Source organism: Pseudoxanthobacter sp. (genome assembly GCF_036822375.1).
GTDB lineage: Bacteria > Pseudomonadota > Alphaproteobacteria > Rhizobiales > Segnochrobactraceae > Pseudoxanthobacter.
The window spans coordinates 1-41143 of sequence record NZ_DAISHT010000011.1 but is presented as its reverse complement, the minus strand read 5'-3'; the positions used below and the strand labels follow the sequence as shown (position 1 = coordinate 41143).

At 68.2% G+C, this 41143-nt stretch carries 32 protein-coding genes; 11 read left to right on the top strand and 21 right to left on the bottom strand.

The features are described 5' to 3' along the window. From V7067_RS02650 to V7067_RS02640, 3 genes are all read right to left on the bottom strand, one after another. The coding region (locus V7067_RS02650) for a substrate-binding domain-containing protein (protein ID WP_334174321.1) at positions 1-499 on the bottom strand (499 nt) is incomplete at its 3' end. Positions 500-791: 292 nt separating this feature from the next. After that, entirely contained in the window at positions 792-2567 is a 1776-nt protein-coding gene (locus V7067_RS02645; RefSeq protein WP_334174320.1) for a hydantoinase B/oxoprolinase family protein, read from the bottom strand. A 22-nt stretch (positions 2568-2589) separates the two neighbouring features. Continuing rightward, positions 2590-4659, bottom strand: coding sequence for a hydantoinase/oxoprolinase family protein (locus V7067_RS02640; RefSeq protein ID WP_334174319.1), 2070 nt, complete (start codon positions 4657-4659; stop codon positions 2590-2592). 229 nt (positions 4660-4888) lie between these two features. Here V7067_RS02640 and V7067_RS02635 point away from each other — a divergent pair, with 229 nt between their 5' ends. Then, on the top strand, positions 4889-5680 hold the full coding sequence (locus tag V7067_RS02635; protein WP_334174318.1) for a GntR family transcriptional regulator: 792 nt from the start codon (positions 4889-4891) through the stop codon (positions 5678-5680). A 46-nt stretch (positions 5681-5726) separates the two neighbouring features. Further along, positions 5727-6491: an SDR family oxidoreductase gene (locus V7067_RS02630; protein ID WP_334174317.1), complete on the top strand. Its 765-nt coding sequence runs from the start codon at positions 5727-5729 to the stop codon at positions 6489-6491. Between the two features lie 48 nt (positions 6492-6539). Here the strand turns inward: V7067_RS02630 and V7067_RS02625 are convergent, their stop codons facing one another. From V7067_RS02625 to V7067_RS02615, 3 genes are read right to left on the bottom strand one after another with little or no spacing between them, the layout of a single operon-like run. Continuing rightward, positions 6540-7175: an isochorismatase family protein gene (locus V7067_RS02625; protein WP_334174316.1), complete on the bottom strand. Its 636-nt coding sequence runs from the start codon at positions 7173-7175 to the stop codon at positions 6540-6542. An 11-nt stretch (positions 7176-7186) separates the two neighbouring features. After that, positions 7187-8236: a 2,5-dihydroxypyridine 5,6-dioxygenase gene (locus tag V7067_RS02620; RefSeq protein ID WP_334174315.1), complete on the bottom strand. Its 1050-nt coding sequence runs from the start codon at positions 8234-8236 to the stop codon at positions 7187-7189. Positions 8237-8244: 8 nt separating this feature from the next. Further along, positions 8245-9093 (bottom strand): alpha/beta hydrolase, encoded by an 849-nt coding sequence (locus V7067_RS02615; RefSeq protein ID WP_334174314.1) that lies wholly within the window; start codon positions 9091-9093, stop codon positions 8245-8247. A 301-nt stretch (positions 9094-9394) separates the two neighbouring features. On the opposite strand from V7067_RS02615, the gene V7067_RS02610 reads away from it, so the two are divergent. Then, entirely contained in the window at positions 9395-10078 is a 684-nt protein-coding gene (locus V7067_RS02610; RefSeq protein ID WP_334174313.1) for a TetR/AcrR family transcriptional regulator, read from the top strand. Here the strand turns inward: V7067_RS02610 and V7067_RS02605 are convergent. From V7067_RS02605 to V7067_RS02595, 3 genes are read right to left on the bottom strand one after another with little or no spacing between them, the layout of a single operon-like run. Continuing rightward, entirely contained in the window at positions 10063-10974 is a 912-nt protein-coding gene (locus V7067_RS02605) for an aminotransferase class IV (RefSeq protein ID WP_334174312.1), read from the bottom strand. The two genes, V7067_RS02610 and V7067_RS02605, sit on opposite strands and share 16 nt — an antisense overlap. Positions 10975-10994: 20 nt before the next feature. Beyond that, positions 10995-12320: an aspartate aminotransferase family protein gene (locus V7067_RS02600; protein WP_334174324.1), complete on the bottom strand. Its 1326-nt coding sequence runs from the start codon at positions 12318-12320 to the stop codon at positions 10995-10997. A gap of 34 nt (positions 12321-12354) precedes the next feature. Then, positions 12355-13410 (bottom strand): phosphotransferase, encoded by a 1056-nt coding sequence (locus V7067_RS02595; RefSeq protein ID WP_334174311.1) that lies wholly within the window; start codon positions 13408-13410, stop codon positions 12355-12357. 815 nt (positions 13411-14225) lie between these two features. On the opposite strand from V7067_RS02595, the gene gcvP reads away from it, so the two are divergent. Further along, positions 14226-17072 (top strand): aminomethyl-transferring glycine dehydrogenase, encoded by a 2847-nt coding sequence (gcvP, locus tag V7067_RS02590; protein ID WP_334174323.1) that lies wholly within the window; start codon positions 14226-14228, stop codon positions 17070-17072. 483 nt (positions 17073-17555) lie between these two features. Here the strand turns inward: gcvP and V7067_RS02585 are convergent, their stop codons facing one another. The 3 genes from V7067_RS02585 to V7067_RS02575 form a co-directional block, all read right to left on the bottom strand. Beyond that, entirely contained in the window at positions 17556-18137 is a 582-nt protein-coding gene (locus V7067_RS02585) for a hypothetical protein (RefSeq protein ID WP_334174310.1), read from the bottom strand. Positions 18138-18273: 136 nt separating this feature from the next. Next, positions 18274-19521 carry a phosphoglycerate dehydrogenase gene (serA, locus tag V7067_RS02580; RefSeq protein WP_334174309.1) on the bottom strand — a complete coding sequence of 416 codons (1248 nt, stop codon included), beginning with the start codon at positions 19519-19521 and terminating at the stop codon, positions 18274-18276. 283 nt (positions 19522-19804) lie between these two features. After that, a complete protein-coding gene (locus V7067_RS02575) occupies positions 19805-20818 on the bottom strand; it encodes an AraC family transcriptional regulator ligand-binding domain-containing protein (protein ID WP_334174308.1) in 1014 nt (337 codons plus the stop codon). 156 nt (positions 20819-20974) lie between these two features. Between V7067_RS02575 and V7067_RS02570 the strand changes: the two genes are divergently transcribed. Beyond that, entirely contained in the window at positions 20975-22423 is a 1449-nt protein-coding gene (locus tag V7067_RS02570; RefSeq protein ID WP_334174307.1) for a DUF1214 domain-containing protein, read from the top strand. A gap of 67 nt (positions 22424-22490) precedes the next feature. On the opposite strand, the gene cysN is transcribed toward V7067_RS02570, so the two are convergent. From cysN to V7067_RS02550, 4 genes are all read right to left on the bottom strand, one after another. Continuing rightward, on the bottom strand, positions 22491-24386 hold the full coding sequence (gene cysN / locus V7067_RS02565) for a sulfate adenylyltransferase subunit CysN (RefSeq protein WP_334174306.1): 1896 nt from the start codon (positions 24384-24386) through the stop codon (positions 22491-22493). Beyond that, complete coding sequence (gene cysD / locus V7067_RS02560) at positions 24386-25294, bottom strand: sulfate adenylyltransferase subunit CysD (RefSeq protein WP_334174305.1); 909 nt, start codon at positions 25292-25294, stop codon at positions 24386-24388. The genes cysN and cysD overlap by 1 nt, the downstream gene beginning before the upstream one ends. A 102-nt stretch (positions 25295-25396) precedes the next feature. Next, positions 25397-26233 carry a 3'(2'),5'-bisphosphate nucleotidase CysQ gene (cysQ, locus tag V7067_RS02555; RefSeq protein WP_334174304.1) on the bottom strand — a complete coding sequence of 279 codons (837 nt, stop codon included), beginning with the start codon at positions 26231-26233 and terminating at the stop codon, positions 25397-25399. 303 nt (positions 26234-26536) lie between these two features. Continuing rightward, positions 26537-28705 (bottom strand): malate synthase G, encoded by a 2169-nt coding sequence (locus tag V7067_RS02550; RefSeq protein ID WP_334174303.1) that lies wholly within the window; start codon positions 28703-28705, stop codon positions 26537-26539. A gap of 467 nt (positions 28706-29172) precedes the next feature. Here V7067_RS02550 and rutA point away from each other — a divergent pair, with 467 nt between their 5' ends. From rutA to rutF, 5 genes are all read left to right on the top strand, one after another. Then, positions 29173-30264, top strand: coding sequence for a pyrimidine utilization protein A (rutA, locus tag V7067_RS02545; RefSeq protein WP_334174322.1), 1092 nt, complete (start codon positions 29173-29175; stop codon positions 30262-30264). Beyond that, a complete protein-coding gene (rutB, locus tag V7067_RS02540; protein ID WP_334174302.1) occupies positions 30261-31010 on the top strand; it encodes a pyrimidine utilization protein B in 750 nt (249 codons plus the stop codon). The genes rutA and rutB overlap by 4 nt, the downstream gene beginning before the upstream one ends. Positions 31011-31032: 22 nt before the next feature. Then, the gene (rutC, locus tag V7067_RS02535; protein ID WP_334174301.1) at positions 31033-31422 is read left to right on the top strand and encodes a pyrimidine utilization protein C; all 390 of its coding nucleotides are present in this window, start codon (positions 31033-31035) and stop codon (positions 31420-31422) included. Between the two features lie 73 nt (positions 31423-31495). Continuing rightward, entirely contained in the window at positions 31496-32287 is a 792-nt protein-coding gene (rutD, locus tag V7067_RS02530) for a pyrimidine utilization protein D (RefSeq protein WP_334174300.1), read from the top strand. A 33-nt stretch (positions 32288-32320) separates the two neighbouring features. Beyond that, a complete protein-coding gene (gene rutF / locus V7067_RS02525) occupies positions 32321-32869 on the top strand; it encodes an NADH-dependent FMN reductase RutF (RefSeq protein ID WP_334174299.1) in 549 nt (182 codons plus the stop codon). A 67-nt stretch (positions 32870-32936) separates the two neighbouring features. On the opposite strand, the gene V7067_RS02520 is transcribed toward rutF, so the two are convergent. The 5 genes from V7067_RS02520 to rutR form a co-directional block, all read right to left on the bottom strand. Next, positions 32937-33881 carry an ABC transporter permease gene (locus tag V7067_RS02520; protein ID WP_334174298.1) on the bottom strand — a complete coding sequence of 315 codons (945 nt, stop codon included), beginning with the start codon at positions 33879-33881 and terminating at the stop codon, positions 32937-32939. After that, the gene (locus V7067_RS02515; RefSeq protein WP_334174297.1) at positions 33881-34930 is read right to left on the bottom strand and encodes an ABC transporter permease; all 1050 of its coding nucleotides are present in this window, start codon (positions 34928-34930) and stop codon (positions 33881-33883) included. Before V7067_RS02515 ends, V7067_RS02520 begins: the two co-directional genes overlap by 1 nt. Then, on the bottom strand, positions 34930-36459 hold the full coding sequence (locus tag V7067_RS02510) for an ABC transporter ATP-binding protein (RefSeq protein WP_334174296.1): 1530 nt from the start codon (positions 36457-36459) through the stop codon (positions 34930-34932). Before V7067_RS02510 ends, V7067_RS02515 begins: the two co-directional genes overlap by 1 nt. 108 nt (positions 36460-36567) lie before the next feature. After that, positions 36568-37551 (bottom strand): BMP family protein, encoded by a 984-nt coding sequence (locus tag V7067_RS02505; RefSeq protein WP_334174295.1) that lies wholly within the window; start codon positions 37549-37551, stop codon positions 36568-36570. A 309-nt stretch (positions 37552-37860) separates the two neighbouring features. Then, positions 37861-38622 (bottom strand): HTH-type transcriptional regulator RutR, encoded by a 762-nt coding sequence (gene rutR / locus V7067_RS02500; RefSeq protein ID WP_334174294.1) that lies wholly within the window; start codon positions 38620-38622, stop codon positions 37861-37863. 234 nt (positions 38623-38856) lie between these two features. On the opposite strand from rutR, the gene V7067_RS02495 reads away from it, so the two are divergent. Next, entirely contained in the window at positions 38857-41133 is a 2277-nt protein-coding gene (locus tag V7067_RS02495) for a mechanosensitive ion channel family protein (RefSeq protein ID WP_334174293.1), read from the top strand. Positions 41134-41143 lie beyond the last annotated feature (10 nt).

The window sequence follows — 41143 nt, the reverse complement described above, 5'->3', positions numbered from 1 at the left end:
TCATGCCGCCCATGGTCTTGAAATCGGCATAGATCATGGCCGGCAGCTTGCCGGCGGAGACCGGGTTGCCGACGGCGATCACCGGAATGCCCTTCTTGGCGGCTTCCTCGAACTTCTGCGCCACGCCGGCTTCCGAGATGGAACCGATGATGATGGCGTCGACGCCGGCCGCAAGGCAGTCGTCGAACTGCGAAAGCTGGCGCGGCAGGTTCTCGTAGCCGCCGGCCTCGTAGAGGTTCATGCCGACGCCCAGATCCTGCGCCTCGGAGACGAGGCCGTAGGCCACCGCCACCCAGTAGCTGTCCTTCATGTGCGGGAACAGCACGCAGATGTTGTAAGGCTTCGCCGCCTTTTCCAGCGGAGTGTACTCGGCTTCGACATCCTTGCCCGACGAAGCGTCATAGACCTTGGCCGGATACCACTTGTCCGCAGCCATGGACGGCTGCGCCGCAACCATGACGGAAAGCAGGCTGACGGCACCCATAGCAAGAGAACGCATCTTCATTTCAGTTCCCCGAGATCTCGTTCTGGAAGGGCTTTATTATTTGTCTTCACGTCCGGTTTTCCGGGAGGTTACCGGCCGGGAAAAACTTTCAGTCTGTCGTCGTTCCGGGCAGGACCGAGCATCCCACGCGGATTTACTTTACACCCGACAGTCATGCTAGCCGCGGCCCCTTCAGCCCGCTTAGGCGCAGACGCCCTAAGGGTTGGACAGGAGCGGCCTCGGCAGGCAGGGCCGGCGGACGCAAATGGCAGGGCGGACGGGCGCCTTCGCGCCCGCCCGTGTCGTGTCAGGCGGCGCTGGCGCGCAGGGCAGCGGTGGCCGCCGCATCCGGGCGGCCATCCTCTGCAAGCACCACGCCATAAACGCTGCGGGCCCGCGCCGCGGTAATCCAGCCGTTGGCCACATCGGCCGCCACGCGCGCCGGGTCGCGGTCCAGCGGCCGGCCGTAACCGCCGCCGCCGTTGGAATAGGACAGCACCATCTCGCCGGCGCGGATGTGCTCCTGCGCACAGCCCGGCAGGTCCACCACCGAGCCGTCGGCAAGACGCTTCATCTGCCGCACCGGCGCGCCGTCCAGCCCGCCGCGCACACCGCGGGCGGGGTAGACATTGCCGTCGGCCACATAGGCGAGGTCGAAATCGCAGCCGACCGGGCCGAACGCCACGAAAATGCTGCTGGCGCCCAGATATTCGCCCGCGCCCTCGGTATCGGGCAGGAAGCGGCGTTCCTCGACGACCAGCGGCTGGCGCAGTTCATCGAGTTCGATGCTGTCCTGATAGCACAGGCCGGAGTTGCCGACGTGGCACAGCGTCTGCCAGGCATCGGTGGTGGGGGCGCCGGGACCGGCGCTCATGCCCAGGAAGATCTGGTTGACGAAGCGCTGGCCGGACCGCGGATCGACGCCGGAGACCACGCCCATCGCCGGCGGAATGACGGCGCCCGCCTCCGCAAGGCCGGCACCGGCGACGATCTCCGCCATCGCGCTCTGCACGCTGTTGGCGATGCGGTCGGCGAGATTGGTGGTCGCCACCGAGCAGGAGGTGGGGTGGATCGGAATGCCGACCACGCAGCCCTCGCGCAGGTGCACGCGGATGCGGCGGAAGGCGCCGGCATTCTTCGGCACGGTCGGGTCGATGCTGTTGAAGAGGCCGACCATGGCCGCCGTGCGGGCGGTCGATTCGGTGGTGTTGAGACCGCACGGCAGGTTGTCGAGATTGTCCCGCAGGTCGATTTCCACCATCGCCGCATCCGGGTCCACGGCGACATCCACCTTCACCGGAATGCCGTCGGGCGGCGTGCCCGGGAACGGATCGTGGATGCTGATGTGGGTGGCCTTGCCGGCGGTGAGCTTGCGGATGGCGGCGACCATGCGCTGTTCGGTGTAGTCGAAGAACTCGTCCTCGAACTGATGCACCGCGTCCCAGCCCAGTTCCGCGCCGATTGCCAGCAGCTCACGCTCGCCGATGCGCGCCGCGCCGAGCATCGCCAGGAAATCGCCCCACCACTGGTCCGGCACGCGGATGCGCGCCCGGCACATGCGCACGATATCCTGATTGGTCTCGTAGTTGTCCTGCACCTTCACGGCCGGGAAGATCAGCGCGCCTTCCTCGTAAACATCGCGGGCCGCGCCGAAATAGGTGGTGGGCTGGGAGTTGCCGCAGTCGGCCTGATGGGCCTTCGCCACCACGGTGAAATGGTGCACGCCGTTATCGTCGATGACCGGCACGAGAATGGTGTGGTCGGCGGCATGGGAGCAGCCGTGATAGGGCGAATTGTGCAGGAAGGCATCGCCCTTCTTCAGCACCGGATGGAACTTCCGCATCGCGGCGACCATCATGTCCGGGCCGGAAAGCACATGGATCGGCAGGCTTTCGGCGGTGGCCAGCAGCTCGTTGTTGCGGGTCACGATGCAGCACGAGAAATCGCGGGCAATGTTGAGCACGCCGGAACGGCCGGTGCGCAGCAGGGTGTTGGCCATCTTGCGGGCCACACCCTCCAGACGGTTGTTGATGAGGGCAAGGCGGACGCCCTTGCCGGCAGCGGAAGACGCAGTCTCTGCCATGGGTCAGGTTCCTTCTTTGCGCTCAGAGGCCGGGATCGATGACGAGGCTGCCCGAGGGGCAGCGCCGCGCCACGGCACCCGGATTGACGACCACCGTGGTGAACGACGACTCGATGATCGCGGGGCCCGCGACCTCGTCCTCGGTCGTCAGCAGCTCGAAGCGCCGCACGTCCGTTTCCACCCGGCCATGGCCGGAGAAATAGGCCGGCCGGGTACCGCGCGCCGCGCCCGCCGCCGCCCTGGAGGCCAGCGTGGCGCCCTCCTCTGCCCGGATACGGCAGGCGACCGCCACGCTCCAGCTGACCACCTCGATGCCCGAGCCGGCATCGCGGATGGCGAAGATCTCTTCATGCGCCTGATGGAATGCCTCGATCAGGGCTTCCACATCCTGCGGCCCGCCGAACCGGGTGACCGGCAGCTTCACCTCGATTTCCCACACCTGCTCCGGGTAGCGCGCCTCGGCGGAGAGGATGATGGTCTGCGCCTTCGAATCCGCGCCGCGCTCGGCGATGAAGGCATCGGCGCGCGCCAGCAGCCCGTCGAGCACCGCGTTGACGCCGTCGTAGTCGAAGGTCGCCGACTTGGTGAAGAAGGTAGCGCGGTGATGGGCCGTCAGATCCGACATGATGGCGCCGGCCGCCGAGAGGGCGGCCCCGACTTCCGGGATCACCAGCTTCGGCGAGGCGAGGCGCCGGGCGATCAGCACGGAATTGAGCCCGGCCGCGCCGCCGCCGCCGATCAGCACCGCCTGACCCGGGTCGATGCCCTGATTGACGGTGATGTCGACAATGGCCTGCACCATGTTCTCGGTCGCCACCGCAATGATGGACGAGGCCGCCTCGTCGACGCTGAGGCCGAGCGGGATCGCCACCTCGCGCTCGATGGCGGTGCGCGCGCCTTCCAGATCGAGCGTCATGCGGCCGCCGAGGAAGAAGGCGGGGTCGATATAGCCCAGCACCAGCGAGGCATCCGTCACCGTCGGGTGCGTGCCGCCGCGGCCGTAGCACACCGGCCCCGGCACCGCGCCGGCCGACTGCGGGCCGACGTGCAGCATGCCGCCTTCGTCGATCCACGCGATGGAACCGCCGCCGGCGCCCACGCTCTTCACATCGACGGAGGGAAAGCCGGTCATGTGGCCGCGATAGGGGTGCCCGATCCACGTTTCGCTGGTGAACGGAATATGGCCGCGCCGCACCAGACTGACGTCGTAAGTCGTGCCGCCGGTATCGGCGATGATGGCGTTATCGGAACCGGCATCGACGCGGGCGAAATAGCGCCCGGAGACCGGGGCCATCGACGGACCGGAGTTGATGAGATTGATCGGCGCCCTGGCAACCTCCGCAGCATCGATGACACCGCCCATGGAGGTGACGACGAGCACCCGCCCGCCGAAGCCCGCTTCCGCCAGACGGCGGGCGAGGCTGTCCATATAGGCCTCCATCATCGGCTTCAGCGAAGCGTCGATGGCAACCGAGGTGGCGCGGCGATATTCGCGCAGGGCCGGGTTCAGGCGGTTCGAGAGCGTGACCGGAACGCCGGGCAGGTGCGTGGCGAGCAGTTCGCCGACGCGCTCCTCGTGGGCCGGATTGAGGATCGACCACAGCAGGCAGACGGCGACCGCCTCCACGCCCTGCGCCTTCATGGCCTCGATGACGGCAATCACCGCCGCCTCGTCCAGCGGCGCGCGCTCGCTGCCGTCGGCAAGGATGCGGCCGGGAATTTCGAAGGTCAGCGACCGCGGCACATAGGGCGCGGGATAGGGCACGGTAAAGTTGAACGGCTCGCTGCGACCGCCTTCCCGGATAACGAGAATGTCCGGATGGCCCTCGGTGGTCAGGAACGCGGTCTTTGCGGTGTTGCCGGTGATGATCGCATTGATCGCATGCGTGGTACCGTAGATCAGGGTTTCACCCCGCGCCAGCAGCTCCGCCAGCGGCATGTCAAGGCCCTCGGCCGCAACGGCAAGGGCATCGAGCACACCGCGGATGGGGTCCGCCGGCGTCGTCGAGGCCTTGAACATGTGCAGGGCGCCGCTGTCGTCCTCAACAATGAGGTCCGTAAACGTGCCGCCCGTATCAACCGCAAAGCGCATTCGTCTCTCCTCGGCAAAACCCGGACCGGCCGGCTTTCACCCGCGCAGATGGCATCACTTGTCCCCCATGACCGAATGCTGCTGCATTTGATCTTTGATCACAAGACAGAATTGAGGCATGCCAAAAATATCGCCACCATGGTGGGAAATTGGGCGCCGATGCCGCAAATTTCGCCTTTGATCACAGATCAAATCTGCGCATAGATGCCTTTCAGGGGAGAAAATGACGATGGCAGACGAACCCGCGCAGGCCGCGTTGCGCGATGGCGCGCGCGCAACCACAGCCACGACGACGGCAGAAGAACCGGCCGGCCCCGTGCCGCGTCTCAGCCATGAAACCATGCAGGGCCGCGTCTATCGCGAGATGCGCGCCGCGCTGCTGCAGGGCCGCTTCCGGCCCGGCGAGGTGCTGACCGTGCGCGGGCTGGCTGAAATGCTCGGCACCAGCCCGATGCCGGTGCGCGAGGCGATCCGCAGGCTGGTGGGCGACGGCTCGCTGGAACTGCTGAAAAGCGGCTCGGCGCGGGTTCCCGTGCTGACGCTGCAGCGGTTCGACGAACTGACCGACGTGCGCGCGGTGCTGGAAGGCCATGCCGCGGCACGCGCGGCCGAGCAAATGGAGAGCGCCGCGTTCGCCGCGATTCGCGCCTCCAACGAACATCTGGACCGGCTGTTTACCGCCGGCGACATACCGGCACTCGTCAACGCCAACAAGGATTTCCATTTCGCGGTCTACCGCGCCGCCCATTCCGAGGTGCTGTTCGCCTCCATCGAAAGCCTGTGGCAGCAGGGCGGCCCCTATCTGGCCGAACTGCATCAGGGCACTAACAAGCTGCCGCCGATCCGTTATGCGCAGGCGGTCGGCCATCACTTCGACCTCATCGCCGCCTTCGCCAAGGGCGATGCCGCCGGCGCGCGGGCCGCGATGGAAGCCGATATCCGCGATTCCGCCCGCATCTACCGGGCGGTGATGTTCTTCGGCCGCACGGCCGACGAGGCTTATTCCGACCCGGGCGCCTGAAGCCGGTTTCCGGCCAGACCAGCCCGTCACCATGAGAGGATCGAACATGGGTTCCGAACGGGTTGTGCTCGTGACCGGCGGTTCGCAGGGCATCGGCGAATGCATCGCCCATGCCTTTGCCCGCGATGGCGCCACGGTGGCTGTGGTGGCCTCCAGTAAGGTGGAAAAGGCAGAGGCCGTTGCCGCGGCCATCCGTGCGGCCGGCGGCAAGGCCGGCGCCTACGCCGCCGACGTGCGCGACGAGGCCGCCCTCGCCGCGGTCGCCGCCGCGGTGGAACGCGATCTCGGCCCCATCGCCGTTCTGGTCAATTCGGCCGGCGTGTTCTTCCCCACCCCGGTCGGCGCGACGGGGGCGGAGGCCCGCGACCGCACCATCGACATCAACCTCAAGGGCACCTGGAACGCCATCAACGTCGTCGGACCGCTGATGAAGGCGCGCGGCCACGGCAAGATCATCAACATCTCGTCGGTGTGCGCCACCATGGGCTTTGGCGGTTATGCCATCTATTGCGCCACCAAGGCGGGCGTGTCGATGATGACCAAGGCCCTCGCCATTGAGCTCGCGCCCCACGGCATCAACGTCAACGCCATCGCGCCGGGCAACACCCGCACCGAGATGAACGCCGACATCCGCACCAGCCCGGAACTGAAGCCGATGCTGGAGGCGATCGTCGCCCGCACGCCGACCGACCGCGTTTATTCCGAGCCCGAGGACATGGCGGCCATCGCCGTGTTCCTCGCCTCGCCGGGGGCAATCGCCATCCACGGCACCACGATCCTCGCCGACGAAGGTTTCTCCGCCGGCTTCTGAGGAGGCGGGCGGCCCCTCTCACCCCCCGGAGGGGCCGCCCGAACCCTCTCATCCTTCCGCGGACCGCGCTTCCGCCAGCTGCCGGATCGCCTCGAACGGCATCACGTCCGCATATTTCTGCTGCATGTCGAACAGGCTGGCCTCGTGCGGGCCGGTGGCGCGGTCGCCCACGCAATCCGCCGCCACGATCACGCGCAGCCCCGCCGACATGGCATCCACCACACTGGCGCGCACACAGCCGCTGGTGGTGCAGCCGGCCACGACCAGCGTATCCACCCCGCACTGCATCAGCCAGGGCGCCAGAGCGGTGCCGAAGAAGGCCGACGGCACCGTCTTGCGCACCACGAGTTCCCCGGCCGCCGGCTGAAGCGCCGGCACGAAGTGGCTGGCGGGGTTATCCTCCGTCAGGATCAGCATGCCGGGTATCTTGCGGGAAAACGGATTGGCATCCGCTCCGTCGCCCTGAAACACGATGCGGCTGTGGGCCACCGGCCAGCGCCGGGCGCGGGCAAAGGCCAGCAGCGTCTGCGTGCGGGCAATGGCGGCGGCGATGTTGCCGCCGCCGAAGCCGGCCGGGTCGGCAAAGCCATTGGTGAAATCGATCACCAGCAGCCCCGGCCGCGCGCCCATGCCGACAGAAGCTCCAAAGCCCTGCCGGCGGTAGACGTCTTCGTCTGCGCTCATCGTGGCGTCCTTCAGTCCGCGCGCTGGTCGGGCGGGATCACCTTGCCGTCGATCACCATCGGCTCGCCATCAAGGTAGACTGAGCAGTTGCGCAGCGGAATATCCATGTGGCACGGCGTGTCGCGGGTGCCGCCGGCCTCGGTGTTCGGCCCGGTGGAGAACAGGAAATTGCCGTAGAAGGCCCGCGCATCCATGCCGATGGTTGCTTCGCGGTCATAGAGCCCCATGGCCGTCCATTTCGCGCGCGGCTGCAGGCCCCAGCCGATGTGCGACAGGGCGTAGACCTCCGGATCGTCGAAGGATTCCATGTACTCGCGCAGGAACTCCGCATCGAAGCCGCCATTGATCTCGCGCAGGTAGCCGTCGCGGAACACCAGTTCCACCGCGTCCTGCACATAGGACTTGAACGGCAGAATGATGTCGCCGCGGTCGATGACGATGCGGCCGCTGGCGCTGCCCTCGTTGGACCAGGTTGCCAGAAAGCCGCTCGGCCAGTGGTCCCAGCGGCCGGGCAGATCGGCCAGGCCATATTCAGTGAGGATGGGATAATCGCCGAGCGCGCAGGTGAAATCCGTGCCGGCGCGCGAGGTGGCCGTCATGGTTCTGGCGCGCTTCAGCCGGTCGGTGGCAGCCAGCACGCGGCGGCGGTCGTCCTCGGTCGGGATCATGCGCAGCAGCACTTCCGGCGGCTCCACCGCCAGCAGCATGCGCGAACCGCTTTCCAGAATCTCGCCCTGCTCGGGCGAGAACAGCAACAGCATCAGATCGATGATGAGGTCGCTCGATTTCAGCGCCGCCATCGCCGCCTTGTTGCCCCTGAGCGCGGTGGCACCCACATAGGCCAGCTTGTCGCGGCTGAGCGAAACCTCGCCGTTCATCGGCGGCAGTTCCACCGTAGTGATGATGCCGCCAAGCTCGCTCGCCGCCACGGTGGCGCAGCGCAGGCTCTGCGGGTTGGTATCCGTGCTGGTCAGCAGCGTCACCTGCTCACCCGCCTTCAGATTGCAGCCGGCCAGCACGGTGCGCCAGGCGGCGATGAACTGAGTATCGCTGACAGTCATGATCGGTCTCACGGTTTCGGCGGAATGACGACCGGCGCGGTTCCGGTCTGCAGGAAGGGATCGATGGCGGCAAAGAAACCGTCGAAATCGTCCCACGGGATCATGTGGGCCGCCCCGGACACGCAGGTGACGACGATGGCGGGGTTGAGGGCGCGGATCTCGGCGATATCGTCCGGCAGGATCACCCCGCCCTTGCCGGCCACGACAAGCTGGGTCGGGCAGCCCAGAAAAGGCAGATCGGCGTGGATGTCGGTGTCGTGAAAATCGGCAAACGCGCGCAGGATCGCCGGCTCGTAGCAGGTCGCCAGCCACTCCGCCCTGAGGCGCAGGTCGGCTTCTCCCCATGTGGGCGAGAACGGCTGCAACGCGCGCCAGTCCATGCCGTGCACGGCAAGGCGGAGGGAATCGACATACCACGTCAGCGGCGCCGGATAGGCCCGCCGGCCCGGGCCGCTCACCGGCGGATCGGCCAGCACCAGCCGGCCGAACGCGCCCGGGGCACGGCGCGCGGCACGGATGGCGATGCGCGCGCCCATCGAATGCCCCACGACGACGGGAGCCCCGCGCCGGCCCTTCTCAAGCCCCAGCTCGCAGGCCAGCGCGATCAGGTCGTCGGCCAGTGCATCCAGCCCATAATCCAGCTCCGGCCCGCCGGACGACAGGCCGCGGCCGCGCACGTCCACCACGTAGGTGTCGTGGGTCTGGCCGAAGCGCTCGCCCACGAACGCCCACGTCGGCGCCGGGCTGGTGATGCCGGGAATGAGGATAAGCGGCTGGCCATGGCCGCCGAAGCGCTGGAAGTGCTGGCGGATGCCGTTGGCGTGCACATGCGCGCCGTAGAGAAAAGTGCTTGCCATGTCGTGATCCCTTGCCGCCCCGGCGGCCGCACGGCGCCCCTGCGGCAGCGCAGGGCGTGTGCGGCGGCACGGGCGACATTAATTAAACTGGCATTTAATTAATTTGGCGACAAGGCCAGATTTGCGTCACGCCCTGCCCGCCTCGCGGGCAATCGCACCGGCCTTCGCCGGCCGGCCTCACGAGCGCTGCGCAGCGTTGGCCAATGGCCGCGCCGGCGTGCTAGACCCGGTGGCACTCCCCTGCCCCGCCGCCGCGCGCAGCCCCCGCCCGGGCGCCGCGCCGAAACCCGGTGAAAGCCTCATGAGCGACGACAGCGCCTCCCCGCCACCCGTGCGGCGCAGCCGGCCCGGCCGGCCGGAAGGGCGCGGCAACCACCGCGAGGCGGTGCTCGACGCCGCCGAGCGGACCTTTGCGGAACGCGGCTTCGCAGGGGCCTCCTATCGCGAAATCGCGGCCGAGGCAGCCGTGACGCAGGCGATGATCACCTATTATTTCGGCTCCAAGCCGGATCTGTTCCGCGAGGTCTACCTGCGCCGCGGCCGTCAGCTTGCCGGCGAACGCATGGCGCTGCTGGAGGCCCTGCAGGCCCGCGAAGCGCCGTTCAGCGTGGAGGACGTGGTGCGCGCCTATCTCGTGCCGCCGTTCGGTCTCGTGACCAGCACCGGCGGACGGGCGTTCCTGCGCCTGCAGGCCCGGCTGCACGCAGAGCCGGACGAAATGGCCTTCGGCCTGCGCCGCGAGGTCTACGATGCGCCGGTCCGGGCCTTTGTGACGGTGCTCGCCGGCCTGCTGCCGCACCTGCCTGCCGATGTGCTCTATCGCCGCTTCGCGCAGATCATCGGCATTTATCTCTACATCCTGTCGGATGCCCACCGCATCAGCGAAATCAGCGCCGGGGCGGCGGCGATGCCGGCGACGGAAACGATGATCGCGGAGATCGTCGCCTTCACCGCCGCCGGCCTCAGGGCTCAGAGCGCCGCATAATCGATCGGCGTGGCGTGCCAGCCTTCGGCCCGCTTCTGCCAGAAGCACTCGCGCAGCCGCGCGGAAACCGGCCCCGGCCGGTCATTGTTCATGATGCGCCCGTCGATGCGCGAGGCGGGCATGATGCCGCCGGCGGTGGTGGTGAGGAAAATCTCGTCCGCCTCGCGCACCTCGTCCATGGAAACCGGCCGCACCGCGCACGGCAGCCCGAGTTCGGCGCACAGTTCCAGAACCGAAGCCCGCGTCACCCCTTCCAGCGCGCCGCGGTCCGGCGTCGCCACCGCCCCGTCGCGCACGATGAAGACGTTGAATCCGGGGCCTTCCGTCAGATTGCCGTCGGCATCCGGCAGCACGGCAAAATCCGCGCCCTGATCGTAGGCCTCGAACAGGCCGCGCGTGAGATCGCCCCAGTGGAAGTTCTTCACCGTCGGATCGACGGATTCCGTCGCGATGCGCGGCGTTTTCGCCACGACCAGATGGGCGCCGCGCTGCTGCATCTCCGGGCTTGCCACCCACACCCACGGGATGGCGTAGGCGGCGATATAGTTGCGGGCGAACACCGGATGATAGGGCTTGCCCGGCAGCGGGCGTCCGCGCAGGCAATCCATCGCCACATAGGCCTCGCGCAGCCCGGAAAGCTGCACGCAGCGCGTGAGAATGGCGCGGATGTCGTCGTCGCTCTCCGCCGGCTCCATGCGCAGCGACTGCATCGAGGCGCGGAAACGGCGGATGTGATCGTCGAGGCGGAAGAACGCGCCGCCCCACACGCCGACCACATCGTAGGTCACATCGGAGCGGCGATAGCCCCAGTCGGTGATGGGAATGCGCGCCTCGCCCACGGGCATGAACTGCCCGTCGATGCAGGCGGCCCCGCGGGAATAATCCGGTTCAGCCATTTCAGTCCCCTTGTTGGCCGTTACCGGCCGGTGGCGTCATCGACTTCGCGCAGCGCCGCGGCCATTGCCTCCAGGAAGCAGGCGGCGTTATCGGCCGAGAACACCAGCGGCGGACGGATCTTCAGCACGTTGGCCTCCGGCCCGGAGGCGCTGATCAGCACGCGGCGGCGCTTCAGCGCGTTGACCAGCCGGCTCGCATAGTCGGGATCGGCCTGCCGCGTGCCGCGGTCCTTCACCAGTTCCACGCCAAGAAACAGCCCGGCGCCGCGCACATCGCCGATTGCCGCGTGCTGCTGCGCGAGCGCCTCAAGGCCCTCTTTCATCAGCGCGCCGACGCGGGCGGCATTGGCCACCAGACCTTCGCCGGCGATCACCTCAAGCACCGCAAGGCCCGCCGCGCAGGACACGGGATTGCCGCCGAACGTGTTGAAATAGCGTGACTTCTGGCCGAAAATCTGCAGCAGGTCGGCGCGCGCGACCAGCCCCGCCACCGGATGGCCGTTGCCCATCGGCTTACCCATGGTGACGATATCCGGCACCACGCCATGGCGGGCAAAGCCCCACATGCCGGCGCCGGTGCGCCCGAAGCCCGGCTGCACCTCGTCGGCGATATAGAGGCCGCCGGCCGCGCGCACCGCCTGCACCGCACCGGCCAGAAAACCCGCCGGCTCGGGCTGGATGCCGTCGCTCGAAAAGATGGTATCGCACAGCAGGCCCGCCACCTTGTGGCCGCGCCATTCCAGATCGGCAATCGCCGCACGCACGGCCGTCTCCAGCAGCCGGCCCGTCTCGGCCGCACCGTGGCGATAGGGATCGGGCCCCGGCACCAGCCGCACATGCTCGCCCAGCGCCACGCGGGTGCCGAGCGAGGGCGACATCGACGAGGTTGCACTGGTCACGCCATGATAGGCGAACGAGGTCACGATGAAGCCCTCGCCGCCGGTCACCGCCGTGGCGATGCGGATGGCGAGGTCGTTCGCCTCGCTGCCGGTGCAGGTGAACATGGCGTGGGCCAGCGGAGCCGGGAAGGTGGCCAGCAGCCGTTCGGCGAAATCGAGAATGGTCTCGTCGAGATAGCGGGTATGGGTATTGAGAACGGCCGCCTGCCGCGCAATGGCTGCCACCACATGGGGGTGGCAGTGGCCGACGGAAGCGACGTTGTTATAGACGTCGAGATAGGCGTTGCCCTGCGCATCGTAGAGCCACACGCCCTCGCCGCGCACCGGGTGCAGCGGCTCTTCATAGAACAGGCGATAGGCCGGCCCGAGCAGGCGGTCGCGCCGGGCGACGAGGGCGGCCACCTCGGGCGGCAGCGCCGTGCTGCCGGGCACGAAGCCGTTGGCCATGTGGGGGGCGGGGGAAGAAGCCGGCATCGGTCATTCACTCCATGGCGCAGGCACGGCGCAGCACAGCCTGCGCGCGGTCGCGTTCAATCGCCGTCAGCACGGCAAGACCGGCCACCGCCCGCGGCTGATTGCGCAGGATGTAGGCCGCATTGTCCGGATAGCGCGCCGCCCGCCAGGCGGTGATGGTTACGGTCGCCACCTGCCGCGCCATGACGAGGTCGAACAGCAGCTCAACCTCCTGCGGTTCCAGCGGAAAGACGGCATGATAGGCCGCCACCAGCTCCGCCACGCCGTCGAGCGCCGCCTCTGCGGGGCCGACATGATAGGCCGCCGCAACCGCCACATCGTTGATGCGCGGCGCGCGCACCATGTCGCCGAAATCGATGACGCCCGTCACCTTTTCCGGGGCGGCCGGATCGGCCAGCACGTTGTGGGGGTTGAAGTCGTTGTGGATCACCTGAAAGGGCAGCCGCGCCATAGCCGGGCGCACATGATCGAGAAACGGCTGAAGCCCGGCCTCAGCCCGCGCCCGCAGACCGGCATCGGCAATGGATTCCTGAAGCGGCAGCAGCGCATCGGCGGACTTCAGGTCCCACAGCAGCGGGTGGTCGGCGCCGGGGTGTTCAAAATCCGCCAGCGCGCGGTCAAGCTCGGCGAGGCTGCGGCCGATGGACCGGCGCAGCGCGGCGGAAGCCCGAACCCGCGCCAGCGGCTCGCCCGGCAGATGCGTCACGATGCGGGCCTGACAGCGGCTGCCGTCGGCCAGTTCCACCCGCGCCTCGTAGCGCCCGTCGCGGGCCGGCATCACGCGGGCGACCGGCAGGGCCGGATTGCGCCGCACCACATGCAGGAAGGCCTGCGTCTGGAAGTCGGTCACGGCCGGGTCTTCCTGCGCATTGACGATCTTCAGCACGAAGCCGCGACCGGCCGCATCGATCAGGTGAAAGTTGCGGTCGCGCTCGCTGGTCAGCGGCCGGGCCGAAACGGCGAGGCCGAACAGGGTGTCGGCAATGCGCTGGGCATCGGCAACATCGGCGGCAGGCGGGGCGGCACTCAGGAGATGGTGGGGCCAATCCAGATCGACAGCCATCGAAAACGGCAATCCCGGTTATGCGCGGCGCTTTTCGCCCCGCGGCAGAAGACGACGCTTCGCGACCGCCGCCTGCAGGCAGGTCGCGGCCGCGCAGATAACGCCATGCACGCACCGTTTGCGGTGCCGGCAGCGGACCACAGCGGTCCGGCCCGCGCCCGCCAGAGCGCAAACGCACGAAGAGCATGGAAATGGAATGGCCGGCCCGAATGCGCCGTCAGCCGCAAAGCGGCCCCCTTAACCGACGACGTCAACCGGCCGGGCAGCAACGGCATGCGCCATTGCAGATGCTGAGTATCTGCATCTGATTTTATAATGACGTGATCACGCGGCGAGATCAACGGGATTCGATCACAAGCGCGGGAAATTTCCGCTTGCAGCCGGGAATGTGGCAAAACGGCAATAAATCCGCGACTTCCCGCCCAGCGGACGTGCGAAAGTCCCCCGGAGGCGGCCCCGGAGCGACCCGATGGAACAGGCCGCATGGCTGGATTTGATCACAGAATGAGGCCCGCGGGCCGGAGCGTTCACGGCCACCGCCGTCCGCCGGCGGGCAAGATGGGGCGGGCGAGACGGCGGGGCGCGGCAACGGGCGCGCTGAAACAGCCCCGCACGCAGTGATAGCGTGGAGCGGACGGAACGGGCCGGATGCGGCGGGCGAGCGCGGCCCGGCACCGTTCGTTCTGTGCCGGCCGCCCGATGCCCCTTGCCGGAGCGCCGGCAAGATGATCGAACTACCGCACGCAGCGGCAACGGGCCGGGGCCCGCCGGGGCCGGGACGGCCGGTTGCGCAACAGGGAACTGAGGTGGCTGACATGGATTATCGCGAGGTGGGCTACGCCCCCTATGACTTCGCCAACCGCCGGCATATCGGCCCCTCGCCGCGCGAGATGGACGGCATGCTGGAGGCGATCGGCGCCGACAGCCTCGATGCCCTCATCGACCGCATCGTTCCCGCCGATCTGCGCCAGACCCGGCCGCTCGGCTGGGGCAAGGCGCTGTCGGAGCAGGGCGTTCTGCAGCGCCTGCGCGAAGTTGCCGCCCACAACACGGTCATGGTCAGCCTGATCGGACAGGGCTATTACGGCACCGTCACGCCGCCGGTCATCCAGCGCAACATCTTCGAGAACCCGGCCTGGTACACCGCCTACACGCCCTACCAGCCGGAAATCAGTCAGGGCCGCCTTGAGGCGCTGCTGAATTATCAGACCATGGTGGCCGATCTCACGGGCCTCGACGTTGCCAATGCCTCGCTGCTCGACGAGGGCACCGCGGCGGCGGAGGCCATGGCGCTGTGCCGGCGGGCCTCGAAATCGAAGGCCGGCGCCTTCTTCGTCGATCACCACTGCCACCCGCAGACCATTGCCGTCATCGCCACCCGGGCCGAACCGCTGGGCTTTGAGGTGATCGTGGGCGATCCCTTCGCCGATCTCGATCCGGCGGCGGTGTTCGGCGCCATCGTGCAATATCCGGGCACTTACGGCCATGTGAACGATTTCACCGCCGTCATCGCCGCACTGCACGGCGCCGGCGCGCTGGCCTGCGTGGCCGCCGATCCGCTGGCGCTGACGCTGCTGAAGCCGCCCGGCGAGATGGGCGCCGATATTGCCGTCGGCTCCACCCAGCGTTTCGGCGTGCCGGTCGGCTACGGCGGGCCGCATGCCGCCTACATGGCGGTGCGCGAGGCCCTGACCCGCTCCATGCCGGGCCGCATCGTGGGCGTTTCGGTCGATGCCCGCGGCAACCGCGCCTACCGGCTGTCGCTTCAGACCCGCGAGCAGCACATCCGCCGCGAGAAGGCGACCTCCAATGTGTGCACCGCGCAGGCGCTGCTGGCGGTGATGGCCTCCATGTATGGCGTCTTCCACGGGCCGGACGGGCTGCGGGCCATTGCCGAGCGCATCCACCGCAAGCTCGTTCGGCTGGTCAGAGGGCTGGAAACGCTGGGCTTCGCCGTGGAGCCGGCCGCCTTCTTCGATACCGTGACGGTGGAGTGCGGCCCGCGCCGCGACGATATCCTGCAGGCCGCGGAGCGCGCCGGCATCAACCTGCGGCGGGTGGGGGAAACGCGCATCGGCATTTCCTATGACGAGCGCACCCGGCGCTCCCACACCGAGGCGATCTGGCAGGCCTTCGGCGGCGGCATGAGCGACGACGACCTCGTCCATGCCTACCGCCTGCCGGCGGACCTGCTGCGCACCTCTGCCTTCATGACGCATCCGGTGTTCCACATGAACCGGGCGGAAGCGGAAATGACGCGCTATATGCGCCGGCTCGCCGACCGCGACCTTGCCCTTGACCGCGCCATGATCCCGCTCGGCTCCTGCACCATGAAGCTCAATGCCACAGCGGAGATGATGGCGCTGAGCTGGCCGGAATTTGCCGACATCCACCCCTTTGCTCCCCCGGCGCAGGCAGAGGGCTATGCCGGGCTCATCACCGATCTGGAAGCCAAGCTGTGCCAGATCACCGGCTACGATGCCTTTTCCATGCAGCCCAATTCGGGCGCGCAGGGCGAATATGCCGGCCTCATCACCATCCGCGCCTATCATGCCGCCCGCGGCGAGGGCCACCGCAACGTCTGCCTGATCCCGACCTCCGCCCACGGCACCAACCCGGCCTCCGCTCAGATGGCCGGCATGAAGGTGGTGGTGGTCGGCGTGGCAGAGAACGGCGACATCGACCTCGCCGATTTCCGCCGCAAGGCAGAACAGCATTCGGCCAGTCTGGCCGCCTGCATGATCACCTATCCCTCGACCCATGGCGTGTTCGAGACGACGGTGCGCGAGATCGCCGCCATCACCCACGCGCACGGCGGACAGGTCTATATCGATGGCGCCAACATGAACGCCATGGTCGGTCTGGTGCGTCCGGGCGACATCGGCGGCGATGTCAGCCACCTCAATCTGCACAAGACTTTCGCCATTCCCCACGGCGGCGGCGGGCCGGGCATGGGGCCGATCGGCGTGAAGGCCCATCTGGCACCGCACCTGCCGGGCAACCCGGCGGCGGGCGAGGCGGCGGTTTCGTCAGCCCCCTACGGCTCGGCCTCGATCCTGCTGATCAGCTGGGCCTACTGCCTGCTGATGGGCGGAGAAGGGCTGACGCAGGCCACCCGGGTGGCCATCCTCAACGCCAACTACATTGCACAGCGGCTGAAAGGCGCCTACCCGATCCTCTACAGCTCCGCCGAAGGCTTCGTCGCGCACGAGTGCATCCTCGACACGCGGGTGCTGAAGGAGAGTGCCGGGGTCAGCGTCGACGATGTCGCCAAGCGGCTGATGGATTGCGGCTTCCATGCCCCGACCATGAGCTGGCCGGTGCCGGGAACGCTGATGGTGGAGCCGACCGAGAGCGAGCCGCGCGCCGAACTCGACCGCTTCATCGCCGCCATGCTCGGCATCGCCGCCGAGGCGCAGGCCATCGCCGAGGGCCGGCTCGACGCCGAGGACAACCCGCTGAAGCGCGCGCCCCACACCGTGGAAGATCTGGTGGGCGACTGGAACCGGCCCTACGACCGCGAGGCCGCCTGCTTCCCGGCCGGCGCCTTCCGCGTCGACAAATACTGGCCGCCGGTCAACCGCATCGACAACGTGTGGGGCGACCGCAACCTGATGTGCACCTGCCCGCCGGTGGAAAGCTACGCCGGGGCGACGGACTGAGGCCGCCGGCCCGGCGGTGCGGCGGTGCGGCGGAAGGCTCAAGCCCTCCGGCCTCCGCCGGGTTATGGTGTACAAACAGGCGCGGCACACCGGCCTCGGGGCGCCGCCGCACCGCGGCGCCGGCCGGCGGCGGCTCCCCTGCCCCCGCCGGTGCGCCCCGCGATCTTCCGGCTGCACTTCAGATGCACGATGGCCGGGGCGGCCCGCCCGATCGGCCGCAGCGGCAAGCCAGACCTCCGCCAGACAGACCTCCGTTGGCCAGGCCTCCGATGGCAGCGGTATCCCCTCGCCCGGCTGCGGAGTGAGGTGCTGCGGCCGCACCGGACCGGCCGGCGTTTCCGCCCTGCGGCAGGCGCCCGTCGGCCGGCGCCGCGACGACGGCTATACCGGCCGGTGAGCGGCTCCGTCCTGAGCGGCTCCGTCCGCCATGGACGTTGCACTGCGTCATTGCCGCGCGGTGCCGCGACGACGCCGCGCCGGGCGTCACCGCCCGCAGGCGAACAGCGCCTTCAGCACCGGGCCGATGCCGGCGAGCGCGAAGCTCTCGTCATGGGCCTTGCCGTCGACCGTGTAGCTGAAAGTGATTTTTCGGGCACTCGTCAGTTCTTCGGCCAGCCCCGGCCCGGCGGAGGCGGCGACGCTGGCCGTTCGCCAGTCGAAGCCGTTGTCGTCCGGCATCAGCGGCAGAACGGCTTCCCGCGCCGCGGCCGTGCGGCCGTCGAACCGGATCCTCACCGGGATCGGGCCGGCCGCAGCGGCACTGCCGGCACCGGAAAAACCATACCGGAAAGAATTCCCGGGCGCTGAATAGGCCAGAAACAGGCCCGTCTCGGAGGCCGTCAGCACCATGGCCGCACAGTGGCTGAGCTGGCTGCCCTGCACATCGCGGGTGTAGCGGGTCAGCTCCCAGCGACCGATGCGGACGGGCGGAGCTGCATAAAGACCGCTCTCCGTCTTCCCGGCCACGGGCGCATCGGTCCCGGCCTCACACGCCGGCACGGCGGCGACAAGGCCTGCGCCCAGCGCGGCGGCGACGACGGCGGCACGAACAGACGTCTTCCCCATGGCAGCCCCCTTGTGCCACATCCCGCCCCGGCCCGCGCCACCCGCCGGCCGGGCCGGGTCTTTTATCTCCGCCGGGCGGCGGATCCGCCCGGCAGACCGGTGGCACCGGCCTGCCGGGGCATCCGCCGCCGGGGCCTCAGCCCTTATATTCGTAGAGCAGCCGCGCCCGGATGGTGCCATGCAGGGCGCGGATATCCTCCAGCACGCGATCGGTGTCGGCAGTGCCGGTGTCGGTATCGAACACGACATAGCCGACATCGGCGCGCGTCTCGTAATATTGCGCGGCGATATTGACGCCGTTGCGTGCCAGAACCTCGTTGAGGCGGCCGAGCATGCCCGGCAGGTTGCGCTGCACCTGAATGAAGCGCGTGCCCTGCTGGCGCGTCGGCAACTGCACCTGCGGGAAGTTGACCGCGCCCATGGTGGAACCGGTGTCGCTGTATTCCACCAGCTTGCGCGCAACCTCGGAGCCGATGCGCTCCTGCGCCTCTTCCGTCGCCCCGCCGATGTGCGGCGTCAGAATGACGTTGTCCAGCCCCTGCAGGGGCGAGACGAACCGCTCGCCATTGGCCTTGGGCTCGACGGGGAACACATCGACGGCCGCACCGCGCAGCTTGCCGTCGCGCACCGCGTCGGCAAGGGCCTCAAGATCGACCACCGTGCCGCGGCTGTTGTTGATGAGGTAGGCATCCTGCTTCATGGCCGCGATTTCCGCGCGGCCGATCATGCCGTGGGTGGCCGGCGTCTCCGGCACATGCAGCGTCACGATGTCGGCGGTTTCCAGAAGCGCCTGCAGGTTCGGCATCGGCTCGGCATTGCCCTGCCGCAGCTTGTCGGTCTGATCGTAGAAGATCACCCGCATGCCCATGGCCTCGGCCAGAATGGAAAGCTGCGAGCCGATATTGCCGTAGCCGACGATGCCGAGCGTTCTGCCCCGCACTTCGTGGCTGAAGGCGGCCGACTTCTCCCACCGCCCGGCGTGGGCGCCGGTCGAGCGGGCCGGAACGCGCCGCAGCAGCATGACGATTTCGCCGATCACCAGTTCGGCCACGCTGCGCGTGTTGGAGAACGGCGCATTGAAGACCGGAATGCCATACTGGCCGCAGGCGTCGATATCGACCTGATTGGTGCCGACGCTGAAGCAGCCGATGGCGATCAGGCGATCGGCCGCTTCCAGCACGCGGGGCGTGATGTGGGTGCGGGAGCGGATGCCCAGAATGTGGGTTCCGCGGATCGCCTCGCAGAGGGCGTCTTCGTCCAGCGCCTTGGTGAGGCGGGTGACGTTGGTGTAGCCCTCGGCGGCCATCAGCGCCACGGCGCTGTCATTGATGCCTTCGAGAAGCAGCACGCGGATCTTGTCCTTGGCCAGAGACAGATGCGGCATGAGAGATTGGCTGGCGGACACGACGGCAGAGTCCTTCGGCGTTGTTGCAGGCAGTGCGCAACCCCGCCGCCGGGCGGGGCTCCGCCCGGTCAGGCCCGGCAGACACCAACATCGGCCGGGGGCGCGTTGCGCAGGCGGACCTTAGCCACTTGGCCGCCGGAGTCCAGACCATCCCTGCCCTGAGGATTGCATCCGCCGGAGGGCCGTCATGCCCGCGCACGACAGCAGTGCAGCGGCGGCGGCGCGCACACCGCCCGGTCCCGGCCGGTCGGGCCGTCACCGGTCAACGGCCCTGCGCCGCCCGCCATTCGGAAGGCGCCATGCCGCTCCAGCGCCGGAAACTGCGCACGAACGCGCTGTGGGTTGCATAGGAGAGGGCGGCCGAAATGTCGCCCACGGGCAGTTCGGTCAGTCGCAGCAGTTCCGAGGCCATGACGAAGCGCACCGCGTCGCGCTCCCGCGCAAAGGACGTGTCCTCCCGGGCAAGGCAGCGGCCGAGGGTGCGTGCGGTCATGTGCAGGCGGCGGGCGGCAGCCGCCAGCGACGTATCGCCGAGACTGAGGGACGGCCGCAGAACATGGCGAAGGCGCGCCGTGGCGGACTGTCCGGCAAGCCCCAGACGGACCGGAAGCGCGGCCAGAAGCTCATCCCGGCGCGCCGGATCGGGCGCAACAGTCGGGGCGCTCAGGTCGGCGCGCCGCACCAGAACGCACGTCTGGGGCTGATTGAACCGCACCTCCGTTCCCAGCAGGCCCGCAAAGACCGCCGGGTTCGGCGGCCGCCGGATGGAGAAATGCGCCTCCAGCGGCGCCACCGCATCGCCGGTGAGACTGCGGATCATGTTTGCGCCCGCCCCCATGGCGAGCCCGTAGACCTGATCGGTCCCCGGCGCCTGCCGGTCATAGATGCCGAAGCCAAGGGCCACGCACTCGCCCATCGGCACCAGATAGGAGCATGCCGCCTGAGAATGCCCGCCCTGCAGGGCCACATAATCGGCCAGAGCCTGCCCCAGCGTCGGCGCCGCCGCCATCAGCTCGCCAACCGTGCCGAGGCAGCGGTGATCGTTGCGCACGCCGACCCGCACGCCCAGTTCCGGCTGCCCGGCAAGCCGCCCCGCCCGCTCCAGCAGCACCAGCGCCTGTGCGAAGGGAACCCGTGCGCCGGCGACGAGATCGTGCGGACCGAAACCCAGCCCTTCGAACACCGGCCCGGGATCGATGCCAAGGTCTTCGAGAACGGCGGGCAGGGCCGCCGCCGGGCTGACCCGCTGCAGGGCATCGTCGGTGGGCGGTTTCATGGGCGATCGCTGGCGAGAAATGGCAAACACGCGCACCACTAGCACGCTTATGGTCGTCCTCAAACGATGACCGGTGCCGGCGGGTCATACGCCGGCCGGGCTACGCGTCCGCACACCGGAAACGCCGGAAGAACCTCTGTCTGAGGATGCCCTTAAATGTCTGACACGTCTGTCGAAGGCGGCATTTCCCGCCGCACCTTTCTGGCCACGGCGGCGGCCGGCACGCTGGCGGCCGCGCTGCCCGGCACCGCGCAGGCGGCGGGCCTGACCGCTCATGAGGCCCGCCAGATCGCCATCGATGCCTACATCTACGGCTATTCGCTGGTCACGACCGACATCACCCGCCTGCAGATGAGCAACGTGGCGGAGGTCGGGCAGCTGAGCGCGCCGCTCGGCGCCTTCTTCAATATCCGCGGCTACCCGCCGGCAACCTATCGCGGGGTTTCGGCCACCAACGCCGACACGCTCTATTCCATGGCGTGGCTCGACCTCAAGGAGCCGATGGTCTTCAGCCACCCGGAAATCCGCGATCGCTTCTTCAATTTCGAGCTGGTCGACCTGTGGATGGTCGTCAGGCACAGCGTCGGCACCAACACCACCGGCCCCGCGGCGGCAACCTATCTTTTCACCGGCCCGGGCTGGCAGGGCGAAGTGCCCGCCGGCATGATCCACATCGCCTATCCGACCCGCTATCTGGGCGTGCTCGGCCGGACCTACGCCCTCGACACGCCGGCGGATCTGGCCATCGTCCACAAGCTGCAGGATCAGTATCGGATCGTGCCGCTTTCCGCCTACGGACGGGATTTCACCTTCGTCGCCCCGCCGGTGGCCGATGCCGGCATTGCGATGCACGAAGCGCCGCAGAAGGTCATTCTCGGGCTGGGGCTGGAAGGCTATTTCAACTGGATGACGCGGCTCATCCCCGCGGCTGCCAGACCGGCCCCGGAAGATGCGCCGATGCTGGCGCGGATGGCGAAAATCGGCCTCGTTCCCGGCCAGCCCTTCGCCCTTTCGAAGCTCGATCCGGCCGTGCAGGCGGCGCTGAAGGACATTCCGCAGGTCGTCACCGATCAGCTCAACGAGAAATGGGCCAATCTGGGCAAGAACAGAAACGGCTGGCGGGTGACCGCGACCGGCGCGATCTACGGCACCGATTACCTGACCCGCGCCACATGGGCTTCCAACGGCTGGCCGTCGCAGCAGCCGCAGGTCTCCGTCTATCCGACGACCTATGTCGACGGCTCCGGCGCCAGGCTCGACGGCCGGAACGGCTACACCCTCACGTTCCCGAAGGGCGGCATGCCGCCGGTCAACGAGCAGGCGTTCTGGTCGATCACCATGTACCAGATCGACAACGGCCTGTGGTTCTATCCGAACCCGCTCAACCGGCTGACGCTGAGCACGCGCAACACGTTCGTCTATAACGACGACGGCTCGCTGACGCTCTATTTCCAGCATGAATCGCCCGGCGCGGACAAGGAAGCCAACTGGCTGCCGGCCCCGGCCGCACCGTTTGCGATGACCATGCGGCTCTACTGGCCGAACCGCACCCCGCCCTCCATCCTCGACGGCACCTGGGCGCCGCCGCCGGTGGTCAGGGTCTGATGACAGGGCCCGGCCGGCGCCGCTGCCCGCCGTTGGGCGGGGGCTGCGGCCGGCCGGGCCTTGCCCGTCAGGCCAGGTAACCCTTCTCCGTCAGCCAGCGCACCACGTCTTCCGCCAGTTCCTCCGGCGGCCGCACGCCGCCCTCAAGGCGCAGTTCCGGGTTCTCCGGCGGCTCGTAGGGGCTGTCGATGCCGGTGAAGTTCTTGATCTCGCCGCGCCGCGCCCGGGCATAAAGCCCCTTCACGTCGCGCGCCTCGGCCACGGCCAGCGGCGTGTCGACGAAGATCTCCACGAACTCGCCCGGCTCCAGCAGCTCGCGCGCCAGCCGCCGCTCAGCCCGGAACGGCGAGATGAACGACACCAGCACGATCAGGCCGGCATCGACGAACAGCTTCGCCGCCTCCGCCACGCGGCGGATGTTCTCCACCCGGTCGGCCTCGGTGAAGCCAAGGTCGCGGTTGAGGCCATGGCGCACGTTGTCGCCGTCGAGCAGGTAGGTGTGGCGCGTCAGCCCGGCGAGCTTCTTCTCCACCAGATTGGCAATGGTCGACTTGCCCGCCCCGGAAAGGCCGGTAAACCACAGCACGACCGGCTTCTGCTGCTTCATCGCCGCCCGCGAGGCCTTGCTGATTTCCAGCGCCTGCCAGTGCACGTTCGTCGCGCGCCGCAGGCCGAAATCGATCATGCCGGCGCCGACCGTGCGGTTCGTCATCCGGTCGATGACGATGAAGGCACCTGTCGCCGCCAGTTCCCGGAACGGATCGAAGGCAACCGGGTCCTGCGTGGCGAAATTGGCGACCGCCACCTCGTTCAGGTTCAGTTGCTTGGCGGCCAGTTTCTGGAACGTGTTGACGTCGATCTTGTGCTTGATCTCCGTCACCGAGGCGCCGACCGTGCGGGTGCCGATCTTGAGGAAATAAGGCCGGCCGGGCAGCAGCGGGGCCTCGTCCATCCAGATCAGGTGGGCGGCGAACTGGTCGGCCACCTGCGGCCGGCTTGCGGCCGCAGCGATGATATCCCCGCGGGAGATATCGACCTCGTCTTCCAGCGTCAGCGTCACCGCCTGCCCGGCGCGTGCCTCGTCGAGATTGCCGTCCCGGGTGACGATGGCCCGGACCCGCGTGGTGCGGCCGGACGAGGCCACCGCCACCGCATCGCCCGGCTTCACCCGGCCGCCGGCAATGGTGCCGGAAAAGCCGCGGAAATCGAGGTTCGGCCGGTTGACCCACTGCACGGGAAAGCGGAACGGCGCGGCGGCCGCGCGGTCTTCCACCGCAACGCTTTCCAGATGCTCCACCAGCGTCGGGCCGTCATACCACGGCGTATTGGCGCTCTTTTCCAGCACGTTGTCGCCGAAGCGGGCCGAAAGCGGCACGGCGACGAGCGTTTCAAAACCGAGGTCGGCCGCAAACGCGCGGTATTCGTCGACGATGCGCCCGAACACCTCCTGCGAGAAGCCGACCAGATCGATCTTGTTGACCGCCAGCACCACATGGCGGATGCCGACCAGCGACACGATGAACGAGTGCCGCCGCGTCTGTGTCAGGATGCCCTGCCGCGCATCGACGAGGATAACCGCCAGATCGGAGTTGGACGCCCCCGTCGCCATGTTGCGGGTATATTGTTCGTGACCGGGCGTATCGGCCACGATGAACTTGCGCTTCTCCGTGGCGAAGAAGCGATAGGCAACGTCGATGGTGATGCCCTGCTCGCGCTCGGCCGCCAGCCCGTCGACCAGCAGGGCGAAGTCAAGGTCGTCGCCGGTGGTGCCGTGCTTGCGGGAATCGCTGGAGAGCGTTGCCAGCTGATCCTCGAACAGCAGCTTGGTATCGTAGAGCAGGCGCCCGATCAGGGTCGACTTGCCATCGTCCACGCTGCCGCAGGTGAGGAAACGCAGCAGGCCCTTGTTCTCGTGGCGGTCGAGATAGGCGAGAAAGTTCTCGTCGGTCACGGCGGCATCCATCAGAAATACCCCTCGCGCTTCTTCTTTTCCATCGAGGCGGCCTCGTCGTGGTCGATCAGGCGGCCGGACCGCTCGGAGGTGCGCGCGATCAGCATTTCGCGCACGATGGCCTCCAGCGTGTCGGCTTCGCTGTCGATGGCGGCCGTCAGCGGGTAGCAGCCGAGCGTGCGGAAGCGGATCATGCGCTCTTCCGGCACCTCGCCGGGCTGCAGCGGCAGGCGCGCATCGTCGACCATGATCATCTGACCGCCGCGCCAGACGACCGGCCGCTTCCGGGCAAAATACAGCGGCACGATGGGAATGTTCTCGGCCAGAATATATTGCCAGATGTCGAGCTCGGTCCAGTTCGACAACGGAAAGACGCGGATCGATTCACCCGGCTTGACCCGGGCATTGTAGAGGTTCCACAGTTCCGGCCGCTGGTTCTTGGGGTCCCAGCCGTGATTTTCCGTGCGGAACGAGAACACGCGCTCCTTGGCGCGGCTTTTTTCCTCGTCACGCCGCGCACCGCCGAAGGCCGCGTCGAACCCGTATTTGGTCAGCGCTTCTTTCAGCGCCTCGGTCTTCATGATGTTGGTGTAGAGCGAGGAGCCGTGATCGAACGGATTGATGCCCTGCGCCAGACCGGCCTGATTGGTGTGCACGATCAGGTCGAAGCCCAGTTCCTTCGCCATGCGGTCGCGGAAGGCGATCATCTCGCGGAACTTCCACGTCGTGTCGATGTGCATCAGCGGAAAGGGCGGCCGCGAGGGATAGAACGCCTTCACCGCAAGGTGCAGCATCACCGCCGAGTCCTTGCCGATGGAATAGAGCATCACCGGATTGCGGAACTCGGCCGCGACCTCCCGGATGATGAAGATCGATTCCGCTTCAAGACGCTTGAGATGCGTCAGCCGATCGGTCGACATGCTCTGGACACCTCTTGAGGCCGGCTTCCCTGGCCCGTGCGGGCTTGTGCGGCCGATTGCGGGCGCTCTCGCCCGAACGCAGAAAAGGGGACGGGCCGCACCTCAGCCGAACGCCGCCGCAATCAGGCTGCGGTCGCCGAAAGCGACGAAATGCGGGTTCGCGTAAGGCGCATCGTGGGCCTGAACGCGCTTGCCATAGACGAACGGGGCACCGTCGAAAGTGGTGACCAGCCCGCCGGCCGCGCGCAGCACCGCATCGCCGGCCGCCGTATCCCATTCCATGGTGCGGCCGATGCGCGGATAGATATCGGCGCGCCCTTCGGCCACCAGACAGAACTTGAGCGACGACCCGGCCGCCACGAACGAAGAGATGCGGAAGCGCTTCAGCCAGTCGCCGGTCTCCGCTGCCCCGTGGGAGCGGCTGCCGATGGCCGCGAGCCCCTCCGCCGGTGCCGCGCGCACGGCAACCGGAACCGGCGCGCCGACGGCCCGGCCGGTAACCGTCGCCCGGATCGCAAGCGGCGCCGCGCCCAGCGTGGTGCCCGCATAAAGCACGCCCAGCGCCGGCGCATGAACCACGCCCAGCACCGGCACGCCGTCGCGGATGAGCGCGATGTTGACCGTGAACTCGCCGTTGCGGGACAGGAATTCTCTGGTGCCGTCCAGCGGATCGACGAGGAAGAACAGCCCGTCCGTCGGCGGAATGCGGCCGGCGGCGCATTCCTCTTCCGCCACCACGGGAATATCGGGAAAAAGGCGCGCCAGCCCGGCCAGAATCACGGCTTCGGCACGGGCATCCGCCTCGGTTACCGGTGAGGCATCGGCCTTCACCTTCACGGCGCAGTCGGTGCAGTAGAGTGCGAGGATGGCCTCGCCGGCTTCCACCGCCAGTGCCATCAGCTCGGGCAGCCGCGCGGCCTCGGGTGCAGTCGTCGTCATCGTGGGCAGAAACCTCCCCGGAACCGGCCTTTTGCCGATCCAAACACCCGCCGCGACCGGCTGCAGCAGGAATGTCTTTCCCCGCGCCCCGGCTTTCAAGTCTCTAAGCCAACACCGCAGCGGATAGAAGCAACATATTACCCCTGAACCGGCAAAACCGGGTACCGAATTGCGCAAATTGCCCTCAGATCGGGGCACGGCAGAAACGCAATGCGGCGCCGCCCCGGCAAAGGGGGGCGGCGCCGCAGATTCCGGCCGGCCGGAGCCGATTTTTGTGCGCCGGGACCGGGCCGCAGGCGCGGTTCAGGCTGCCGGGCCGGCCTGCGCCTTGGCCTCGCGGCGCCGGGCGTGCAGCACGAACTCGGTGTAGCCGTTGGGCTGCTCGGTGCCGAGGAACACCAGATCGTGCGCGGCCCGGAAGGCCGGGCCGTCGAAGGCCGGCGCCATGGGCGTGTAGAGCGGGTCGCCGGCATTCTGCCGGTCGACGACCGCCGCCATGCGGCGCAGCGTCTCTTCCACCTGCGCGGCCGTCACGATGCCATGACGCAGCCAGTTGGCGACGTGCTGGGAGGAAATGCGCAGCGTCGCCCGGTCCTCCATCAGGCCGATATCGTGGATATCGGGGATCTTGGAACAGCCCACGCCCTGATCGACCCAGCGCACGACGTAGCCGAGCAGGCCCTGCAGGTTGTTATCGAGTTCTTCCTGAACGTCCGCCGGCGCGAAATTGGAGCTGGCCAGCGGCAGGGTCAGGATATCCGACAGCAGCGCCGGCGCCCGGCCGGCGATTTCCGCCTGCCGCGCCCGCACGTCCACCGCATGATAATGGGTGGCATGCAGCGTCGCCGCCGTCGGCGAGGGCACCCACGCGGTGGAAGCGCCGGCGCGCGGATGACCGATCTTGGTCTTCAGCATCTCCGCCATCAGGTCGGGGGCCGCCCACATGCCCTTGCCGATCTGCGCCTTGCCGGGCAGGCCGCAGGCCAGACCGACATCGACATTGTTGCGCTCGTAGGCATCGATCCACTTCGTGGCCTTCATGTCGTTCTTGCGCACGACCGGTCCGGCCTCCATCGCGGTATGGATCTCGTCGCCGGTGCGGTCGAGGAAGCCGGTGTTGATGAACACCACGCGGTCGGCCGCCGCCGCGATGCAGGCGGCGAGGTTGACGGTGGTGCGGCGCTCCTCGTCCATGATGCCGAGCTTCAGCGTGAAGCGCGGCAGGCCGACGAGGTCTTCCACACGGGCGAACAGCTCGCTGGTCAGCGCAACCTCGTCGGGGCCGTGCATCTTCGGCTTGACGATGTAGACCGAGCCGGTGCGGCTGTTGCGGTGCCGGCTGTTGCCCTTCAGGTCGTGGGAGGCGATCAGCGCCGTAACGGCCGCATCGAGAATGCCTTCCGGCACCTCGCGGCCCTCGCCGTCCAGCAGCGCATCGGTGAACATGTGGTGGCCGACATTGCGCACCAGCATCAGCGAACGGCCCGGCAGCGTCAGCGTGCCGCCATCGGGCGCGGTATAGACGCGGTCGGCGCTGAGGGCGCGGGTTTCGGTGTGGCCGCCCTTCTCGAAGGTCGCCTCAAGATCGCCCTTCATCAGGCCGAGCCAGTTGCGATAGACGACGATCTTGTCTTCCGCATCGACGGCGGCGACCGAGTCTTCCAGATCGATGATGGTGGTCAGCGCCGCTTCAAGCAGCACATCGGACACGCCCGAAGGCCGGTCGCGGCCGATGCGGCTTTGGCGATCGATGACGATCTCGATGTGCAGGCCGTTGTTGACCAGCAGCACCGCGGACGGTGCCTCCGCCGCGCCGCGATAGCCGGCAAACTGGGTCGCATCCTTCAGGCCGGTCGTCGTGCCGCCGCCAAGCGCGGCGACCAGCGCCCCGCCGGCAACGGTATAGGCGGTCACATCGGCATGGCTGCCGCCGGCAAGCGGCGCCGCCTCGTCCAGAAAGCCGCTGGCCCGGGCGATGACGCGGGCTCCGCGCGCCGGGTCATAACCCTTCTTGGCCGGCCCTTCCGCGGGAATGGCGTCGGTGCCGTAGAGCGCATCGTAGAAGCTGCCCCAGCGGGCGTTCGCCGCATTGAGCGCATAGCGGGCGTTGGAAGCCGGCACGACGAGCTGCGGGCCGGACAGCACCGCAATCTCGGCATCGACATTCTGCGTGCGGATGGCGAACGGGGCCGGCGCCGGCTTCAGATAGCCGATGGCGGTGAGAAAAGCCTCGTAGGCGGCCTGATCGGCCGGCACGCCGGGCGCGGCACGGTGCCAGGCATCGATGCGGGCCTGCATGCCGTCGCGCTCCGCCAGCGCCGCGCGCACGCGGGGGGCCAGATCCTTCACGATGGCCGACACGCCCGCCCAGAACGCACCCGCCTCAAGCCCGGTGCCGGGCAGCACCTCGCCGGCCACGAACGCGGCCAGTTCCCGATCGATCGTCAGCCCCTCGGCGGCAACCGTTTCCATGGTCTTCCTTGCTCCAGACTTTCTCGACGTGAGCCCGTTTTTCGACCCGTGCGGGCGCGGCAGGCCGCGATTGTGCCCCACGCATCGTCCTGCTGACATGGTGATAAGGCGAATCCGCCCTGCGCAGAACACCACGAACCGCGGCAGGATTATTTCCATTCCGGAAAAAGTCGCCACGCGACTTTCGCCGCACAGCGCGGTTGCGGGCGCGGCCGGCCGCCCGCCGCCTCATCCGTGTGCATCCGCACGACGCGAGTGCCTCTCAGTCGTGCAGAGATTTGACCATTTGGTCTAAATTAGACCGTCCGGTTGGACGAGGCCTGCGCGGAAGACAATAACATATTGATTTTGTTGTATTTATAGAACTGGCACGGGCTATGCTTTGACTTGAGTCAAGAAGCAGCCCCGCACGCGGCGCTGCCGCAAGCATTGCGATCTTTCAGAAGGGATGTGCCGTGAGCGACCGCCTGAACATCGGTGTCTTCATTCCTATCGGCAACAACGGCTGGCTGATTTCGGAAGCCGCGCCGCAATACAAGCCCTCCTTCGATCTCAACAAGGAAATCGTGCTGAAGGCCGAGGCGCACGGGCTCGATTTCGCACTGTCGATGATCAAGCTGCGCGGCTTCGGCGGCAAGACCGAATTCTGGGACTATAACCTGGAATCCCTGACGCTCATGGCCGGCCTTGCCGCGGTGACGAAGCGCATCAAGCTGTTCGGCACCGCCGCCACCCTCACCCTGCCGCCGGCCATCGTGGCGCGCATGGTCTCGACCATCGATTCCATTTCCCACGGCCGCTTCGGCCTCAATCTCGTCACCGGCTGGCAGCGGCCGGAATATTCGCAGATGGGGCTGTGGCCGGGCGACGACTATTTTGCCCGCCGCTACGCATTCCTCGACGAATATGCCCACATCCTGCGCGAGCTGTGGGCGACCGGCCGGTCCGACTTCAAGGGCGAGTTCTTCCAGATGGAAGACTGCCACATGAAGCCCGTGCCCTCCCGCAACATCGAGGTCATCTGCGCCGGTCAGTCCGATGCCGGCATGGCGTTCACCGCCAAATGGGCGGACTACAACTTCATTTTCGGCAAGGGCGTCAACACGCCGACCGCCTTCGCCCCGACCGCCGCCCGCCTGCAGACGCACACCGAGAAGACCGGCCGCGATGTGTCGTCCTATGTGCTGTTCATGGTCATCGCCGACGAGACGGACGAGGCCGCCTTTGCCAAGTGGGAAAGCTACAAGGCCGGCGCCGACCGCGAGGCGCTGGCGTGGCTGACCGAGCAGAGCAACGCCGACACCAGGTCCGGCACCGACACCAACGTGCGCCACATGTCGGACCCGACCTCGGCCGTGAACCTCAACATGGCGACGATTGTCGGCTCTTATGAGAGCGTGGCGAAAATGCTGGACGAGGTGGCGACCGTGCCCGGCACCGGCGGCGTGCTGCTGACCTTCGACGACTTCCTCAAGGGCGTCGACGATTTCGGCACCCGCATCCAGCCGCTGATGAAATCGCGCCGCCATGTGGCGGAGAGCCTGAAGGAGATCGCATGATGCTGGGCGAAGAACAGACCGTCGCCGGCTATGCCGCCGCCGGCAGCGGCGGCGAGGCCCTCGTGCTGCCGGCCCGCCCGGAGCCGCTGCGGCTCGATCCGAAGGCGACGGCGGTCATCGTCGTCGACATGCAGAATGCCTATGCCAGCAAGGGCGGCTATCTCGATCTCGCCGGCTTCGACATTTCCGGCGCGGCGGCGACCATCGACCGGATCGCGACCGTGGTGGAGGCGGCCCGCGCCGCCGGCCTGCCGGTCATCTTCTTCCAGAACGGCTGGGACAAGGACTATCGCGAGGCCGGCGGGCCGGGCTCGCCCAATTTCTACAAGTCCAATGCCCTGAAGAAGATGCGCAAGAGCCCCGAGCTGGCCGGCACCATGCTTGCCAAGGGCACCTGGGATTACGACCTCGTTGACGCCCTGAAGCCGCAGCCGGGCGATTATGTCATCCCCAAGCCGCGCTACAGCGCCTTCTTCAACACCAACCTCGACACTTATCTGCGCGCCCGCGGCATCCGCAATCTGGTGTTTACCGGCATTGCCACCAACGTCTGCGTTGAATCGACCCTGCGCGACGGCTTCCATCTGGAATATTTCTGCGTCGCACTGGAAGACGCCACCCATCAGGCCGGCCCGGAATTCGCGCAGAAGGCCGCGCTCTATAACATCGAAACCTTCTTCGGCTGGGTTTCGACCGTGGCCGACTTCTGCGGCACCATCGGCCAGCAGCCGCCCGCCAATCCCTGATTGTTCCGAGAGGAGCCCTTCCATGCCCTTCACGCCGATCATTCCCGCCGGCTCCGGCAAGCCGCTGGCGCCCTATTCGCCCGGTGCGCTGGCCGATGGCATCGTCTATGTCGCCGGCACCCTCGCCTTCGACAAGGACAACAACGTCGTCCACGTCGGCGATGCCGAGGCCCAGACCCGTCATGTGCTGGAAACCATCAAATCGGTCATCGAGGCCGCCGGCGGCACCATGGCGGATGTCACCTTCAACGCCATCTTCATCACCGACTGGGCCAACTACGGCGCCGTCAACAAGGCCTATGCCGACTATTTCCCCGGCGACAAGCCGGCGCGCTACTGCATCCAGTGCGGTCTGGTGAAGCCCGATGCGCTGGTGGAAATCGCCACCACCGCCCACGTCGGCAAGAAGTGATGCCGCAGCGCGCCCCGGCCTCCGGTCCGGGGCGTCGCCGGCCGAAAGCAGTCTTCCCGAGAGCAGCCTTCTCATGAAATACGATGTCTTCGGCCGCGAGAACGCAGCGGCCGGCACGGTCGTGCTGTCCGGCGGTCTCGGCGGCACCTTTGGTTTCTGGCGGCCGCAGATCCCGGCCCTTGCCGCCTGCTACCGGGTGATTGCCTACGATCACCGCGGCACCGGCGCCAATGCCGGCCCGCTGCCGCCGGATTATTCCATTGCCGCCATGGCGCAGGATGTCGCCGATATCCTCGACGAGGCCGGCATCGCCGGCTGCCACTTCGTCGGCCACGCGCTGGGCGGGCTCGTCGGGCTGGAACTGGCGCTGGCCCGGCCGCAGGCGGTCCGTTCGCTGGTGCTGGTCAATGCGTGGGGCCGCACCGAGGCACACTCGAAGCGCTGCTTTGCCGCCCGCAAGGCCCTGCTCCTCAACACCGGCGTTGAAGCCTATGTGAAGGCGCAGCCGCTCTTTCTCTACCCGGCCGCGTGGATGAGCGAAAATGCGGCCCGCATCGAGGCCGACGATGCCCACGGCATCGCGCATTTTCAGGGCACCGACACGCTGCTGAAGCGCATCGCCGCGCTGGAGGCCTTCGACCTCACCGCCCGCCTCGGCGAGATCGCCGCGCCCGCGCTGGTGATGGCGACCCGCGACGACATTCTGGTTCCGTGGACGGCCTCGCAACATCTCGCCGCCGGCCTTCCCGCCGGCCGGCTCGATCTGTGGCCCGAGGGCGGCCACGGCTTCTCCGCCGTGCTGCCGGAGGCCTTCAATGCGGCCGTGCTGCGGTTCCTGTCCGCGCACGGGCCCGCGCGGGCCTGACGGCGCGCGCCCGCACTCCAGAGGAGGTTAATCATGACGATCACGGCCCGGCCGGATGACCTCAGCCTTTCCGCCGCCCCGGTCTGTGCGCCGCCGGCCGTGGACAAGGCGGCGTTTCGCGAAGCGATGGCCGCGCTCGGTGCCGCGGTTTCCATCATCACCACCGACGGCCCGGGCGGGCAGGCCGGCTTCACCGCCTCGGCGGTGTGCAGCGTCACCGACACGCCGCCGACGCTGCTGGTGTGCATCAACCGTTCGGCCTCGGCCTATTGTGCCTTTGCCGACAACGGCGTGATGTGCGTCAACACGCTGTCCCACGATCAGGAGGCGCTGTCGAACCTGTTCGGCGGCCGCACGCCGATGGCCGGACGCTTCGCCGCCGCGCAGTGGAACCGGCTCGTCACCGGCGCACCGGTGCTGGAGGGCGCGGCCGTGTCGTTCGACTGCCGGGTGACGCAATCTGTCGATGTCGGCACCCACCGCGTGCTGTTCGGCGCCGTGGAGGCCATCCGTCACGGCGCGGCGGCCGGCGGCCTCATCTATTTCGACCGCCGCTATCACGCCCTGCCCCGCCGCGCCTGACCGGCCCCGCCGCCGTCCGCGTCGCCCCGCCCGGCAGATGGCGCCGGCGGGGCGAGGCCATCGCTCGTCAGCGCTCGCCGCGGCGATAGGGCACCATCAGCGCCTGCGGCACCCGCGCGCGGCGCGACATGGCCAGCAGCGCCACGATCGACATCAGGTAGGGGATCATCAGGAACACCTGATAGGGCACCGCCTTGCCGAGAATGTGCTGCAGACGCAACTGATAGGCATCGAACAGCGCAAACAGGATGGCGCCGACGAGCGCCCGCGACGGCTTCCACGAGGCGAACACCACCAGCGCGATGCACACCCAGCCCCGGCCCTGCACCATGGTCGGGAAGAACGAGTTGAAGGCCGACAGTGTGAGGAACGAGCCGCCGAGCCCCATCAGCGCGCTGCCGGCCACGACGGCGCCGATGCGCACGCGGACCGGATTGATGCCCTGCGCCTCGGCCGCATGCGGATTTTCGCCGACGATGCGCACCGCCAGCCCCAGCGGCGTGCGCGCCAGCCCGTAGGCCGTCAGCGCGATCAGCGCCAGCGCCAGCCAGGTCGGCGCCGTCTGGCGGAAGAAGGCCTCGCCGAAGAACGGCAGGTCGGAGAGAAGCGGAATCTGCACCGGCTGGAACGGCGTCACCGTCGGCGGCGTGCCGGAAACCGGCACGGCGAGGCGGAAGATGTAATAGGCAAGCGAGGAGGCAAAGAGCGTGATGCCGAGGCCCGTGACATGCTGCGACAGGCCGAGCGGCACCGTCATGGCCGCGTGAAGCAGGCCGAAGGCCGCTCCGCCGGCCGCCGCCGCCAGCAGCCCCACCCACAGATCGGCGCCCTGAAACACCGTCAGCCAGCCGATCATGGCGCCGAACGTCATGATGCCCTCAATGCCGAGATTGAGCACGCCCGCGCGCTCGCACAGCAAGGCACCGAGGGTGCCGAACATCAGCGGCGTGGCGATGCGCAGCACCGCCGCCCACAGACCGGCGGAAGCGAAGATATCGAGCGCGTCCAGCATCAGCGGCGGATCCGGTAGGAGGTGAACAGCAGCGCCACGAGCATTGTCAGCAGCGACAGCGAAACCGTGACATCGGCGATGAAGCTCGGCACGCCCAGCGCCCGGCTCATGCCATCGGCCCCGACGAACATGGTGGCGACGAACAGCGCCGCCACGATGACCCCGGCCGGATGCAGCCCGGCCAGCATGGCCACCACGATGCCGGTGTAACCGAAGCCGGGCGAAAGATCGGTGGTGACGTAGCGCTTCACGCCGATCACCTCGATCACGCCGGCAAGCCCGGCAAGGCCGCCGGAAAGGCAGGCGACCCGCACCAGCACCCCGCGGATGGAAACGCCCGCAAACGCCGCCGCCGGGGGATTGAGGCCGGCGGCGCGGCTCTCCATGCCGAAGCGGGTGCGCGCCTGCACGAACCAGATGGCGAGCGCCGCGGCGATGGCAATGAGCAGGCCGACGTGCAGCCGCGAGCGCGCCAGCAGCTTGGGCAGCGTCGCATCGGCCACCACCGCCGCCGACTGCGGCCAGCCGAACGCCAGCGGATCGCGCAGCGGCCCTTCGATCATCATCGAGACGAACAGCAGGGCGACGAAATTCAGCAGCAGCGTCGTCACCACCTCGTCGACGCCGAACCGCAGCCGCATGCCGAGCGGCACCAGCAGAAAAACCATGCCGGCCATGGCACCGGCCGCCATCAGCACGGGGATCAGCGCAAAACCCGGCAGGGCGAGGCCGGCCTGCGAGCCCAGCGCGGCCGCCGTCAGCGCGCCGACATAGAACTGTCCCTCCGCACCGATGTTCCACAGCTTCGCCCGGAAGGCGACCGCGGCGGCAAGGCCGGTCAGGATCAGCGGCACGGTGCGCGTCAGCGTCTCGGTCACCGAGAGCCTTGAGCCGAAAGCCCCGATGACGAGGCGTTTGTAGGCCTCCAGAACCGGGGCGCCGGCCAGCGCAATCAGGATGCCGGTCAGCGCCAGCGCAACGACGACGGCGAGGATGGGGGCGGAGACGGCCAGCACCAGCGGCACCTCCGCGCGGCGTTCGAGGCGCATCAGGCGGCTTCCTCCCAGACACCGGCCATCATCAGGCCGAGACGACGCGGATCGGCCGCTTCCACGGCAATGGCCGGCGAAAGCCGGCCCTTGACGATCGCCTGCACGCGATCGGCCAGTTGCAGGATCTCGTCGAGATCCTCGGAAATCAGCAGAATCCCGGCGCCGGCCCGCCGGGCGGCCAGAATTTCTTCATGGACGGCGGCAACCGCGCCCTCGTCGAGACCGCGGGTGGGCTGCGAGGCGATCAGAATGCGCGGCACGTCCATCAGGTTGCGGCCCAGAATGAGCTTCTGCATGTTGCCGCCGGAAAGCAGGCGGATCGGGCTGTCGGGCCGGCCGCCGCGAACGTCGAAGCGGCGGATGATCGCCTGCGCGAAATCGCGTGCCGCCTGTCGCCGCACAAACGGCCCGGCGGCAAAGCGTGGCTCGCCCAGCCGCTCCAGCACGGCATTTTCCCACAGCGTCATCTCGCCCACGACGCCGTTGGCGTTGCGGTCCTCCGGCACGCGGCCGACGCCGGCGGCCACCAGCGCCCGCGGATCGGGCCGGGTGATGGTGCGATCCAGCATCGTCAGGCTGCCGGCAGAAGGCGCGGTCAGGCCGCACACCAGTTGCGTCAGCGCCGCCTGCCCGTTGCCGGAAACGCCAATGATGCCCAGCGTCTCGCCGGCATGAAGCGTAAAATCGAGCCCCGCGAGGCGGCGGCCGGCGCCGGTGCCGACATCGACCCCGCGCGCCGCGATCACCGGGGCGCCGGGCGCCTGCGGCTCGCGCTTCGGCCGGGCGACGCGGCGGCCGACCATCAGTTCGGCCAGTTCCTCTTTCGTGGTCGCCGCGGCACGGCGCTCGGCCACCACCCGCCCGCCGCGCAGCACCACCACGCGATCGGCCGCGCCCAGCACCTCGTGCAGCTTGTGGGAAATGAAAATCAGCGACAGGCCTTTGGCCGCCATGCCGCGCAGCGTCTCATAGAGCCGCCCGGCCTCCTGATGGGTCAGCACCGCCGTCGGCTCGTCGAGGATCAGCACCCGCGCATCGCGGTAGAGCGACTTCAGAATCTCCACCCGCTGCCGTTCGCCGACCGACAGGTCGCCCACCCGGGCATCGGGATCGATGGCAAGGCCGAACCGCTCGGAGAGCGCGCGCAGGCGCCCGCGCGCCGCGGCAAGATCGGACGAGACCTTCCACAGGCTCTCCGTGCCGGCCACGACATTTTCCACCACGGTGAGATTGCCGGCGAGGGCGAAGTGCTGGTGCACCATGCCGATGCCGGCGGCAATCGCCGCGCGCGGCCGGCCGGGCGGCAGTTCCGCGCCAAAGGCCACCACGCGGCCGGCATCGGCCGTGTAGTGACCGAACAGAATGTTCATCAGCGTGGTTTTGCCGGCGCCGTTCTCGCCCAGCAGCGCCAGCAGTTCGCCCGGATGCAGTTCCAGCGTGATGTCGTCGTTGGCGACCAGGCCGCCGAAGCGCTTGGTGATGTGCTCAAGACGCAGGACCGGATCAGCGGTCGCCGGTTCAGCCATCGGCAGGTTCCCTGTTCGGGCGCGGCCGCCCGTGCGGAAAAGGCAGCCGCGCAGGCCCGCCGGAAGCCGGGCCTGCGCGGACACGGACAGACTCAGACCGGCGCCGGCTTATTTCGGCTCGGTCTTGTCGATCGGAACCGTGAAGGTGCCGGCCTTGATGGCCGCGCGCTTCTCTTCCATCGCCTTCACGGCATCGGCCGGCACCATGTCGGCCGAGAACACGATGTCGTTGCCGCCCTTGGCCATGAAGGAATACTCGGAATAGTCGCGCCCGGTCGGCTTGCCGGCCTTCACGTCCTCGATGGCGGCCCGCAGAATCGGATCGAAATACCACATCGCGTTGGCGAACACCGTCTTGGGATAGAGCGGCGTGTAGTCCTTCAGCGAGCCGATGGCGAGCTTGCCCTTCTCCTTGGCGGCATCGGCGGTGCCGATGCGCTCGCCGAACAGGACATCGGCGCCGGCATCGATCTGCGCCAGGCCGGCCTCGCGCGCCTTCGGCGGATCGAAGAAGGTGCCGATGAAGCCGACGAGGAACTTCGCGTTCGGGTTGACCGACTTCACGCCCTCGCGGAAACCGTTGATGAGCAGGTTCACTTCCGGGATCGGGATGGCACCGACCGAGCCGAAGGTGTCAGTCTTGCTGACCGAGGCCGCCAGCATACCGGCGAGATAGGCCGCCTCGTGATTATAGGTGCCGAAGGTGCCGAAATTGTCGCCCGACGGCCCGCCGGAGGAGCCGAGCACGAAGGCGACATCGGGATAATCGGCGGCAACCTGACGGGCCTCGCTCTCCACCGCATAGGCTTCGCCGACGATCAGCTTGTTGCCCTGTTCGGCATATTCGCGCATGGCGCGGGCATAGTCGGTGCCCGACACGCCCTCGGAGAAAGTGTATTCGATCAGGCCGTCGGCCTGTGCCTTCAGCAGCGCCTCGTGCAGGCGCGAATTCCAGGCGTTTTCCACCGGCGAGGCATGGATGCCGGCCACCTTCAGCTTCTCGCCGGCCGCAAAGGCGCGCGGCAGCGAAAGCGTGAGCGCGCCCGCCGCGGAAGCGGCCAGCAGCGTGCGACGCGTGAGAGTCGTGGACATGAACCGATTTTCCCCGCTTGTTCCGGCGGCTGCCCGTCCGCGCCGCAGCGCGGCCCTGTCCGCCCCGCCCCGGCCCGCATGGCACCGCCCGGATTTGATCTTTCGGTAAAAGTGTGAACCCGTCCGCCGGTGGTCCGTCAAGCCGATTGAACAGGCGTCCTGCCGCAGGATTAGGCACCGACAGGGCCCCTTCCCGCCCGTCCCGCCTGCGTCGGCCTGCCTCCCTCCGGGGCCGTCGGCGCGTTTTCGTGCCCGGCCGCTCAAGCGAAAGCCATGCCAGCCGCGGCTTTGCCGGCGCGGCGAAGCGGCTCACCCGGCCGCCGCAGGCGGCGGCGGGTCCGCCCGCGGCAAAAGGCCCGCGAGCACGATGGCCTGTACAGCCGCCACCGCCTCTTCCAGAAAGGCATCGTCCTCCAGCCCGCGGCCGGTGATGGCGGCGATCTGCGGGGCGAAATCCGCATAGTGCTGCGTGGTGGCCCACAGGGCAAAGATCAGGTGGCAGGGATCGACCCGCGCCAGCCGCCCGTCGTCCATCCAGCGGCTGAGGATGGCCGCCTTCTCCAGGATCACGCCTTTTACGGAGCCTTCCAGCGCATTGCCCAGCAGCGGGGCGCCCTGCGCCATTTCCACGCAGAACAGCCGCGATTCGTCGGCGTTGGAACGCGAGAAGGCGATCTTGCGGCGAATATAGGCGGCCAGCGCCTGTTGCGGATCTTCATCTGCGGCGATCTCGCCCAGCGGATCGGACCATTTTTCCAGCAGTCTTTGCAGAAGAGCGATATAGATCGCCTCCTTGGAGGCGAAATAATAGAACAGATTTGTCTTCGAGACCCCGGCCTGACGCGCGATATCTTCCATTTTCGTGCCATGGAGGCCATGACGCGCGAACAGCACAAGCCCGGCATCGAGAATAACGGTCCGCCGGGCCGCGCTGCGCGCCTGCCGGCTGGCGGCCGCCGCCGGCGGCGGTTCGCCGGTGTCCCGGGCAGAGCGGCCCGCAGGCCGGCCCGCAGACGGCCGATGCCTGTTCTGGCTGCGCCCTGCGGCGCCGGCACCATTCTTCAAGCGCACCTCCCGAACCCGGCCGCCCCGCACCTGCGTGCGGCGCCGCCCCTGCAACGGCCCCGGATCGCCTGCGGGCGGCTGGCACCCGCAGAGGCGGCGACCCGCCGGGCCGCATGTTCGTCAACAATACATGATCCGCGCCGTTTTGCCGTGGAAAGCGCCATTTGTTTTCGCAATCTTGTTCTCTGCCGCCATTCGTGCGGTTATGCCGCAAGACCACGATCGGGGGCAGAGATGGCAATGGTGATGGATACGCCGGTGACGCGGACCGGAACACGCGCGCCGGGGCGGTTCTGCTTGCGCCTGCCCTGCGCCGGCAGCCTGCAGACGGTGCGGGTGCTGTTTGCGGTCCTGCTGCTGGCGCTGGGTCTTCTGCCGCTGCTTCCCGCGGGGACCGCCCCGGCTCTGGCGGCCGAGACCGCCGGCGCAGCCGCAAAGACCGCGCCGCCGGCCGCCGACACCGCCACTGCCGCCCCAGTGCCCGCCGATGTGCGTGAAATGATGCGGCTTCTGAACGAGCCGGACGTGCGGAGCTGGCTGACCACCACGCTTGGCACCGGCGACAAGGCCGCAGCCGGCGCCGCCTCCGCGGCCCCCGCTGCCGCATCCGTGCCGGGCAGCGACATGGCGGCACGCCTGTCAGACCGGCTGGGCATGCTGCGCAACCACGCCGAAGAGATCACCGCCGCCCTCGACAACTGGCCGAACGAGGCCGTGGCATGGACCCACCGGCTGCTGGCGCTGGCCGACATCGTGGGGCCGTTCCGCTTTGCCGCCACGCTGATCGTGCCGTTCCTGCTGGGTGCCGCGGTAGAAGCGCTGGCGCGGCTGCTGTTCGGCCGCACCCGCCTGCCGGCCACCGCGCTCGGCGGCGAGGCGGACCGCTGGATCGGCATGGGCCTGTGGCTGATGCGCCGCATCGGCGGGCTCATCGTGTTCAGCATCGCCGGCATCGCCACCTTCCTGCTGCTGGAACCGCCGCCGCTGCTGGAAGGCATCGCGGCGGCCTATTTCACCGCCGTCGTGATCGTGCGTCTGGCCAAGGTGGCGGTGGAACTGCTGCTGGCCCCGGGCGTTCAGGGCGATGGCAACGCAAACCGCATCATGCCGTTCAGCGACGAGGCCGCCGGCTTCTGGGCGCGGCGCATCACGCTGTTCATCGGCTGGTTCGCGTTCGGCTATGCCACGGTGGCCGGGCTTGCCGCCTCCATGTCGCTCGGCGCGCGCAAGCTCGATGCCTATGTTCTGGCGATCGGCCTCATCGTCATCGCCGCCGAGGCCATTATCCGCCGGCCGACGACGCCCGATGCCTCGCCGCTGCGCCGCCGCCTCGCCTCCGCCCTCGGCGTCACCATCGCCATCGCGCTGTGGTGCCTGTGGGTTGCCGGCATGTTCCCGATGTTCCTCACGCTGCTGATCCTGACGCTGCTGCCGTTCGCCATCACACTGGTCAACGCTGCCGTCGCCAACATCGCGCGCCGTTCCTCGCCCGACCGCACCATTCCGCTCGGGGTGATGGCCGTGTTCGTGGATCGCGGCATCCGCAGCGTCCTCATCATCGCTGCCATCGTGGGCATCGCCCACGCGTGGGGCATCGCGCTGGGCGATCTGTCGGATTCGGAATCCATCCTCACCCGCATCGCCCGCTCCACCATGAGCGCGATCATCATCTATCTGGGCGCCGACCTGATCTGGCAGCTTGCCACCGCCGCCATCGATTCGCGCCTCAAGGAGATTGAGACCGTTTCCGGCGACGAGGCGGCCGTGCGCCGCCAGCAGCGCCTGCAGACGCTGCTGCCGATCCTGCGCAACCTGCTGTTCATCGTGGTGATGGTCGTCGCCGTGCTGATGGAGCTGTCGGCCTTCGGCATCGACATCGCGCCCCTCATCGCCGGTGCCGGCGTGGTCGGCGTGGCGGTCGGCTTCGGCGCGCAGACGGTGGTCAAGGACATCATATCCGGCATGTTCTACCTGCTGGACGATGCCTTCCGCGTCGGCGAATACATCCAGAGCGGCAGCTACAAGGGCACGGTGGAGTCGTTCAGCCTGCGGTCCGTCAAGCTGCGCCACCACCGCGGGCCGGTCTACACGGTTCCCTTCGGCGTGCTGGGCGCGGTGCAGAACATGAGCCGCGACTGGGTGGTGGTGAAGCTCACCATGCGCGTTACCTATGACACCGATCTGGAAAAGGCCCGCAAGCTCATCAAGCGCATCGGTACCGACATGATGGCCGATCCGGAGCTTGGGCCAAGCTTCCTGGAGCCGCTGAAAATGCAGGGCGTGGAAGAATTTGACGAATACGGCATCAAGATCCGCGTGAAGATGATGGCGCGGCCGGGCGAGCAGTTCGTCATCCGCCGCAAGGCGCTGGCCAACATCAAGAAGGCGTTCGACGAGAACGGCATCGAGTTCGCCGTGCCGCGCGTGCAGGTCGCCGGCGGCGACGGCGAGGCCGAGGCCGCCGCGGCGCAGGCCACCCTCATCAGCCAGCAGGCAGCGGCCAGCCCCGCCGCCTGAGCCAATCCGG

Bases quoted from the DNA above. Each gene is read 5' to 3' on its own strand.
- V7067_RS02645 (WP_334174320.1), bottom strand. From the start codon at position 2,567: ATGGCAGAGACTGCGTCTTCCGCTGCCGGCAAGGGCGTCCGCCTTGCC.
- V7067_RS02640 (WP_334174319.1), bottom strand. From the start codon at position 4,659: ATGCGCTTTGCGGTTGATACGGGCGGCACGTTTACGGACCTCATTGTT.
- V7067_RS02635 (WP_334174318.1), top strand. From the start codon at position 4,889: ATGGCAGACGAACCCGCGCAGGCCGCGTTGCGCGATGGCGCGCGCGCA.
- V7067_RS02630 (WP_334174317.1), top strand. From the start codon at position 5,727: ATGGGTTCCGAACGGGTTGTGCTCGTGACCGGCGGTTCGCAGGGCATC.
- V7067_RS02625 (WP_334174316.1), bottom strand. From the start codon at position 7,175: ATGAGCGCAGACGAAGACGTCTACCGCCGGCAGGGCTTTGGAGCTTCT.
- V7067_RS02620 (WP_334174315.1), bottom strand. From the start codon at position 8,236: ATGACTGTCAGCGATACTCAGTTCATCGCCGCCTGGCGCACCGTGCTG.
- V7067_RS02615 (WP_334174314.1), bottom strand. From the start codon at position 9,093: ATGGCAAGCACTTTTCTCTACGGCGCGCATGTGCACGCCAACGGCATC.
- V7067_RS02610 (WP_334174313.1), top strand. From the start codon at position 9,395: ATGAGCGACGACAGCGCCTCCCCGCCACCCGTGCGGCGCAGCCGGCCC.
- V7067_RS02605 (WP_334174312.1), bottom strand. From the start codon at position 10,974: ATGGCTGAACCGGATTATTCCCGCGGGGCCGCCTGCATCGACGGGCAG.
- V7067_RS02600 (WP_334174324.1), bottom strand. From the start codon at position 12,320: ATGGCCAACGGCTTCGTGCCCGGCAGCACGGCGCTGCCGCCCGAGGTG.
- V7067_RS02595 (WP_334174311.1), bottom strand. From the start codon at position 13,410: ATGGCTGTCGATCTGGATTGGCCCCACCATCTCCTGAGTGCCGCCCCG.
- gcvP (WP_334174323.1), top strand. From the start codon at position 14,226: ATGGATTATCGCGAGGTGGGCTACGCCCCCTATGACTTCGCCAACCGC.
- V7067_RS02585 (WP_334174310.1), bottom strand. From the start codon at position 18,137: ATGGGGAAGACGTCTGTTCGTGCCGCCGTCGTCGCCGCCGCGCTGGGC.
- serA (WP_334174309.1), bottom strand. From the start codon at position 19,521: ATGCCGCATCTGTCTCTGGCCAAGGACAAGATCCGCGTGCTGCTTCTC.
- V7067_RS02575 (WP_334174308.1), bottom strand. From the start codon at position 20,818: ATGAAACCGCCCACCGACGATGCCCTGCAGCGGGTCAGCCCGGCGGCG.
- V7067_RS02570 (WP_334174307.1), top strand. From the start codon at position 20,975: ATGTCTGACACGTCTGTCGAAGGCGGCATTTCCCGCCGCACCTTTCTG.
- cysN (WP_334174306.1), bottom strand. From the start codon at position 24,386: ATGGATGCCGCCGTGACCGACGAGAACTTTCTCGCCTATCTCGACCGC.
- cysD (WP_334174305.1), bottom strand. From the start codon at position 25,294: ATGTCGACCGATCGGCTGACGCATCTCAAGCGTCTTGAAGCGGAATCG.
- cysQ (WP_334174304.1), bottom strand. From the start codon at position 26,233: ATGACGACGACTGCACCCGAGGCCGCGCGGCTGCCCGAGCTGATGGCA.
- V7067_RS02550 (WP_334174303.1), bottom strand. From the start codon at position 28,705: ATGGAAACGGTTGCCGCCGAGGGGCTGACGATCGATCGGGAACTGGCC.
- rutB (WP_334174302.1), top strand. From the start codon at position 30,261: ATGATGCTGGGCGAAGAACAGACCGTCGCCGGCTATGCCGCCGCCGGC.
- rutC (WP_334174301.1), top strand. From the start codon at position 31,033: ATGCCCTTCACGCCGATCATTCCCGCCGGCTCCGGCAAGCCGCTGGCG.
- rutD (WP_334174300.1), top strand. From the start codon at position 31,496: ATGAAATACGATGTCTTCGGCCGCGAGAACGCAGCGGCCGGCACGGTC.
- rutF (WP_334174299.1), top strand. From the start codon at position 32,321: ATGACGATCACGGCCCGGCCGGATGACCTCAGCCTTTCCGCCGCCCCG.
- V7067_RS02520 (WP_334174298.1), bottom strand. From the start codon at position 33,881: ATGCTGGACGCGCTCGATATCTTCGCTTCCGCCGGTCTGTGGGCGGCG.
- V7067_RS02515 (WP_334174297.1), bottom strand. From the start codon at position 34,930: ATGCGCCTCGAACGCCGCGCGGAGGTGCCGCTGGTGCTGGCCGTCTCC.
- V7067_RS02510 (WP_334174296.1), bottom strand. From the start codon at position 36,459: ATGGCTGAACCGGCGACCGCTGATCCGGTCCTGCGTCTTGAGCACATC.
- V7067_RS02505 (WP_334174295.1), bottom strand. From the start codon at position 37,551: ATGTCCACGACTCTCACGCGTCGCACGCTGCTGGCCGCTTCCGCGGCG.
- V7067_RS02495 (WP_334174293.1), top strand. From the start codon at position 38,857: ATGGTGATGGATACGCCGGTGACGCGGACCGGAACACGCGCGCCGGGG.